40 protein-coding genes are annotated in these 46509 nt (G+C 62.6%); 28 read left to right on the top strand and 12 right to left on the bottom strand.

The annotated features are described in order from the left end of the window. Positions 1-48 precede the first annotated feature (48 nt). The 5 genes from OQE62_RS10860 to OQE62_RS10840 all read right to left on the bottom strand — a co-directional run bounded on the left by OQE62_RS10860 (position 49) and on the right by OQE62_RS10840 (position 8657). Positions 49-849 (bottom strand): DUF6602 domain-containing protein, encoded by an 801-nt coding sequence (locus tag OQE62_RS10860; protein WP_265722059.1) that lies wholly within the window; start codon positions 847-849, stop codon positions 49-51. 253 nt (positions 850-1102) lie between these two features. Beyond that, positions 1103-2392, bottom strand: coding sequence for a ribonucleotide-diphosphate reductase subunit beta (locus tag OQE62_RS10855; protein ID WP_265722058.1), 1290 nt, complete (start codon positions 2390-2392; stop codon positions 1103-1105). Positions 2393-2788: 396 nt separating this feature from the next. Continuing rightward, positions 2789-5716, bottom strand: a complete 2928-nt coding sequence (locus tag OQE62_RS10850) for a ribonucleoside-diphosphate reductase subunit alpha (RefSeq protein WP_265722057.1) — start codon at positions 5714-5716, stop codon at positions 2789-2791. Between the two features lie 804 nt (positions 5717-6520). Continuing rightward, complete coding sequence (argF, locus tag OQE62_RS10845; protein ID WP_265722056.1) at positions 6521-7435, bottom strand: ornithine carbamoyltransferase; 915 nt, start codon at positions 7433-7435, stop codon at positions 6521-6523. 34 nt (positions 7436-7469) lie between these two features. Continuing rightward, the gene (locus tag OQE62_RS10840) at positions 7470-8657 is read right to left on the bottom strand and encodes an aspartate aminotransferase family protein (protein ID WP_265722055.1); all 1188 of its coding nucleotides are present in this window, start codon (positions 8655-8657) and stop codon (positions 7470-7472) included. Between the two features lie 191 nt (positions 8658-8848). Here OQE62_RS10840 and grxD point away from each other — a divergent pair, with 191 nt between their 5' ends. Then, a complete protein-coding gene (gene grxD / locus OQE62_RS10835) occupies positions 8849-9181 on the top strand; it encodes a Grx4 family monothiol glutaredoxin (RefSeq protein WP_265722054.1) in 333 nt (110 codons plus the stop codon). 155 nt (positions 9182-9336) lie between these two features. Here grxD and bfr read toward each other — a convergent pair whose 3' ends face one another. The 3 genes from bfr to OQE62_RS10820 form a co-directional block, all read right to left on the bottom strand. After that, positions 9337-9816, bottom strand: coding sequence for a bacterioferritin (gene bfr / locus OQE62_RS10830; RefSeq protein WP_265722053.1), 480 nt, complete (start codon positions 9814-9816; stop codon positions 9337-9339). 411 nt (positions 9817-10227) lie between these two features. Beyond that, positions 10228-11553, bottom strand: a complete 1326-nt coding sequence (locus OQE62_RS10825) for a DUF2254 domain-containing protein (protein WP_265722052.1) — start codon at positions 11551-11553, stop codon at positions 10228-10230. A 104-nt stretch (positions 11554-11657) separates the two neighbouring features. After that, a complete protein-coding gene (locus OQE62_RS10820) occupies positions 11658-11870 on the bottom strand; it encodes a bacterioferritin-associated ferredoxin (RefSeq protein WP_265722051.1) in 213 nt (70 codons plus the stop codon). A gap of 369 nt (positions 11871-12239) precedes the next feature. Between OQE62_RS10820 and OQE62_RS10815 the strand changes: the two genes are divergently transcribed. The 7 genes from OQE62_RS10815 to OQE62_RS10785 all read left to right on the top strand — a co-directional run bounded on the left by OQE62_RS10815 (position 12240) and on the right by OQE62_RS10785 (position 19909). Further along, a complete protein-coding gene (locus tag OQE62_RS10815) occupies positions 12240-12842 on the top strand; it encodes a peroxiredoxin (RefSeq protein WP_265722050.1) in 603 nt (200 codons plus the stop codon). 288 nt (positions 12843-13130) lie between these two features. Then, positions 13131-14327: a serine hydrolase domain-containing protein gene (locus OQE62_RS10810; RefSeq protein ID WP_265722049.1), complete on the top strand. Its 1197-nt coding sequence runs from the start codon at positions 13131-13133 to the stop codon at positions 14325-14327. Between the two features lie 110 nt (positions 14328-14437). Next, positions 14438-16354 carry a molecular chaperone HtpG gene (htpG, locus tag OQE62_RS10805; RefSeq protein WP_265722048.1) on the top strand — a complete coding sequence of 639 codons (1917 nt, stop codon included), beginning with the start codon at positions 14438-14440 and terminating at the stop codon, positions 16352-16354. A 388-nt stretch (positions 16355-16742) separates the two neighbouring features. Then, on the top strand, positions 16743-17795 hold the full coding sequence (locus tag OQE62_RS10800) for an NAD(P)H-dependent glycerol-3-phosphate dehydrogenase (RefSeq protein ID WP_265722047.1): 1053 nt from the start codon (positions 16743-16745) through the stop codon (positions 17793-17795). 13 nt (positions 17796-17808) lie between these two features. Beyond that, complete coding sequence (locus tag OQE62_RS10795; RefSeq protein WP_265722046.1) at positions 17809-18303, top strand: DUF4389 domain-containing protein; 495 nt, start codon at positions 17809-17811, stop codon at positions 18301-18303. A gap of 33 nt (positions 18304-18336) precedes the next feature. Beyond that, positions 18337-18792: a phosphohistidine phosphatase SixA gene (gene sixA, locus OQE62_RS10790; protein ID WP_265722045.1), complete on the top strand. Its 456-nt coding sequence runs from the start codon at positions 18337-18339 to the stop codon at positions 18790-18792. 250 nt (positions 18793-19042) lie between these two features. After that, entirely contained in the window at positions 19043-19909 is an 867-nt protein-coding gene (locus tag OQE62_RS10785; protein ID WP_265722044.1) for an alpha/beta fold hydrolase, read from the top strand. 65 nt (positions 19910-19974) lie between these two features. On the opposite strand, the gene OQE62_RS10780 is transcribed toward OQE62_RS10785, so the two are convergent. Then, complete coding sequence (locus OQE62_RS10780) at positions 19975-20331, bottom strand: 5-carboxymethyl-2-hydroxymuconate Delta-isomerase (protein WP_265722043.1); 357 nt, start codon at positions 20329-20331, stop codon at positions 19975-19977. A 96-nt stretch (positions 20332-20427) separates the two neighbouring features. Beyond that, positions 20428-20967, bottom strand: a complete 540-nt coding sequence (gene folE, locus OQE62_RS10775; RefSeq protein ID WP_265722042.1) for a GTP cyclohydrolase I FolE — start codon at positions 20965-20967, stop codon at positions 20428-20430. A 131-nt stretch (positions 20968-21098) separates the two neighbouring features. Here folE and prmB point away from each other — a divergent pair, with 131 nt between their 5' ends. From prmB to OQE62_RS10750, 5 genes are all read left to right on the top strand, one after another. Continuing rightward, the gene (prmB, locus tag OQE62_RS10770; protein ID WP_265722041.1) at positions 21099-22022 is read left to right on the top strand and encodes a 50S ribosomal protein L3 N(5)-glutamine methyltransferase; all 924 of its coding nucleotides are present in this window, start codon (positions 21099-21101) and stop codon (positions 22020-22022) included. A 128-nt stretch (positions 22023-22150) separates the two neighbouring features. Next, positions 22151-23242 carry a chorismate synthase gene (aroC, locus tag OQE62_RS10765; protein ID WP_265722040.1) on the top strand — a complete coding sequence of 364 codons (1092 nt, stop codon included), beginning with the start codon at positions 22151-22153 and terminating at the stop codon, positions 23240-23242. A gap of 102 nt (positions 23243-23344) precedes the next feature. Next, positions 23345-24400 carry a zinc-dependent alcohol dehydrogenase family protein gene (locus OQE62_RS10760; protein WP_265722039.1) on the top strand — a complete coding sequence of 352 codons (1056 nt, stop codon included), beginning with the start codon at positions 23345-23347 and terminating at the stop codon, positions 24398-24400. Positions 24401-24815: 415 nt separating this feature from the next. Then, positions 24816-25463, top strand: coding sequence for a hypothetical protein (locus tag OQE62_RS10755; protein ID WP_265722038.1), 648 nt, complete (start codon positions 24816-24818; stop codon positions 25461-25463). Positions 25464-25473: 10 nt separating this feature from the next. Beyond that, the gene (locus OQE62_RS10750) at positions 25474-25746 is read left to right on the top strand and encodes a hypothetical protein (protein ID WP_265722037.1); all 273 of its coding nucleotides are present in this window, start codon (positions 25474-25476) and stop codon (positions 25744-25746) included. Positions 25747-25903: 157 nt separating this feature from the next. Here the strand turns inward: OQE62_RS10750 and OQE62_RS10745 are convergent, their stop codons facing one another. Together OQE62_RS10745 and OQE62_RS10740 are read right to left on the bottom strand one after the other, a co-directional pair. Further along, the gene (locus tag OQE62_RS10745) at positions 25904-26695 is read right to left on the bottom strand and encodes a TIGR04219 family outer membrane beta-barrel protein (protein WP_265722036.1); all 792 of its coding nucleotides are present in this window, start codon (positions 26693-26695) and stop codon (positions 25904-25906) included. A 91-nt stretch (positions 26696-26786) separates the two neighbouring features. After that, positions 26787-27686 (bottom strand): LysR family transcriptional regulator, encoded by a 900-nt coding sequence (locus OQE62_RS10740; protein WP_265722035.1) that lies wholly within the window; start codon positions 27684-27686, stop codon positions 26787-26789. A gap of 297 nt (positions 27687-27983) precedes the next feature. Here OQE62_RS10740 and leuC point away from each other — a divergent pair, with 297 nt between their 5' ends. The 15 genes from leuC (at position 27984) to purF (ending at position 46278) form a co-directional block, all read left to right on the top strand. After that, positions 27984-29423, top strand: a complete 1440-nt coding sequence (gene leuC / locus OQE62_RS10735) for a 3-isopropylmalate dehydratase large subunit (RefSeq protein ID WP_265722034.1) — start codon at positions 27984-27986, stop codon at positions 29421-29423. Beyond that, a complete protein-coding gene (leuD, locus tag OQE62_RS10730; protein ID WP_265722033.1) occupies positions 29423-30070 on the top strand; it encodes a 3-isopropylmalate dehydratase small subunit in 648 nt (215 codons plus the stop codon). Before leuC ends, leuD begins: the two co-directional genes overlap by 1 nt. A 152-nt stretch (positions 30071-30222) precedes the next feature. Continuing rightward, positions 30223-31296, top strand: a complete 1074-nt coding sequence (gene leuB / locus OQE62_RS10725) for a 3-isopropylmalate dehydrogenase (RefSeq protein ID WP_265722032.1) — start codon at positions 30223-30225, stop codon at positions 31294-31296. Positions 31297-31405: 109 nt separating this feature from the next. After that, positions 31406-32521, top strand: coding sequence for an aspartate-semialdehyde dehydrogenase (gene asd, locus OQE62_RS10720; RefSeq protein WP_265722031.1), 1116 nt, complete (start codon positions 31406-31408; stop codon positions 32519-32521). A 243-nt stretch (positions 32522-32764) separates the two neighbouring features. Then, positions 32765-33760 (top strand): Asd/ArgC dimerization domain-containing protein, encoded by a 996-nt coding sequence (locus OQE62_RS10715; RefSeq protein WP_265722030.1) that lies wholly within the window; start codon positions 32765-32767, stop codon positions 33758-33760. A gap of 178 nt (positions 33761-33938) precedes the next feature. Continuing rightward, positions 33939-36932, top strand: a complete 2994-nt coding sequence (locus tag OQE62_RS10710; RefSeq protein WP_265722029.1) for a FimV/HubP family polar landmark protein — start codon at positions 33939-33941, stop codon at positions 36930-36932. Positions 36933-37122: 190 nt separating this feature from the next. Continuing rightward, the gene (gene truA, locus OQE62_RS10705) at positions 37123-38001 is read left to right on the top strand and encodes a tRNA pseudouridine(38-40) synthase TruA (protein ID WP_265722028.1); all 879 of its coding nucleotides are present in this window, start codon (positions 37123-37125) and stop codon (positions 37999-38001) included. Positions 38002-38092: 91 nt separating this feature from the next. Beyond that, positions 38093-38701 carry a phosphoribosylanthranilate isomerase gene (locus OQE62_RS10700; RefSeq protein ID WP_265722027.1) on the top strand — a complete coding sequence of 203 codons (609 nt, stop codon included), beginning with the start codon at positions 38093-38095 and terminating at the stop codon, positions 38699-38701. A 108-nt stretch (positions 38702-38809) separates the two neighbouring features. Then, positions 38810-40027, top strand: a complete 1218-nt coding sequence (gene trpB, locus OQE62_RS10695) for a tryptophan synthase subunit beta (protein WP_265722026.1) — start codon at positions 38810-38812, stop codon at positions 40025-40027. A 15-nt stretch (positions 40028-40042) separates the two neighbouring features. Then, positions 40043-40852 (top strand): tryptophan synthase subunit alpha, encoded by an 810-nt coding sequence (gene trpA / locus OQE62_RS10690; protein ID WP_265722025.1) that lies wholly within the window; start codon positions 40043-40045, stop codon positions 40850-40852. 220 nt (positions 40853-41072) lie between these two features. Beyond that, the gene (gene accD / locus OQE62_RS10685) at positions 41073-41939 is read left to right on the top strand and encodes an acetyl-CoA carboxylase, carboxyltransferase subunit beta (RefSeq protein WP_265722024.1); all 867 of its coding nucleotides are present in this window, start codon (positions 41073-41075) and stop codon (positions 41937-41939) included. 117 nt (positions 41940-42056) lie between these two features. Continuing rightward, positions 42057-43406: a bifunctional tetrahydrofolate synthase/dihydrofolate synthase gene (folC, locus tag OQE62_RS10680; protein WP_265722023.1), complete on the top strand. Its 1350-nt coding sequence runs from the start codon at positions 42057-42059 to the stop codon at positions 43404-43406. Next, on the top strand, positions 43393-44049 hold the full coding sequence (locus OQE62_RS10675; protein ID WP_265722022.1) for an SPOR domain-containing protein: 657 nt from the start codon (positions 43393-43395) through the stop codon (positions 44047-44049). Before folC ends, OQE62_RS10675 begins: the two co-directional genes overlap by 14 nt. Positions 44050-44211: 162 nt before the next feature. Further along, a complete protein-coding gene (locus OQE62_RS10670; RefSeq protein ID WP_265722021.1) occupies positions 44212-44715 on the top strand; it encodes a CvpA family protein in 504 nt (167 codons plus the stop codon). Positions 44716-44796: 81 nt separating this feature from the next. Further along, on the top strand, positions 44797-46278 hold the full coding sequence (gene purF / locus OQE62_RS10665) for an amidophosphoribosyltransferase (protein WP_265722020.1): 1482 nt from the start codon (positions 44797-44799) through the stop codon (positions 46276-46278). Positions 46279-46509 lie beyond the last annotated feature (231 nt).

Raw genomic sequence — 46509 nt, 5'->3', positions numbered from 1 at the left:
GGTGTTGTGGGGAGGGCGGGCTAAATACCCGTCCTTACCCGATTACGTTTATGCCCATGCTATGTTGTGAAATCGGACATTTTGCAGGTAAGGCAAAGGGTTTAGCCAAGCTCCCTGGATATTGTTCGTGGCTTCCAGTAATGACAAAAAAAGCATTAATAGTGAGCCTCTTTCAATGTCTGTTATAGACCAGTTTATATCTGGGTGCTGCGCGCGTATTTCTGCCGGAACGTTTGTGGTTGGTGAATTATCGAATTTAATAAACCCTTTGCCCAATACAAACACGCCATCCAGAGAAGGGCTTTTTTTGCTAGTTCTTTCTTTAGTGTCTTCGATTGCTATCCCATTTTGGATGTGATGATTTCCCAACCACCCAAATACCGTTTTCATTTGGGCTGGGCCATCGTACGCTACAACGTAATTCATAATGGAAGGCGGAAGCCACCCAGTGGAGAAGCTTCTATTTAAGTTCTGTTTAAGGATTTTTGCATTTCTAGCGGCGTTTATCGACTGAATCAACCCTGGATTATCCAGTGTTGACTTCACTTCTATTGTTGCCACAACGGATTCTGCTAAAAATCCTGATACCCCACCGCCAAAGTCGAGCTTAGGGTAATTCTTTTTATAAATGACAATGTCAAACTGGTTGCGCTGTTCATTTGGTTTTGAATCACAATCAACTATTTCGCCTGTACCAATAGATACAGTTTCGCTCAAATGGTTTATTAGAAACTCTTTAATGAAGGCTTCTCGTGGAGTCCCTTTGTGTAAAGAATGCCCTGAATTTGCTGGTATACGCGATGTTACCAGCAGTTGTTCTTCCACAGCTTCTAAATGTGATTTAATCATCCGATCTCTCGTGAAACGTAACAGTTTTATTCAGAGGTGTGTGCAGATATGGACATCCAGCTATACCCATAGCTGTATATATGCACACGCGTATCCATATTTACACACTAGCCTTAATGCTCGATGGTATGTCACAAATACGTTTTCGCCCTGAGAGGATAAAAAAAGCGGGCTTTCGCCCGCTTTAAATACCTCTCTTCCTGTGAGCGACTACATTTCCTTTTGTTGTAGTAATTCGCTTGTCAGATAGCGCTTACCACTGCAAAGCACCACCCGTCTGATACTCAATCACCCGCGTCTCAAAAAAGTTCTTCTCTTTGCGCAGGTCCATAATCTCGGACATCCAGGGGAAGGGGTTCTGGGCGCCCGGGAACTGTTCTTTCAGGCCAAGCTGCGAGAGCCGACGGTTGGCGATAAAGTGGAGGTATTCCTCCATCATGTTGGCGTTCATGCCCAGTACGCCGCGGGGCATGGTGTCGCGGGCGTAGGCGACTTCCAGTTCCATGCCTTCCAGGATCATCCGGGTCACTTCCTGCTGGAATTCCGGGGTCCAGAGGTTGGGGTTTTCCAGTTTGATCTGGTTGATGACGTCGATGCCGAAGTTGAGGTGCATGGACTCGTCGCGCAGGATGTACTGGAACTGCTCGGAGACGCCGGTCATCTTGTTGCGGCGGCCCATGGACAGGATCTGGGTGAAGCCGCAGTAGAAGAAGATGCCCTCGGTGACGGCGTAGAAGGCGATCAGGTTGCGCAGCAGCTCCTGGTCGGTCTCCGGGGTGCCGGTGCGGAAGTTGGGGTCGCCGATGGACTGGGTGTGCTTGAGGCTCCAGGCGGCTTTCTTGGCCACGCTGGGGACTTCGCGGTACATGTTGAAGATTTCGCCTTCGTCCATGCCCAGGGATTCCACGCAGTATTGGTAGGCGTGGGTGTGGATGGCTTCCTCGAAGGATTGGCGCAGGATGTACTGGCGGCACTCGGGGTTGGTGATATGGCGGTAGATGGCCAGCACCAGGTTGTTGGCTACCAGGGAGTCGGCGGTGGAGAAGTAGCCCAGGGAGTATTCCACGATGCGGCGCTCGTCCGCGGTCAGGCCCTGGGGGTCTTTCCACATGGACACGTCCTTGTTCATGTTCACTTCCTGCGGCATCCAGTGGTTGGCGCAGCCGTCCAGGTATTTCTGCCAGGCCCAGTCGTATTTGAAGGGCACCAGCTGGTTGACGTCGGCGCGGCAGTTGATGATGCGCTTTTCGTCCACTTCGATACGTGCGGCACCCATTTCCAGTTCTTCGAGGCCCGGGGCCGGGTCCAGGTCGGCTATGGCGGCCCGCGCGGCTTCCAGGGCGCCGGAGGCCGGTGCGCTGGAAACCGTGGATTGGGCCGCGGGCGACGCCGGAGCGCTGTGGGACTCGTATGAAGTGCCCGGTTCGCGTACTTCTTGTTGCAGCGTCTCCGGCGCCGGTCGCGGTTCGGTTCCCTCAGCCTTGTCGCTGAAGGCTCTCTTCTGTGGTTGTGACGGTTGTTCGAGATCGTCCCAGCTGAGCATATGTGTGCCTTTCCGTCTTTTTGTGCGTGAGTGTTCGGTGTTGGTTTTTTGGCGAGGGGCTGTAATCGGCCTCGGTGCCAGTTGGTATTTTTTGGTCGGCTGCGCCGACTGGCCGAGCTGGAGCTCGGCGTTCCCAGGGGGGGCGGCTGTCGCCGCCTTTGCCGAGCTGGGGCTCGGCGTTCCCGGCAGGGCGCTGCCGGGCCCCGGTCCTGTGTTTGGCTTTGCCACCGCTCTGTGGCGGTGGTGGACCGGGGCCGGTGCGCTTGGTCTTGGCCGCTTGGGCGGTTGCGCTCTCCCCCGAGAGTTTTTACTGCTTTGCTTGTTTCTTGATTCGGGCCTGCGGCCCGGCCCTCTCCCCTAACCCCTCTCCCGGGGGGAGAGGGGAACAAGAGGAAGTTACTGGCAGGCCTCGCAGTCCGGGTCGTCCAGGGAGCAGGCCTCGGGGACGGGGGCTGCCTGGGGTTCGGCGGCCGGGGCCGCTGCGGCGGTGCCGTTGCCGCCGCTGGCGCTGACGGCGTTGAGGTTGCCGCTGGCGACGGTGGATTTCTCCGTGCTGGTGGCGGCCAGGGCGCGCAGGTAGTAGGTGGTCTTGAGGCCGCGGTACCAGGCCATGCGGTAGGTCAGGTCCAGTTTGCGGCCGTCGGCGCCGGCGATGTACAGGTTCAGCGACTGCGCCTGGTCGAGCCATTTCTGGCGGCGGCCGGCGGCGTCGACGATCCAGCGCGGTTCCACCTCAAAGGCGGTGGCGTACTTGGCTTTCAGGTCCGCCGGCACGCGCTCGATTTTCTGTACCGAGCCCTCGTAGTATTTCAGGTCGTTGACCATCACCTGGTCCCAGAGACCGCGGGCTTTCAGGTCGTGCACCATGTAGGGGTTCACGACGGTGAATTCGCCGGACAGGTTCGATTTCACGTACAGGTTCTGGTACGTGGGCTCGATGGACTGGGACACACCGGTGATGTTGGCGATGGTGGCGGTGGGGGCGATGGCCATCACGTTGGAGTTGCGCATGCCCTGTTTTTTCACCTTGCTGCGCAGGCTGTCCCACTCCAGGGTGCTGCTGGTGTCCTGTTCGATAAACTGCTCGCCGCGCTGCTCCGCCAGGATCTCGATGGAGTCCAGCGGCAGTATGCCCCGGCTCCACAGGGAGCCGTCGTAGCTTTGGTACTTGCCGCGCTCGGCGGCCAGGTCGCTGGAGGCGGAGATGGCCTCGAAGCTGATGGCCTCCATGGAGGTGTCGGCGAACTGTACCGCTTCGTCGCTCGAGTAGGAGATGCCGGATTTGTAGAGCGCGTCCTGGAAGCCCATCAGGCCCAGGCCCACCGGGCGGTGGCGGAAGTTGGACTGGCGCGCGGTGTCGACGGAGTAGTAGTTGATGTCGATCACGTTATCCAGCATGCGCACGGCGGTCTTGACGGTCTTGGACAGCTTGGTGCGATCCAGTTTGCCGTCCTCGCCGATATGCTGCGCCAGGTTCACCGAGCCCAGGTTGCACACGGCGATCTCGTCGTTGGCGCTGGTGTTGAGGGTGATCTCGGTGCACAGGTTGGAGCTGTGCACCACACCGGCGTGCTGCTGCGGGCTGCGCAGGTTGCAGGAATCCTTGAAGGTGATCCAGGGGTGGCCGGTCTCGAACAGCATGCCCAGCATCTTGCGCCACAGGTCCACCGCGCGCACTTTCTTGTGCAGCTTCAGCTTGCCCTCGGCGGCCAGCTTTTCGTAGTGCTCGTAGCGCTCTTCGAAGGCCTTGCCGAACAGGTCGTGCAGGTCCGGGCAGGTGGCCGGGGAGAACAGCGTCCACTCCTTGTCTTCGAACACGCGCTTCATGAACAGGTCCGGCACCCAGTTGGCGGTGTTCATGTCGTGGGTGCGGCGGCGATCGTCGCCGGTGTTCTTGCGCAGTTCGAGGAATTCCTCGATATCCAGGTGCCAGCTCTCCAGGTAGGCGCAGACGGCGCCCTTGCGCTTGCCGCCCTGGTTCACGGCCACGGCGGTGTCGTTGGCCACTTTCAGGAAGGGCACAACGCCCTGGGATTTGCCGTTGGTGCCCTTGATGTAGGAGCCGAGGCTGCGCACCGGGGTCCAGTCGTTGCCCAGGCCGCCGGCCCACTTGGACAGCATGGCGTTGTCCTGGACGGCGCCGTAGATGCCGTGCAGGTCGTCCGGCACCGTGGTCAGGTAGCAGGAGGACAGCTGCGGGCGCAGGGTGCCAGCGTTGAACAGGGTGGGCGTGGAGCTCATGTAGTCGAAGGAGCTCAGCAGCTTGTAGAACTCCACCGCGCGTTCGTTCTTGTCGTCTTCATTGATGGCCAGGCCCATGGCGACGCGCATGAAGAAGATCTGCGGCAGCTCGAAGCGGACGTCGTCGCTGTGCAGGAAGTAGCGGTCGTACAGGGTCTGGAGGCCCAGGTAGGTGAACTGGTGATCGCGCCCGGCGTCGATGGCCGCGCCCAGTTTTTCCAGGTCGAAGGTGGCCAGTGCCGGGTCCAGCAGTTCCAGCTCGATCCCCTTTTCCACGTAGGCGGCCAGCGCCTTGCTGTAGAGGGTTTCCATCTCCTGCTGGGTGGCGGCCCTGGCCACGCCCAGGAAGCGCAGGGCCTCGCTGCGGAGCTTGTCCAGCAGCAGGAAGGCGGTGGCGTAGGTGTAGTTGGGGTCCTGCTCGACCATGGTGCGCGCGGTGATCACCAGCGCGGTGTTGATGTCCTCCTCGGACACGCCGTCGTAGAGGTTGCGCAGTGCCTCGCTGAGGATGGCCTCGCCGTTGACGTCTTTCAGGCCCTCGCAGGCCTCGGCGACGATGGTGCGCAGGCGCTCCATGTCCAGGGGGGCCAGGCTGCCGTCTTCCTGCTCGACACGGATTTCCGGGTGGGTGTCGGCGGCGGCCGGCTGTTGTTCGGCCCCCTGTTCTTTCTCGGCGCGCCGGCGCGCGTGCTCTTCGCGGTAGAGGACATAGTCGCGGGCGATCTTGTGTTCGCCGGCGCGCATCAGGGCCAGTTCCACCTGGTCCTGGATTTCCTCGATATGGATGGTGCCGCCGGAGGGCATGCGGCGGTTGAAGGTGGCGCTGATCTGGCCCACCAGCTCCTGCACCTGTTCGTGGATGCGGCTGGAGGCCGCGGCGGTACCGCCCTCGACGGCGAGGAACGCCTTGGTGACAGCGACGGAGATCTTGCTGTCGTCGTAGGGTACTACGGTGCCGTTGCGCTTGATGACGCGAATCTGGCCCGGCGCGGTGGCGGCGAGGGTGGTGCCGCCGGCCTGGTCCTTGGTGCTGCCTGTTTTTTCTGCAGACACAGATTGAGAGCGCTCAGTCTCAGTGTGCATGGAGATCTCCGCAAGAGTTGTACTGTTTTTTCCGCTTCTGTCCGTTTGAACAGCGCCGCTCGATCGAGTGGACTTGTGCAGAACGGGTCCGTCGTTTCCCCCGATCCCGCCGCCACCGGTGGTGTGGGCGGGATGGGTACAGGCCGCTTGGCCGTCGGCCGGTGCGTGCACCTGGCCTTGGTGTGCCTGCGGCGGACAATCCGTTCCGCCTGTTTACCTCTGGTTGGCCTGGAACCAGGCCGTCTGACTGATGGCGCCCCTCTCATCGGTTCGATCGCGGAGCGGCGTTGAGTCGGAATTCAACCCCATTGACTTGGGGTTCGGTCTGGTGCGTACCCCAATATATTGGGTGCGCCCCTCAACTGAGTAACAAGATAATGCGGTGGGGGGGCTAATTCAAGGCGAACAACCTTGTAGTTAGCTGTGGATAATTTGTGGGTAGACCCGGAACGTCAGTGGGCACTTTCACGCCAGCGCCCGCGAACACTGGGGGTGGCTAAATGCTGTACAGGGCGATTTTATCCAGGGGAATTCCTAAGAATTTTTTTTAATAGTCAGTGCCCGCTACATTAACCGTGGCAATAACCATCTCGCGTTGATCAGGCGGTGAGCAAAGTGGTACTCGAATGATCTATTTTGTGGCGTTTTTCTAATCTTTGCGACTCTTGTGATCGAAAAGTGACCACGGCCCGGGGCACCATTTCCGGAAGGGGTTTACAGCGGTGTCCGGGGCCCGTTTTGTTGGACTTCGCGGAGCTCAGTCCAACCTACGCCGTAGGTTGAAGTGAACTCCGACGGGGTTTCTCAGCTGCTCTGGTCCTGCAGAAACTCCATCAGCGCCTTCTGCGCGTGCAGGCGGTTCTCGGCCTCGTCCCAGACCACGGAGATGCTGTCGTCTTCCAGCAGCTCGCCGCTGACTTCCTCGCCGCGGTGGGCGGGTAGGCAGTGCATGAAGACGGCGCCGCTGTTGGCGAGGCCCATCAGTTCGTGGTCTACCAGGAAGCCGTCGAAGGCGCGCTCGCGCTCCTTCTGCTCCGTCTCCTGGCCCATGGAGGCCCAGACGTCGGTGGCCACCCAGTCGGCATCGCGCACGGCGTCCGCGGGTTTGCGCACGATGGAGACGCGGTCGCCGGCCTCGGCGACGATGGCCTCGTCCGGCTCGTAGCCGTCCGGGCAGGCGATGCGCAGTTCGAAGTCGCACTGGCGCGCGGCGTTGATGTAGGAGTGGCACATGTTGTTGCCGTCGCCCACCCAGGCCACCACCTTGCCGGCGGGGTTGCCGCGGTGCTCGACGTAGGTCTGGATATCCGCCAGCAGCTGGCAGGGGTGGTAGCTGTCGGACAGGGCATTGATCACCGGCACTCGGGAGTAGGCGGCGAAGCGCTCCAGCACGTTGTGGCCGAAGGTGCGGATCATCACCATGTCCACCATGCGCGAGATGACCCGCGCGCTGTCCTCGATCGGCTCGCCGCGGCCCAGCTGGGTGTCGCGCGGGGACAGGAAGAGGGCGCTGCCGCCCATCTGCGCCATGCCCGCCTCGAAGGAGACGCGGGTGCGGGTGGAGGATTTCTCGAAGATCATCCCCAGCACCTTGTCGCGGAAGGGCTCGGTGGCGATGCCCTGGTTGCGCAGGGCCTTGAGTTCGATGGCGCGCTCGATAACGCCGTTCAGTTCCTCACCGGACAGGTCCAGCAGGCTCAGAAAGTGTCTGGTTGCCATAAGTCATTTCCCCCTAAGAATTGACGGCACGCTTTCAGGCCGCACACCGGCCAAATTGTTGTATCAGTGTGCCGACGGTGTTCGCGATCCGCTCGCACTCGGCATCGGTGAGCGTCAGTGGCGGCAGCAGGCGCACCACATTGCCGGCGGTGACGTTGATCAGCAGGTCCTCGGCGCGGGCCAGTTCCACCAGCTCGGCGCAGGGGCGGTCCAGCTCAATGCCCAGCAGCAGGCCCAGGCCGCGGATCTCCTTCACCGCGTCGCAGCCGGCCAGTTGTTCGCGCAGTTGTGCCTGCAGTCGAGCCCCCAGCTGCGCCGCGCGCTCGATCAGCCATTCGCTCTCCAGTGTATCCAGCACCGCCAGGCCGGCGCGGCAGGCCAGCGGGTTGCCGCCGAAGGTGGAGCCGTGCGTGCCGGCGGTAAACAGCTGCGCCGCCGCGCCGCGGGCCAGGCAGGCGCCGATGGGTACGCCGTTGCCGAGGCCCTTGGCGGTGGTGACCACGTCCGGCAGCAGGCCTTCACGGTGCTGGTAGGCGAACAGCTTGCCGCTGCGGCCGTTGGCGGTCTGGATCTCGTCCAGCATCAGCAGCCAGCCGCGGCGGTCGCACAGCTCGCGCAGTTGCTCGAGGTAGTCCGGGGCCGGCACATGGATGCCGCCTTCCCCCTGCACCGGTTCCACCAGCACGGCGACGATATCGTCGTGCCGGGCGGCCAGTTTCTCGACTGCGGCCACGTCGTCGAAGGGGGCGCGCAGGAAGCCCTCGGGCAGGGGCGCGAAGCCCTGCTGGATCTTCTCGTTGCCGGTGGCGGCCAGGGTGGCCAGGGTGCGGCCGTGGAAGGCGCCCTCCATGACCACGATCTTCGGCGCCGCGTGGCCGCGCTGGTGACCGAACCGGCGGGCCAGCTTGATGGCCGCCTCGTTGGCCTCGGCACCGGAGTTGGAAAAGAACATATTGTCCATGCCGGACAGGCCTGCGAGCCTGTCCGCCAGCTGCTCCTGCGCCGGGATGTTGTACAGGTTGGAGGTGTGCAGCAGGGTGCGCGCCTGGTCGTGCAGGGCTTCGGTGACCGCCGGGTGGCAGTGGCCCAGGCCGCAGACGGCGATCCCGGCGATGGCGTCCAGGTATCGTCGGCCGGCGTCGTCCCACACATAGTTGCCTTCGCCCCTGACCAGGGTCAGGGTTCTGTTGCCGTAGTTCTGCATCAGTGCGGGTGTGGCCACTGTCTTCTCCTTTAGTCGGCCCGGAAAAAGCGAGCCGGCAATACTAGCACAGGCGCGCTGCGGCGCCAGGCGTCGCCCGCAGAGGGGCCCGAATAGGTTACAATGCCGCCTTTTGTGACGGGGCCGGGCCCCATCGGGCAGCCGATGGCGGTGGCGGGCCGGAATTCCTTCAATCGAGGTGAGTCATCCCTATGGATACACTGGAGAACATCAAGCAGCAGATCGCCGAGAACGCCATCCTGCTCTACATGAAAGGCAGCCCCAACGCACCCCAGTGCGGTTTTTCCATGCGCTCGGCCCAGGCGCTGATGGCCTGCGGCAAGCGCTTCGCCTATGTGGATGTACTGGCCAACCCGGATATCCGCACCGAGCTGCCCAAGCACGCCAACTGGCCGACCTTCCCGCAGCTGTGGATCAACGGCGAGCTGATCGGCGGTTGCGACATCATCATGGAGATGTACGAGAGTGGCGAGCTGAAGACGGCGGTGGATGAGGCCGCGCCCGAGAGCGAGGGCGGCGAGTAAATTTTCCGTCCGCCGGAACGAAAAAAACCGCGGCTCGCCGCGGTTTTTTTGTTTGTGGGGGCGGAACCCCGTGTTCGCCCTGCCGGGAGCGCCGAGCCCCAGCTCGGCAAGCGGGCCTGCGGCCCGCCGGTAATGCCCGTACCTGAGGCGGGTTGTTACTCGGACGCACTCTCCATCTGCGTCTGCAGGTAGTTTTGCATACCCACCTTGTCGATGAGCTCCAGCTGGGTCTCCAGCCAGTCGAGGTGTTCCTCTTCGGATTCGAGAATTTTTTCCAGCAGTTCGCGGCTGCCGTAGTCGCGCACCGACTCACAGTATTCGATGGCATCGCGCAGGTCGGGCAGGGCTTTTTGCTCCAGCTTGAGATCGCACTTGAGCATTTCCCCGGTATCTTCGCCGATCAGCAGCTTGCCCAGGTGCTGGAGATTGGGGATACCCTCGAGAAACAGGATGCGTTCGATCAGCCAGTCGGCGTGGCGCATCTCGTCGATGGACTCGTCGTATTCGTGTTTCCCCAGCGCTTTCAGGCCCCAGTTATCGTACATGCGGGCGTGCAGGAAATACTGGTTGATGGCCACCAGTTCATTGCCCAGTATTTTGTTCAGGTGTTCGATGACTTTGGGATCGCCTTTCATTGCTCTGCTCCTGTGGCCCGCCAACAAGGTGGTGTTGTCGCGCGAGAATCCTGAATTGGATTTGTCAGTGTCCGCTGCCCCCGGAATTATTGTAGGGCCAGCGCCGTTATTTCGGTGGAGTTTGCTTTCCCAATAAAACCAAGTCAAGCGCAATAAAAGGCTTTTTTTAAGGGGTTAAGGAGTGAAAATTAACGGAAATTCGGCCCAAAAATAAAGCGAGAACGATTGCTGTTTAGATTGCCCGGCGCCGGGCTAGTGGGCTGTACGCAAAGTTCTGTAACAGTTCGCCTCGTCAAAACGCCCGGCCCTGCGTTGAGAGAGCTTGAAATAGAGCTGCCATTCCCGCGCTTTCTCGCTTTGATCTGGCGTTTTGGCTGTGCTCCTTTGTTGCAGAGCTGTACACACGGCTCACTAACGACGCGCAATCAGCACGCGGATGCTGCGGATTTTTTTGCCGATGATATCGCGGTCGAAACGGTCTTCGACAAATCTGTCGCAATCCTCCGCGAGCCGGTCCAGGTAGGCATCGAGCGCGCGCCTGTCTGCGGTTCTGGTACATATCTGCGCCAGCTCGTGCAGTTTGTTCAGCAGGTGTCGCATCACCACGCCGCTGGAGCGGCCGTATTCGCGGATCTCGTCGAACGCCGCTGCCAGCAGGTCGGCAAAATCCAGTACATTGGTGACCAGGCGGAGCCTGCCGTCCCCGTCGCGAAAGCAGTTCGGCAACTGCGGTCGCTGCAATACCTTGCCGATACCATCCACCAGCCGGTCGATGCAGGAGTAGGCGGTAAAGGGGTCGTTGATGCCGGGGGACAGCGCGCGCACGGCGATCTGCGCCAGCTGGTGGATGGAGAAGACGATATCTTCCTCGGCGGTGGGCTGGTGGCCGGTGCTGATGGTGCCGTCGATCAACGATGTGATCCTGTCGCTGTCGATCTGCCGCGGCGGCTGGTAGATCCGGGCGATGCGCGACCAGTGGTGGATGTAGCTGCCCGGGTGGCAGTCGAGCAGGATGCAGCAGTCGTTTTCGGTCGCCCAGTCGAGCAGTTTCTGTCGCTCGATACTCAGTACATAGCCGCCGATATCGCCGTAGACATTCAGGCAGTCTTCCCCCAGGTGCAGTTTCGAGGCTTCGCGGCACTCGGCACCCTCGTCGGTGCGCCTGGCGCTGGGGTAGTGTGTGTCGATGGCCTCGCTGAACTCCCGGTTGATATGGTAGGTGATATTGTCCACCTGGATGGACAGCGCCACATTGTGAATGAAGTAGATCAGCACGGCGATGCTGATCAGCGACAGCAGCACTGCCACGTGGACGGAAATATCGTGTCGGGCGAAGGCACTGTCGGCGGCGTTGATACCGCGCATGGTCATCAGTGCGTAGACGAAGGTGGAGAGGAAAATACCCAGCGAGAACTGGGTGCCGCGATCCCGCATGAAGTTGCGCACCAGCCGCGGGCCGAACTGGTTGGAGGCCAGGGTGAGGGCGACGGTGGTGATGGAGAATACGGTTCCGGCCACAGTAATGGTGGAACCGGCGATGGTGGATAGCAGCGAGCGGGCGCTGTCCGGATCCTCCAGGCTGATCCAGCCGAAGCCGGGCAGGTCGCTGAGGCGATAGGCGCCGTCGAGCAGCTGCAGAAGCTGGGACAGCAGCATGGCCGCGATCATCATCAGTGTCGGAATCATCCAGAAACTGGCGCGCAGTTTTTCGGCCAGATGCAATAGCTGCTGTTTCATCGCTGATCTTTCGTCGGGCGGGGGATGTCCGTTAAAGATAGATCAGGCGATCGGGGCGGGTATCGGGGGAGGGCGCCGGAGGGGCCGGCGCCGCCGACCGGCGATCAGCCGGCGGAGTAGAAGAGCCCGTTGTTGGCGCTGGCGATGACGCTGCCGGCCATGGTCTCCTCGATAAGCTCCTGGGTCAGTTCGGCGCAGCGACCGCATTGGGAGGAGACGCCCAGGTGGCGACGCAGGGTCTTGACCGAGGTGGAACCATCGTAGACCGCTTCCTTGATCTGGCGGTCGGTGATGCCTTTACAGATACATACGTACATCGTCGCTGAAACCTGGTGCAAAAAATTGCTCAAAGTTGATAGTGTGGTGATCGTATTGCAAGTGAGAATGAGTGTCAATAAGATTCTATCGGGCTCATAAATTATTCTAGTTGTATTTTTTGTGACCGAACCGTCAATGGTGACCTGGGGCCTCTAACAGTTCACAGAACGGCCGAGAGAGTCGTGCGGAGAGTGGCTCCAATCTTCCCGTGCCTTGAAGACGCTTCTATCGACGCCATATAAAAATTTAATGGGACTGATAGAGAGGCGTGTGTATCATAGCGGCCCACTATCACTCCCTATTCAATTTATAGCGACTGCATATAAATTGATCAACATAACTCACCATCAGGAATTGAGGAGGTTCTCATGGCAGTTCTGGTAGGACAGCCGGCACCGGATTTCACCGCCGCGGCAGTGCTGGGCAACGGCGAGATCGTCGACACTTTCAATCTGGCTGAAACCATCAAGGGCAAGAAGGCCGTTGTCTTCTTCTACCCGCTGGATTTCACTTTCGTATGCCCGTCCGAGCTGATTGCGTTCGACCATCGCCTGGCCGAGTTCGAGAAGCGCGGTGTGGAAGTGATCGGTGTTTCCATCGATTCCCAGTTCTCCCACAACGCCTGGCGCAACACTTCCGTCAACGACGGCGGTATCGGCCCGGTCAAATACACCCTGGTAGCCGACACCAAGCACGAGATCTGCCAGGCCTACGACGTCGAATCCGAGGGCGGCGTGGCTTTCCGTGGCTCCTTCCTGATCGACGAAGAGGGCGTGGTCCGTCACCAGGTGGTCAACGACCTGCCGCTGGGCCGCAACGTGGACGAGATGGTGCGTATGGTCGACGCCCTGGCGTTCCACCAGGAGCACGGCGAAGTCTGCCCGGCCGGCTGGCAGGAAGGCGACAAGGGTATGAACGCCTCTCCGGAAGGTGTGGCCGCTTACCTGAGCGAGAACGCCGAACAGCTGTAGGCCGCTTGAAAGCCGCCCCCGGGTGGCTTCCTCTGTGGTTGGCGGTGAGTGGCCGGTGGTCGGAATCGACATCGGCCGCCCACTGCCATTCCCCCTTCCTCCCTCTCTCATCCCCCGCCGCTGACCACCCGCCACTCTTCCGTTACAATGCCGCGCTCTATTCGACCGGACAGGCAGAGAGAATTTTTTCAGCTGCTGCTAGTCTTATAAGTAGTCTCTGGCCGGCTCCGAGCTTCGGGGCAGTGGCTTTCCCAAGAACAGAATTGCCGCGGCGGCTCGAAGTACGGCATGAAATCTTTACTCTTTCTGAATCTATTCGCCCGGTGGCGCCCCTGCAGCGCGCTGCGGTGTACCCTGGTGTTGCTGGTCTGTGCCGCGGCCCTGCCGGCGCGCGCGGATGTGGAGGCCAGTGCCGAGGCGTTCGATCGCTACTTCCACCGGTTGATGGTGGAGGCGGATATCCCGGGCGGCGCTTACGTCATCGTGGACGGCGACCAGGTAGTGGGCATGGGCACCTACGGGGTGCGAATCAAGGGCAAGCGCGACCAGGTGGACAGCCACACGGTGTTCCGCCTGGCATCGGTATCCAAGACCTTCGCCGCCAGTACTGCCGCGGTGCTCGAGCACGAGGAAGAGTTCGGCTGGGGAGACCAGGTGGTCAGCTACGTTCCCCAACTCAGCTTCAAGACGCCGGGACTGTCCCGGCAGTTGCAGATCCAACACCTGCTCAGCCACTCCTCCGGGCTGACACCCAATGCCTACGACAACTACCTCGAAGACAACAAACCGCTCAGCAAGATACTGCCCAAATTCGCCAATATCGACCCCCGCTGCACCCCGGGCAAGTGCTATGGCTACCAGAATGTACTCTTCAGCCTGATCGAGGATGTGATCGAGGAGGCCACCGGCGTTACCTACAAGCGCCAGCTCAAGGATCGCATCTTTGCGCCACTGGAGATGGAAGATGCCTCCCTGGGTTGGGAGAGCTATATGGCCTCGAACAACCGCGCCGCGCCCCATATCCAGACCGGCCGCGGCTGGGCTGCGGTGGAGGTGGAAGAAGAATACTACCTGGCGGCGCCGGCCGCCGGGGTCAACGCCAGCATCGCCGATATGGCCCAGTGGCTGAAGGCGCAGATGGGCTACTTTCCCAAGGTGCTGTCGCCGGAGGTGATCGCCGATATCACCACCGAACGGGTCGAGACCCGGCGCCATATGCGCCACCGCATCTGGCGCGATTACCTGTCCCACGCCGGCTATGGCCTCGGCTGGCGCCTGTACACCATGGGCGATGACCGCATCATCTACCACGGCGGCTGGGTGGCCGGCTTCCGCGCCGCGGTGGCCTATTCGGAGAAGCAGAAGATCGGCATTGCCATTCTGCTGAACGCCGAATCCCGCGTCATCGCCGACCTGACCGCCAATTTCGTGGTGGATATCACCGGCAACGGCGAGCTCGCCACGGCCATGGCCGGCGGGGAGTGAGTGGTCGGTATCCCGACTGCCGATCACTCTTCTTCCGCGGGACTTGAAGAATCCTCCCCCGACCCAATATTCCCCTTCGTCCTGAACTACACGACCGGGGAGACCAATCCATGACCGTAGAGGCCCATAAAGAGAGCCACGGCTTCCAGACGGAAGCCAAGCAACTGCTGCACCTGATGATCCACTCGCTCTACTCCAACAGGGAGATCTTCCTGCGCGAGCTGGTATCCAACGCCTCCGATGCCGCCGACAAGCTGCGTTTCGAGGCTCTGTCCGGCCCGGAGCTGCTCGAGGAGGACCCCGAGCTGCGCATCCGCATCGAATTCGACAAGGAAGAGGGCACCCTGACCCTCACCGACAACGGCATCGGTATGAGCCGCGACGAGGTGATCGAGAACCTGGGCACCATCGCCCGCTCCGGCACCGCCAGCTTCCTGCAGAACCTGACCGGCGACCAGCAGAAAGATGCGCAGCTGATTGGCCAGTTCGGTGTCGGCTTCTACTCCGCATTTATCGTCGCCGACAGGGTGGAGGTCTTTACCCGACGCGCCGGCCAGGACGCGGACCAGGGCGTACACTGGGAATCCAGTGGCGAGGCCGAGTACTCGGTGGAGAATGTCGAGTGGCCGCAACGCGGCACCCGCGTGGTGCTGCACCTGAAGGACGAAGCCAGGGAATTCGCCGACGGCTGGCGCCTGCGCTCCATCATCAAGAAGTACTCCGACCATATCGCCATTCCGGTGGAGATGCTGAAGGAGGAAGCGCCCACCGGTGAGGATGAGGAGAAGAAAGAGGACAAGGCGCCGGAATTCGAGACGGTCAACGCCGCCCAGGCCCTGTGGACGCGCCCGCGCTCCGAGGTGAAATCCGAGGAGTACAAGGAGTTCTACAAGCACATCTCCCACGACTTCGACGACCCGCTCACCTGGAGCCACAACAAGGTCGAGGGCAAGCTGGACTACACCAGCCTGCTGTACATCCCCGGCCGCGCGCCGTTCGACCTGTACCAGCGCGACGCCGCCCGCGGCCTCAAGCTTTACGTGCAGCGCACCTTCATCATGGACGACGCCGAGCAGTTCCTGCCGCTCTACCTGCGTTTCGTCAAGGGTGTGCTGGACTCCAACGACCTGCCCCTGAACGTCTCCCGCGAGATCCTGCAGAAGGACCGCAACACCGACGCCATCAAGACCGCGCTGACCAAGCGCGTGCTGGATATGCTGGGCAAACTGGCGAACAAGGACGCAGAGCAGTACCAGAAGTTCTGGGAAATGTTCGGCAATGTGCTGAAAGAGGGCCCGGCCGAGGATTTCTCCAACAAGGAGAAAATTGCCAAACTGCTGCGCTTCTCCACCACCCATACCGACGAGCCGAAGCAGGACCAGTCCCTGGAGGACTATATCGGTCGCATGAAGGAAGGCCAGAAGCATATCTACTACGTCTGCGCCGACAACTTCGCCACCGCCAAATCCAGCCCCTACCTGGAAGTCTTCCGCAAGAAGGGCATCGAGGTGCTGCTGCTGACAGACCAGGTGGACGAATGGTTCGTCGGCCATATGCAGGAATTCGACGGCAAGCAGTTCCAGGATGTGGCCAAGGGCGCGCTGGACCTAGGCGAGGCCGAAACCGAAGACGACAAGGCCGAGCGCGAGAAGGTCGAGAAAGAGGCCGGCGCGCTGGTGGAGCGGGTCAAGGAAGTACTGGAAAGCCGAGTCGAGGACGTGCGCGCCACCACCCGCCTGGTGGATTCCCCGGCCTGCCTGGTGGTCAGCGAACAGGATCTGGGCCCGCAGATGCGCCGCATCCTCGAACAGGCCGGCCAGTCCCTGCCGGAGGCCAAGCCGATTTTCGAGCTGAACCCGTCCCACCCGCTGGTGCAGCGCCTGGACCAGGAACAGGACGAGGACCGCTTCGCTGACCTGACCAATATCCTCATGGACCAGGCCAGCCTCGCCGCCGGCAACCAGCTCGCCGACCCCACCGAGTATGTGCGTCGGCTGAACGCGCTGCTGCTGGAGTTGAACAGCTAAGCTGTTGGGGATTCGGGACCCGGATTCCGGCGTTGCGCGCCTCTATCCGGGCTACATTTCTGTTCGAAAAGAACCGTGAAGCTGATGCGAAGGCTCTGATACCGGGAGCATTTTGTGGGTCTGTCTGCGAGAGGGACCTCGCAGACAAGCCTCCAGGGATGGATATACGGCGTGTCCCACAAGATGCTCCCGGTAGCAGAGCCGCTACTGAGTTGGCTTACCAGGCCCCAAGTGCCCCAACCAACCGGGGCCAACGCAAGGTTCGCCCCTGCGTGGTTGTGCGATTTCCATACGATCTGACCCAAGTCCACATTTTTGTCCCGCCGTCATTGGGCTGCCATCGCCACGCCCCTATAATCCGCCAAACGCAAAAATAAGATGTACCGGTATGACGACACAGCAAGACAGCTCTTCGACAACGACCGATGCAGCCCTGCCCATCGCCGTGCTTGGCGGCGGCAGTTTCGGCACCGCCATCGCCAATATCATCGCCGGCAACGGCCACGACACGCGCCAGTGGATGCGCGATGAGTCGCGTGCCCGGGACTGTCGGGAAACGGGGGAGAACCACTACTACCTGCCCGGTGTGCCGCTGGACCCGGCATTGAAAATCACCAGCGAACTCGAGGAAGCCATCGACGGCTGCCGGATCGTGTTCGTGTCGATTCCCAGCAAATCCTTCCGCGAAGTGGTACAGCGGGTCGCGCCGTTGCTGGCGGAAGGCACCGTGCTGATCTCCACCACCAAGGGGGTGGAGCACGACAGTTTCCACCTGATGAGCGATATCCTGCGCGAGGAAACCAGCGGCATGCGCATCGGTGTGCTGAGCGGGCCCAACTTCGCCAAGGAAATCGTCGCGGGGCACTACACCGCCACGGTGATCGCCAGCGAGGACGCAGCCCTCTGCGATACCATCCAGAAGGTGCTGCACTCGGAAACCTTCCGCGTCTATTCCAGTAACGATGTGTTCGGTGTGGAGCTGGCCGGCGCGCTGAAGAATATCTACGCCATCGTCACCGGCATGGCGGCGGCGCTGGATCGCGGCCAGAACACCATCAGCCTGTTGATCACCCGCGCGCTGGCGGAGATGATGCGCTTTGCCGAGGCGATGGGTGCGGACCCGATGACCTTTATCGGCCTCGCCGGCGTCGGCGACCTGATCCTCACCTGCTCCTCGGACCTGAGCCGCAACTATCGGGTCGGCTACCTGGTGGGCCGGGGGCGGCCGCTGGAGGAAGCGGTTGCGGAAATCGGCCAGGTGGCCGAGGGGGTCAACACGGTGCGGCTGATAAAGCACAAAGCGGACGAAATGGGCGTCTATATGCCCTTGGTTTCCGCCATTCACGCCATATTATTTGAAGAGCGGCCGATTCCGGAGGTAATACGCAACTTGATGTCGGGCGCACAAACTTTTGACGTGGCCTACTCGGCCAAACCCTGACGGTGACTTTTCTATGGACAACGACAAACTGAAACACAACCTGACCTCCGGCAACCAGTGGATGCGCCTGCTCTATATGGTGCTGTTCTTCTTCCTGCTGGAACTCGCCGCCTTCGTGATGCTGGCGGTGGTGGTGCTGCAGTTCCTCTTCTCGATCATCAGCGGCGGCGCCAACGACAACCTGCGCCGCCTGGGCGACCAGATTGCCTCCTATATCTTCCAGACACTGCAGTTCCTGATCTACAACACCGAGGAAAAGCCCTTTCCGTTTTCCGAGTGGCCCGAGTCGGATGTCGAGGACCTGTCCCGCTACGAGAGCGCAGAAGAGGTGGACGGTGAAGTGGTGACCGAGGACGAAGAGGTCGAGGAAGCGATCGAACTGAGCGCCGACGAGGCGGAAGAGGAAGCGGCGGAAAAGGAGACTGCCGCGAGCGGAAAATCTTCCGGCGGCAAAAAGTCCTCCACCTCGAAAAAGACCACCGAAGACGAGAGCGACACGAAAGAGTAAACGTCTTCCCGGCCCGATGACAGGAGGCTGCCTGTGCAACTGCTGATACTGCGCCACGGTGAGGCCGAGCCGATGGAGGTCGACGACGCCGCGCGCCAGCTCACCGGGCGCGGCCGCGCCCAGGTGGCCGGCATTTGCGAAAGCCGCGTCGAGGCGCTGTCGGGCGTTCGCGCCATCTGGGCCAGCCCCTTCGTGCGCGCCCGGCAGACCGCAGAGATCGTCGCCGACAAGTTCGGCCTGGAGATAAAGACCGAGCCGCTACTGATCGGCGATACCAGTCCGCAACAGGTGCTCGATGCGCTGCAACAGGTGGGCGATTTCCCGCTGCTGCTGGTCAGCCACCAGCCGCTGGTCGGCAGCCTGATCAACGGCCTATGCGGCACCGGCGACCGGTACCCGATGGGCACATCCAGCCTCGCCTGCCTCAGCGCCGAGGTCTGGGCCGACGGCTGCGCGGAACTGGAGTGGCTGCAGCACGCCACCACCTAGCTCCCCTCTCCCTAACCCTCTCCCGGAGGGAGAGGGGACTGGTATGAGCCTTAACGAAACCCGGTAGGTAAATCCAACCCCGAATGCCTCCGACTAAGCTCCCCCTCTCCCACCGGGAGAGGGGCCGGGGGAGAGGGGCTCCGGGAGCCCCGTATTTCCAAAACACCACCCCTCCTGATCCATAGCGTCATTGCAAGCTGCCACCGGTCACTGCAATATCTCCCGCTTGTTTGTCCCGGATGTTGCCTCCATGAGCCAATCCCCCCGCGAAATCACCCTGGACTTCGACGGCAAAACCATCGCCGCCCGCCAGTGGGGCGACCCCGACGGCGAGCCGGTGCTGGCGCTGCACGGCTGGCTGGACAATTGCGCCAGCTTCGACCGGCTGGCGCCGCTGCTCGGCGGTATCAACCTGGTGGCAGTGGATATGCCCGGCCACGGGCAGAGTTACCATCGCTCGCGGGATGCCAACTACAACATATGGGAGGAGGTCGAGGATGTGCTGGGGGTGAGCCGGGCGCTCGGCTGGCACGATTTCTCACTGCTCGCCCACTCCCGCGGCGCGGTGGCGGCGATGCTGACCGCCGGCACTTTTCCCGACCGCATCCGGCGCATGGCGCTGATCGACGGCCTGGTGCCGCCGCCGGCGGAGGATGCCGAGGCACCGGCGGTGCTGGCCAAGGCCATCGCCCAGCGCGCCCGCTACGGCGTGCGCAGGCCGCGCCGGTTCGAGCGCCTCGAGGACGCCGTGGAGGCGCGCAAAAACGGTATGTTCCGCCTCAGCGACGGCGCCGCGCGGCGGCTGGTGGAGCGGGGCACTGTCGCCGCGGGCGAAGGTGTGGCCTGGAGCAACGATCCGCGCCTGGTGGCCACCTCCACCGCCAAGCTGAACAATGCCCAGGTGCAGGCGTTCCTGGGTCGCGTCACCATGCCGGTGCGGCTGGTACTGGCGGAGCAGGGCATATCGAACATGATCGAGCAGCTGAAGCCGGTGCTGAAAGGGCGCGACAATATCGCCGTCAGGGAGTTGCCCGGCAGCCATCACCTGCATATGGAAGACGGTGCGGAAGTGATCGCGGAATGGTTCGGTCCCTTCCTGCGCGGCGAGACCGATTGAAAGCGGTACAGCGAGCGTGGCTCGCTTCTCCAGCTCCCGAAACTGAACCCCGAAACTTGAGTTCTCTAAAATGGCACTCGCTTCGAGTAACACCCCGGATCCATCTCCCGCACCTCGACCGTCACTGCGGGCACTCCGTCGGCGAACTGGCACAGGCAGTTGAACACCGCCGAGCTCAGCGCCTCCCGGTCCCGCTCGCTGCGGCCCTCGAACAGCCGCACCTCTGCGTGAATAAAGCTGCTGCCGGATCCCTCGACGGAGCCACCGGCGATAAAGTCGCGGAACGCCAGCGCGCGAATCTTGATGGTGTGGGGGGCGAAGAGGCCGGAGCGGCTCATGGATTCCTGCGCGGAACTCACCAGCGCGGGGATGGAGATCCGCTCCTCCAGGTTCTGTGCGTACTCGATCACCAGGTGCGGCATGGATCCCTCCTTCTGGATGCTTCCCTGTAAAGCTTAGCCAGTTCGCGCGATGGGCAGGGCTGCTTGCCCATCGCCCCGGCGCCAAGGGCGCGGTCGCTAGCGAATCAACGACAGGAATTCGTTGCGGGTGGTCTGGTTACTGCGGAAGGTGCCGAGCATTGCCGAGGTCTTCATCACCGAGTTCTGCTTTTCCACGCCGCGCATCATCATGCACATATGCTTGGCCTCGATGATGACACCCACGCCGGCGGCGCCGGTTACCTTCCTGATGGTCTCGGCGATCTCCACCGTCAGCTGCTCCTGGATCTGCAGCCGGCGCGCAAACATGTCGACGATGCGCGCCACCTTGGACAGGCCCACCACCTGGCCGTCGGGAATGTAGGCCACATGCGCCTTGCCGATAAACGGCAGCAGGTGGTGTTCGCACAGGGAGTAGAGCTCGATATCCTTGACCAGTACCATCTCGCTGCAATCGGACGGGAAGAGGGCGCCGTTGACGACTTCGTCCACCGTCTGCTGGTAGCCGCGGGTCAGGTAGGCCATGGCCTTGGCGGCGCGTTCCGGCGTATCTTTCAGGCCGGGGCGTTGCGGATCCTCGCCGATTGCCTCAATAATTCGCGCGTAGTGTTCGTTCATCTGGTCATGCTTCCAATATCTCGGCCCCGGCAGCCTGCCATGGGGGCGGGTGCGCTACCCTAAGCGTTTGTCACACGGGAGTAAAGATCCGGCCGACGGCGAGAGACCCACAATCTTAAAGGATAGATTCAATGATAGAGAGGCGTGAATCCAGCCTGCGGGAACTGGTTACCCTGCTGGATCTGGTGCGCTGGGGCGCCAGCCGTTTCAACGAGGCCGGGCTCCATTTCGGCCACGGTACCGACAACGCCTGGGACGAGGCGCTGCAGCTGGTGATGCACGGCCTGCACCTGCCCCTGGACAGCAAACCGGAGGTCCTGCAGGCGCGGCTGACCCTGGAGGAGCGCCGCGAGGTGATGGCACTGCTGGAGCGGCGCGTCGATGAGCGGCTGCCGCTGCCCTACCTGACCCGGAAGGCCCACTTCTGCGGCCTGGAGTTCTACGTCGACGAGCGGGTGCTGGTGCCGCGCTCGCCCATCGGCGAGCTGATCCGCAACGGCTTTCAGCCCTGGCTGCAGGTGGAACCGCTGGCGATTCTGGACCTGTGCTGCGGCAGCGGCTGTATCGGCATCACCTGCGCCGCGGCCTTTCCGGAAGCGCGCGTGGACCTGGCGGATATCGACAGCGGCGCCGTGGAAGTGGCGCAGACCAACATCAACCGCCACCACCTGAACGAGCGGGTGCGCGCGGTGCAGTCGGACCTGTTCAGCGGTCTGGAAGGCGTCAGTTACGAACTGATCGTCTGCAACCCGCCCTATGTGGATGCCCGCGACCTGGCGGAGATGCCACAGGAATTCCGTGCGGAGCCGGAAATCGCCCTGGGCTCCGGCGACGACGGCCTCGACTTCACCCGCCGCCTGCTGCGCGAGGCCGCCAATCACCTGCAGCCGGACGGGCTGCTGGTATGCGAGGTGGGCAACAGCTGGGAGGCGCTGGAAGAGGCCTTTCCCACGGTGCCCTTTACCTGGCCGGAATTCGCCGACGGCGGCCACGGGGTCTTCGTCATCAGCCGCGAAGAGCTGCTCGCCTGCCAATCCGCATTCGGCGCCGGATAAATCCTTTCCCGTAGGGTGCGCCGCGCGCACCATCTGTGCTTTCTGGCGCGCGCGGCGCACCCTGCGGGGGTGAATCCTCTATAATGCGCCCTCTTCAACGAATAACACACTGAAATCAGGCAGAGAATATGTCCGGCAACACCTTCGGCAAGCTGTTTTGTGTCACCACCTTCGGCGAGAGTCACGGCCCGGCGCTGGGCTGTATCGTCGACGGCTGCCCGCCCGGCCTGGCCATCGGCGAGGAGGAAATCCAGCTGGAACTGGACCGCCGCAAGCCCGGTACCTCCCGTTACACCACCCAACGCCGCGAGGCGGATCGGGTGAAGATTCTCTCGGGGGTCTTCGAAGGTAAGACTACCGGCACGCCCATCGGCCTGCTGATCGAGAACACCGACCAGCGCTCCAAAGATTATTCCGATATCGCCGAACAGGTGCGCCCGGCCCACGCCGACTACAGCTACTGGCAGAAATACGGTGTGCGCGACTACCGTGGCGGCGGCCGTTCCTCCGCGCGGGAGACCGCCATGCGCGTCGCCGCCGGCGCCATCGCGAAAAAATGGTTGAAGGAAAAATACGGTATTCGGGTGCGCGGCTACCTGTCGCAGCTGGGGCCGATCGCAGTGGAAAAGCTCGACTGGGAGCAGGTGGACCGCAATCCCTTCTTCTGCCCGGATGCGGATAAAGTGCCGGAGATGGAAGCCTACATGCAGGCACTGATCAAGGAGGGCAACTCCATCGGCGCGCGTATTTCCGTACAGGCCAGCGCTGTGCCGGCGGGTCTGGGCGAGCCCGTTTTCGATCGCCTGGATGCGGACCTGGCCCAGGGCCTGATGAGCATCAACGCGGTCAAGGGTGTCGAGATCGGCGCCGGCTTCGCCAGTGTCGCGCAGAAGGGCACCGAGCACCGGGACGAAATCGCGCCCGAAGGTTTCCTGTCCAATAATGCCGGCGGCGTACTAGGTGGTATTTCCAGTGGCCAGGATCTCATCGCCCATATCGCGCTCAAGCCCACTTCCAGCCTGCGCATTCCCGGCCGCAGTATCGATGTGCACGGCAATCCGATCGAGGTGGTCACCAAGGGCCGACACGATCCCTGCGTGGGAATCCGCGCGACGCCCATCGCCGAGGCCATGATGGCGCTGGTACTGATCGATCATGTCCTGCGCCAGCGGGGGCAGAACGGCGACACGGCCCCGGGTGTCGCGACCGTCGGGCGATAAATGCGCGCCGGTTTGCGGTAAATCGGGGCGGTAATCGCCCGCCTGTCCTGTCATTTGGCACTATTATCGGGGTTCACCGGCAATCTTGAGGTAATCCCGGGAATGAAGGCCCTTACCGTCGACCGGCACGCCGATGACCTGAGCTGTGTCACGCTTTCCGAAATGGAAAAGCCGGCGCTGCACACCGGCCAGGTGCTGGTTCGCATGCGCGCCAGCGCCATCAATCCCTCCGATTTCAATGTGATCCACGGGCGTTATGAGCAGGCGCTGCGGCGCGCCGTATGGAATTACGATAAACCCACCACTTACCTGCTGCCCCGGGGGCAGCCGCTCAGGCGCGCGCCCTGCACCTTGGGCAGCGAAGGTGTGGGCGTGGTGGAGGCTGCGGGCAGCGGTTTTTTTGCGCGGCGCCTGCTGGGGCGGCGTGTGGCGGTGGTGGCAGATTTGCCCGAAAGCGGTACCTGGGCCGAGTACCTGGCGGTGGACGCGGGTCGCGCGCTGCCGCTGCCGAAGGATATCGACGACGCCCAGGGAGCGATGTTCTTCATCAATCCGATGACCACCTACATCCTCACGCGCGAGGTACTGCGGGTGCCGCGGGGCGGGTATCTGTTGCAGACCGCCGGCGGTTCGGCGCTGGGGCGCATGGTGATCCGCCTGGGGCGCCGTTACGGCTTCAGGACCATCAGCATCGTGCGGCGCGTGGAGCGGGCCGCGGAGCTGCGGCGCCTGGGCGGCGATGCGGTGATCGCCACCGACAGTGAGGACCCCTTCACCCGGGTGGCGGAAATCACCGGCGGCGAGGGTGTGCATTCCGCCATCGACAGTGTCGGCGGCCAGTTGGGCAGCGAGGTGCTGCGTTGCCTGGCCCCCCGCGGCAGGCTGGTCTGCTACGGCGCCCTGAGCCAGCAGAACACGGTGCTGCCGGTGCGGGAGATGATGATGTCCCTGGCGCATGTCGAAGGGTTCTACCTGGGCAACTGGCTGGCTTCGCAGCCGAGGTGGAAGTTGCTTTCGATCCTGCGGAATGTGAAGAAACTGGTCGGCACCGGCGAACTGGGTGCCAGCGCGGAGCGACAGTTCAGCCTGTCGGATTACGAGACGGCTTTTGCCTATGCGCGCAGCGGCGCGGGCAAGGCGCTGTTCCGGATGAACTGACTTCCTATCCATCAGTCACTTTGAGAGGATTCGGGCGGCTGGGCAGTTCCATGCTTTGTTGGTAGATGTTTCTATCGCTTCCCTCAGGACGTGAGAGCGTTCCTCGGCCTCAACTAGTGCGAGAGCATAATAGGCTTCCGCCAAGTTACTTGTGTGCAAGCGTTGATTGAGGTTCCTCTCAATATAAGCCCTTTGTGTTTCCAAGTTGCCTTCGAGTTGAGAGGCTTCGGTCAAAATATTGCAAAATATTTCAGCATCACTCCCTTTTTCGTCGGGGGCGCAGCCGTATGCGATGATAATTATTGATAATAAAATTATTTTGGTTATTGTGTGCATCATGATGGAAATTTATAAGTTGGGCCGGTAAGGTTAAATCTTTTCCTCGTTAAAATCTATGGAAGCTAGGGAGGGTTCCATGTCAGCAGCTCAGTTAAATGAGTACGAAAAGAAGGAGTTGGTAAGGGATATCCTTGGCAGCGACTTTCACTCGGTAGGGAATCACTTTCCATTGTTTAGCAGGATGTTGGATGGACTGGGTCATTTGAGTGATGGCTTCACCGCTGCAGAGTTGGTCCCAACTTTAAGCCGGTTTCTGTCAGGCTCTATTTCGTCAGCAATTCTGTCGACAGCCTCATTCATGGCGGCTGTGATTCAGCCTCTTCAGCACTTTATAAAGTTGGTCAATGCTAACGAAACTGGGCTGCGTATGTATTCTTATCGGGCGGTGGCGTATACATTGACAGCTTGGGCATTTGGGAAGCCAGTGCCAAATCAGTCTGCTAGAGTTATAGAGAACCTTGGTTCTGGGGACTATAGAGCAATAGATCGGGACCGCTACGGCGAGGTTTGGAGAGAAACCTCGCGAAACGTGTTGTCGAGCTTGCGTCAAGTATGCTTGGCAAAAGATATATCGGAGGCCCATCTTCAGGCTGTTTTTAAGGCTCTAGGTGATGGCGATTCTGTGCGTCTTTCCCGCAATATACTGGAAGGGTTTGAGGGGCGTATGAATACAACGGTGCGAAATATTTGGAAAAGCGGATACTCAATTAATTTTCCCGGTTAGGTTTCAGGCTTTGAAGAAAATACTCCTCTATGCTGGCTTTTCTGTCTTTGCCTTGCTCTTCATACTTTTGGTAATGAGGGAGGCCATAATTTTCCCCGGGCGTTATGGCGGAAATGCCAGTGTTGTAGATGGGATGGGAGTAATCCTGATAGCGGTGCTGCCGTTAATGATCGCCGTCACTTTCTTGCTGGAAGCCCATTGGCCGCATATTGCCCGTCGAATTGGTGGGGGGGTATTGCTCTCCGGCTTCCTGGTCTCTTTTATCGGTTTTATGATTGGTTGAAAGCTGTGCTAATTCGGCTCCATGTATTATGAGTTTCCAGTACTCAAATGTCGGAGTTCAGCAGGTTGGAAATTGCACAGCGTTGGGTCGCACGGCCCGGAGCTGCCAATACAGGAGCGGTCATGGGCCGCTCCTGCAGGGGCTGAAGTGTGTGCTGCTACAGGTGCAGGTTCAGGCCCAGGTAAGGGCCCTTGATTTCCAGGTCGCTCTGGAAATCGTCCAGCTCGCTCACGTCCAGGCTCATCATCCGGTAGCCGGCCTCTACCGCAAAGTCTGCCACCGGCAGGAAATCCCAGCGCACCTTGGCGGTCAGGTCGGTATGGCTGTCGCCCTTGTAACCGGTGCCGTTGCCCTGGGCGATGATGGACCAGCCGGTGAAGGGCAGGTCGAAGCGGGCCTGGGCGTAGGCCATCGGCAGTACACCGGAGAGTTCGACCATCTCTGACTGCTCAACGGGAGTACAGGGATCGAAATCTTCCGGAATGCAGACCTCGGAGGGGGTGTACTGGCCTGTGGCGCTGAACTCCCCATCGTACTGGCGCGCCGTCAGGCCGAGATCCAGGTTCACCCAGTTGTCGAGAATCTCGTAGTAGAGCGTGGCATCGGTGTGAGACAGGGTTATGTCGGCTGTAATGTCGGAAGTCGCGGCAAATGTTTCATCGTCAAAGGTCACGCTCTGGTCGAGTGTGGTGGCGCCATTGGTCTCGATCTTGCTGTGGGCAACCATCACATTCGGCACCAGCGGCACCGGGTGCTCCAGCGCGGCCTGGATGAAGGTGATGTTGTCCTCGGCCAGGTTGAACTCGTCCACATCGAAACCGTCGACGCCGACGGTGCCGCTGTAGGCCGGTTGCCAGGCGCCCAGGCTGGCGTCGAAGCCGAGGATGGTGTCGGCACTGGCGGCGCCACTGGCGAGGGCGGCGCAGAGGGCGAGGGCTGTTTTCTTCATGAGGGCTCTCCGTTTTTTCTGTTTGGGCGGAGTGTACCCGTTTTTTGCTGACATGCTGATGTCAATTGCACATTTCGCGAAACCGGTCGGGTTACCCGGCCGGATTGCCTGGCGAATTTTTGTCCGCTGCGGCGATCAGTAACTGCTGCAGGGCGGCTGCGGCGTTGCTGAGGGTGCGCGCGCGGTGGCTGATCACGCCCAGGTTGCGAAGGATATGCAGCTTTTCCACCGGCAGTATCGCCAGGCTGTCGTCTACCAGTGTCTGTGGCAGCACGCTCCAGCCGAGGCCGACGCCGGCCATCATCTTGATGGTCTCGAGGAAGTTGGTGGCCAGTTTGGCGGTGAGTTTCAGGCCCCGCCGGTCGAACTCGCGCTTGATCAGGCGGCCGGTATAGGTGTTCAGGTCCGGCAGTATGGCCGGGTAGCGGGACAGGTCGGCGAGATCCAGCGCCGGCATCTTTGACAGCGGATGCTCCGGTGCCGCCACCACCACGCAGGGATCGGGCCAGATCACGCGGGAATCCAGGTTGGGGTATTCCTTCAGTGCCAGGGTCACCACCGCCAGTTCGTACTCGCCGGCCATCAGCGCCTCATAGGCCTGTTCCGAATCGACGAAATCGATATCCAGCGCCACTTCCGGGTAGCGGTTGCTGAATGCCTTGAGTACCGGTGGCAGGTGGTGCAGGCCCACATGGTGACTGGTGGCGATGCGCAAGCTGCCGGTCACCGCACTGCCGAGTGCGCGCAACTCGTGCTCGGCGTCGCTGACCTCGTTGAGGATATGTCGAGCCCGCGGCAGCAGAGTGCGGCCGGCGTTGGTGAGCTGCAGGCGCCGGCCGATACGGTCGAACAGCGGCGTGCCCAACTGCTGCTCCAGCGCCGCCAGGCGTTTGCTGACCGCCGGCTGCGTCAGGTGCAGGGTCTCGGCGGCCTCGGAGGCGGAGCCCTGTTCGGCGACGGCCAGGAAGGCCCTTAGCCACTGGATTTCCATTTTTGTGTCCTCGTTCTTTGGTGCCGGTAAGTCGATGTCGTGTCGGCCCTGCTGTCAGTGGTTGTTTGCTCAACAGCCTCATCGGCAATCGTTTCACAAACAGCCCCCGACAGCAGGGCCTTACACATCTGGCCTCGATATTCTTTTCCAACCGCAGGGTGCGCCGGCGCACCCTGCTCGAGCCCCACTTTCTGCATTCCATTTCCGACTACTTCTTATAATAAATATAAATTGATGTTATTTAATGTCCAGCCTAGACTCGGCCGAATTCGAAAACCGCATTCAGAGGACACGGCCATGGCCGGACAGACGCTCTACGACAAACTCTGGCAGGACCACCTGGTCAAAAGCCGCGAAGACGGTACGGCGCTGATCTATATTGATCGCCACCTGATTCACGAAGTCACCTCGCCGCAGGCGTTCGAGGGGCTGCGACTGGCGGGTCGCAAGCCCTGGCGCCGGGACTCCCTGGTGGCCACGCCGGATCACAATGTGCCTTCCGAAACCGCCGAGCGCGCCGCCGGCGTGGCCGGTATCCGCGACGAGATTTCCCGCATCCAGGTGCAGACCCTGGACGAGAACTGCAAAAGTTTCGATGTGGTCCAGTTCGGTATCAACGAGCCGGGGCAGGGTATCGTACACGTGATCGGACCCGAGACCGGCGCCACCATGCCGGGCATGACCGTGGTCTGCGGCGATTCCCACACCTCCACCCACGGCGCCCTGGGTGCCCTGGCACACGGCATCGGCACCTCCGAGGTGGAACACGTGATGGCCACCCAGTGCCTGATCCAGAAGAAGATGAAGAACATGCTGGTGCGCGTGGATGGCGAGCTGGGCCCGGGCGTGACCGCGAAGGACGTGGTGCTGGCGATCATCGGCAAGATCGGCACCGCCGGCGGCACCGGTTACGCGATCGAGTTCGGCGGTTCCGCCATCCGCGGCCTGTCCATGGAGGGCCGCATGACCATCTGCAACATGGCCATCGAGGCCGGCGCCCGCGCCGGCATGGTGGCGGTGGACCAGGTGACGCTGGATTACGTAAAAGACAAGCCCTACGCCCCGAAGGGATCGCAGTGGGATGCCGCCGTCGAGAACTGGAGCCGCCTGCACTCCGACGACGATGCCGTCTTCGATGCAGTGGTGGAGCTGCGCGCGGAAGAGATCGAACCGCAGGTGAGCTGGGGCACTTCGCCGGAAATGGTGGCGCCGGTCAGTGCGCTGGTGCCGGACCCGGCGAAGGAAGCCGATGCGGGCAAGCGCACCGGCGTTGAGCGCGCGTTGGAATATATGGGTCTGGACGCGGGCCAGAAGATCACCGATATCAAACTGGACCGGGTGTTTATCGGCTCCTGCACCAACTCCCGTATCGAGGACCTGCGCGCGGCCGCTGCTGTGGCGAAGGGTCGCAGGAAGGCCGACAGCGTCAAGCAGGTGCTGGTAGTGCCGGGTTCCCAGTCGGTGAAGGCGCAGGCGGAAAAAGAGGGCCTGCACAGTGTGTTTATCGACGCCGGTTTCGAGTGGCGCGAGCCCTCCTGTTCCATGTGCCTGGCGATGAACGCGGACAAGCTGGGGGCCGGCGAGCACTGCGCCTCTACCTCCAACCGCAACTTCGAGGGGCGCCAGGGCTACGGCGGCCGGACCCATCTGGTGAGCCCGGGCATGGCCGCGGCGGCGGCGATTGCCGGTAACTTTGTCGATGTGCGTGAAATGGCCGACGCCGGGGAGAGCGCGTAATGAAAGCTTTTACTCAACACAAGGGCCTGGCGGCGCCGATGGACCGCGCCAATGTGGATACGGATCTGATCATCCCCAAGCAGTTCCTGAAATCCATCAAGCGCACCGGCTTCGGCCCCAACCTGTTCGACGAGCTGCGCTATCTCGATGAGGGCCAGCCGGGGCAGGACAACAGCGCGCGCCCGCTCAACCCGGAGTTCCCGCTGAACTTTCCGCGCTATAATGGTGCCTCGGTATTGCTGGCGCGCGATAATTTCGGTTGCGGTTCCAGCCGCGAGCACGCGCCCTGGGCCCTGGACGACTACGGCTTCCGTGCGGTGATCGCGCCGAGCTTTGCCGATATCTTCTACAACAACTGTTTCAAGAACGGCCTGCTGCCGATCGCGCTCGACGAACAGGTCGTCGATCAGTTGTTCGAGGAGATGTACGCGCAGGAAGGTTACGAGCTGACCATCGACCTGGAAAAACAGCAGGTGATCAAGCCGAATGGCGAGACCATCGATTTCGAGGTGGACGAATTCCGCAAGCACTGCCTGCTGAACGGCCTGGACGATATCGGCCTGACGCTGGAAGACGCGGACGCTATCCGCGCCTACGAAGCCAGGCGCCGCGAGCAGGCACCTTGGTTGTTCGATTCCGTAAAATAGGTCTTATCGTCATTCCGGCGAATGCCGGAATCCAGGTGGTACAAAACTGGATACCGGCATTCGCCGGTATGACGACAGTTGAGTAGGGGGCCGCCGGGCCCAAATGGTGCGCACGGCGCCCCCTACGAATTCAGCAAATTTAAGGAATGCTTGTGAGCAAGAAAATCATGATCTTCCCGGGCGACGGCATAGGCCCGGAAATCGTCGAGCAGGCGGTGGCGGTACTGGAAGCCGCGGACAGAAAATTCGGCCTGGACCTGAGCTTTGAGCAGGGCCTGATCGGTGGCGCCTCCATCGATGCGCACGGCGAGCCGCTCACCGACGCCGAGCTGGAAAAGGCCGGCCAGTGCGACGCCGTATTATTGGGCGCCGTCGGCGGCCCCAAGTGGGATCAACTGGATCGCGCCATTCGCCCGGAAAAGGGCCTGCTGAAAATTCGCAGCAAGTTGGGCCTCTACGCCAACCTGCGCCCGGCGATCCTCTATCCGCAGCTGGCCGAGGCGTCCTCGCTGAAACCGGACGTGGTTTCTGGCCTGGATATCCTGATCGTGCGCGAGCTCACCGGCGGTATCTACTTCGGTGAGCCGCGCGGTATCCGCACACTGGAAAACGGCGAGAAGCAGGGCTTCAATACCTACGTTTACAGTGAGTCGGAAATCGAGCGCATCGCGCGCAGCGCCTTCGAGGCGGCACAGAAGCGCAATGGCAAGCTCTGCTCCGTGGACAAGGCCAATGTGCTGGAAGTCACCGTACTCTGGCGCGAAGTACTGGACCGCCTGGCGCCGGAGTATCCGGACGTGGAGCTGTCGCACATGTACGTGGACAACGCGGCCATGCAGTTGGTGCGCGCGCCCAAGCAGTTCGACGTGATGGTCACCGGCAATATGTTCGGCGATATCCTCTCCGACGCCGCCGCCATGCTCACCGGCTCCATCGGTATGCTGCCGTCCGCGTCGCTGAACCAGAGCGGCTTCGGCCTCTACGAACCCTGCCACGGCTCGGCGCCGGATATCGCCGGCCGGGGCCTGGCCAACCCGCTGGCGACCATCCTGTCGGCGGCGATGATGCTGCGCTACTCGCTGGATCAGGGCGAGGCGGCGGACGCGATCGAAAAGGCTGTCAGCAAGGTGCTCGACGACGGACTGCGCACCGCGGATATCTACACTGAAGGTGGCAGGAAGGTATCCACCGCGGAAATGGGCGCAGCAGTGGTGGCCGCTTTCTGATTCCAGCGCCCCCTTTCTTCTCCCGATTCGTCATTCCGGCGCAGATGCGTCATGCCGGACTTGATCCGGTACCGGAATTCAAGACACACAGGATTAACAGGAAACTGCAATGAACAAAGTAGGTTTTATCGGCTGGCGCGGCATGGTCGGCTCGGTACTCATGGGCCGCATGCACGAAGAGAACGATTTCGCGCACATCCCGGAACCGGTATTTTTCTCTACCTCCAACGCCGGCGGCAAGGCGCCCGACGTGGGCCGCGAAGTGGCGCCGCTGGGCGATGCCTTCGATATCGACGCGCTGGCGGAACTGGACGCCATCGTCAGCTGCCAGGGCGGCGACTACACCAAAAAAGTCTACCCGCAACTGCGCGAGAAGGGCTGGAAAGGTTACTGGATCGACGCCGCCTCCAGCCTGCGCATGGAAGACGACTCCATCATCGTGCTGGACCCGGTAAACCGCGATGTCATCGACCGCGGTATCGACGCCGGCGTGAAGGACTTTATCGGCGGTAACTGCACCGTCAGCCTGATGCTGATGGGCCTCGGTGGCCTGTTCAAAGAAGGCCTGGTGGACTGGGTGTCCGCCATGACCTACCAGGCCGCCAGCGGCTCCGGCGCCCGCCATATGCGCGAGCTGATCAGCCAGATGGGCAGTCTTCGCGACTGCGTCGCCGACGAACTGGCGGACCCGTCCAGCGCCATCCTGGAGATCGACCGCAAGGTGGCCGATACCATGCGCTCCGGCGATTTCCCCACCGCCGAATTCGGCGCGCCGCTGGCCGGCAGCCTGCTGCCGTGGATCGACACCCAGCTGGAAAACGGCCAGAGCCGCGAGGAGTGGAAAGCCCAGGCCGAGGCCAACAAGATTCTGCGCACCGACACCACCGTGCCGGTCGACGGCACCTGCGTACGTATCGGTTCCATGCGCTGCCACAGCCAGGCGTTCACCGTGAAGCTGAAAAAAGACGTCTCCATCGCCGAGGTCGAACAGCTGATCGGATCCTCGAACGACTGGGCCAAGGTAGTCCCCAACGAGCGTGAAGCCACCCTTGAGCAGCTGACCCCGACCGCGGTCACCGGCACCATGGATATCCCGGTGGGCCGCCTGCGCAAGCTGAACATGGGCCCGCAGTACCTGTCCGCCTTCACCGTCGGCGACCAGCTCCTCTGGGGCGCCGCCGAACCGCTGCGCCGGGTACTGCTGATCCTGCTGGGCAAGCTGTAAGTCGGGAGCGCCAATCTCCCTCCGCCCAATAACTTCCCCCCAATGCCAGAAACAGCGCTCCCCTCTCCCACCGGGAGAGGGGCCGGGGGAGAGGGCGGCCGTACGGCCCCCTCGGGTCGAATCCCCGCTTGTGACACCATTCGCACAATTGAGCCGCTCCAATCCCCGGAGCGGCTTTCCCCTTTCTGCCCGATGGGTATAATCGCCCCCGCTTTTCCTCCCCAACTGACGAAGTGATGTGATATGCCGGATTCCCCCCGCGAACTGGTCCTGGTCGGCGTCGACAGCGCCGCTTTTTCCCCCCTGCTGGAAGTCCTGGAGGAGCGCAAGGTGGTCGACGCCGACCGGCTGCGGCTGCTGGACGAGGAGGAAAGCGAATCGGCGCCGCAGGTATACGCCAACCGCAATATCCCGGTGCAGTCGCTGGAGCAGTTCACCTTCGCACCGGAGCAGGTGGTGGTCCTGCTGAAGGGCGGGGAGGCCGCCCGGGCGGCGCTGGAAGCGGCGGAAACCGCTGGTGCCTGGGTGCTGGACACGGCCGACAACACCCGCGGCGACGACACCGCCACACCGATTCACCCGCTCCTCAACAGTGCGGATATCGCCGCAGCGGAGCGACATGTGCTGGCACTGCCGGGCGCCGGCGCATCCATGCTGGCGGAAGCGCTGGCGCCGCTGCGCGATCGCCTGCAGGCGGTGGAGATTATCCTCAACCAGCCGGTATCCGAGCTGGGCAAGTCCGCGGTGGACGCCATGGCCGCACAGACCGCGCGCATGTTCAACGGCCAGGAGGCGGATATCGACCCGGCCATCGGCCACCGCCTGGCTTTCAATCACCTGAGCTCCAGCGAGGCGCTGCTGGCCAGCGGCCATAACCTGTCCGAGCTGGCGCTGGTTCACGACCTGCGCGGCCTGCTGGGCGAGGACATAGCGCTGGACGCCAGTATCAATACCGCGTCGGTCTTTCACGGTCAACTGGCCAATCTGCGTGTCGTGTTGAAGGAAGAGGCGGACCTGGAGCAGATCGGTGGCCTGCTGCGAAACGGGGCGCGCCTGAAAATGAGCGAGCGGCCCTCCGCCGAAGCGGCCGTGGGCGGTGAGGAAACGCTGATCGGCAGACTGCGGCAGAGCCTCCTGAGTGCGAAGCAGGTTAATTTTTGTGCGGCATCCGACAATTTGCGCAGAGACCTGGCGATCAACTGCGCACAGATTGCTCACTTGTTGCTAAAAAACCACTGATAATTAATACTTAGCGGCCATACTGAAGGTTTATTCTTAACTTTGGTTCGGCTCGGGGTGGCGAGTAATTCGCCAGTGGGGGTGGACCGCCATTGCGGCAGTCGCCTGGTTGAACGTTTACTGTACAGTGAAGGGCTTTGTGGAAAGCCCGGGATTCTAACAATAAAGGGAATCGGATATGCGTGTGCGAAAGCTGGCACTAGCAGTTGGCCTGGTCAGCGCACTGGGGGGCAACGCGGCTCTGGCGCTGGGGCTGGGGGAGATCAAGCTGAACTCCACCCTCAATCAGCCCCTGGATGCGGAAATCGGTCTGCTGCAGACCCGCGGCCTCGGCGACGGCGAAATCAAGGTGCGCCTCGCCAGCCCCGAAGACTTCGAGCGGGCCGGCATCGACCGGTCCTACATGCTTACCGAGTTGCGTTTCGACGTGGATTACTCCGGAGCCGAACCGGTGGTCCGCGTATCCAGCCGCGTACCGATTCGCGAACCCTATCTGAACTTCCTGCTGGAGACCCGCTGGCCCAGCGGCCGCCTGCTGCGCGAATACACCCTGCTGATGGACCTGCCGGCCTTTTCCGGCAATACCGCACAGCAGCCGGTGCGCGCCGCCGAGCGCGAGCGCCAGCAGGTGCGCCGCGATGCGCCGCAGTCGCAGCGGCGCCCGCTGGAGAAGATGGAAACCCGCCCCGCACCGTCGGAAGAGCCCGCCGAGCGGCAGGCCGAGACACAGCCGCAGCCACAACAGCCGGCCGAGGAACCGGTGGAGCTGCGCCGCGAAGCGCAGCCGGCCGCCGAAAGCACCGCCGACAGCGGCAGCCAGGTTTACGGCCCGGTTTCCTCCAGCGAAACCCTGTGGGAAATCGCCCTGGAGAACCGCGCCGACCGCGAATTCTCCGTGCAGCAGACCATGCTGGCAATCCAGCGCCTCAACCCCGAGGCCTTCATCAACGACAACATCAACCTGCTGAAAAAAGGCGCGGTACTGCGCCTGCCGAACACCGAGGATATCCGCGCCTTCAGTGCGCGCGACGCCATCTCCGAGGTGGCGGTGCAGAACGACACCTGGCGCCAGCGGGTGGGTGACGATGCCGCCACCGGCGCGCCGCTGGATGCGCGCGCGGCGGAAACCGAGGTCGCCGAGAGCGAATCCGTGGAAGGCCGTGTCAGCCTCGCCGCGCCCGGCGACAACGAATCCGTCACCTCCGGTTCCGGCAGCGGTGCCGGGGAGAGCGAGGCCCTCGCCGGCGAGCTGGCCGTGACCGAGGAGGAGCTGGACAAGTCCGAGCTGGAAAACGAAGAGATCAAGGACCGCATCTCCGAACTGGACGAGCAGATCGACACCATGGAGCGCCTGGTGGAGGTCTCCAACGAGGAACTGGAAGCAGTACAGGGGGCGGCCGAGCAGACCGAAACCCCGCCTGCCGACAGTATGGAAGGTGCTGGTGAAGAGACCGCGGAAGCGGTGGCCGAGGGTGAAGAGGCCCCTGCAGAAGCGGTTGCCGCAGCTGGGGAAACCGATACCGCCCCGGAAACCGGGGCCGCTGCCGAGCCGGAAGAAACGGAAGAGGTGGACAGCCGCAACCGCGTGGTGGTCCAGACCAAACCCGAGCCGACGCTGGTGGATCGCCTGATGGACAACATCCAGCTGATCGGCATCGGCCTGGGTGCACTGGTGATCGGTCTCGCCGGCTTCCTTACCTGGCGCCGCCGCAAGGAGGAAGAGGAGGCCATGCGCCAGGTGGAGGCGGAAATGGCCGCCGAGCGCTCGCTGGCGCAGGCACCGGAGGAAACGCCCCAGCCGGAGGAGAGCCTGACTACCGTCGAGCCCGTGGAGACCGAAGACAACTTCGATCTGGGCGAACTGGACGATGTGGGTACCGACGACCCGGTTTCCGAGGCGGAAATCCACCTGTCCCTGGGACAGTACAGTGAAGCCGAGGGCAAGCTGCTGGCCGGCCTGGAAAAAGACCCGAACAATGTCGACGCGCGCCTGATGGTGATGGAGGTCTACGCCCACGAGCAGAATGCCGACAAGTTCGACGACCACTACCGGCAGCTGCTGACCGTCAGCGATGGCCCCGCCGCCGACCGCGCCGCGCGCCTGCGCGAGAGCATCGCCGGCGCACCGCCGTTCGAGGCGCCGTCCATGGACTTCACCAGCGAATCCCTGGAAGCCACGCAACTGGACGATATCAGCGCATCCTTCGAGGACGATTTCTCCGGCGGCGATGATCTGTCAGCCGCCCCTGACTCCGGCGACGGCGCTGAGGACACCAGCCTGCTGGACGACCTGACCATGGACCTGTCCGAAGACAGCAGTGGCGGCGAGACGGCCGCGGAGCCGAATGGTGGGGACGACGGCGACTTCTCCCTGGAGCTCGATCTCGACAGCAGCTTCGACAGCGGCGACAGCACTGCGGAGCAGGGCGATACCGCGGAGAACAGCGAAGACGAGCTCAACCTGGACGACCTGATGTCCGGCGAACTGGATCTCGACGGCCTCGACCTGAACGCCGACAACGGTACCTCTGGCGAGGAAAAATCCGACGAACTGGGGTCAATCGAATACGAGAGCACCGCTGCTAGCGATGAGAGCGGCGACGAGGGCGGGCTCGACTTCGACCTCGACCTGTCGCCGGCGGAAGACGAAACCGACAGCGAACCCCAGGCGAACACCGCTGCTACCCCGGAACCGGCCGAATCGCAGGCACCGGCCGCCGATGCCGCGGACGATCTCTCCGACGACCTGGAAAACTTCGGCGACGACTTCGGCGATGGCCTGGACCTGGATTCCATCAACCTGGACGACATCGCCGGCGAACTGGACGCCGACGAATCCCTGTCGGCGGAAACAGACACCGATGTGGCCGTGGCCGAAGAGCCCCGGCCGGCCTCCCGCCCGGCGGCGGAGGCGGGCACTGAAACCGCGACCAGCGCCGAAAGCGGGGAAGCCGACCTGGGCGACCTGAACTTCAATCTGGAGAGCGACCTGGATTCCGAGCTCAACCTGCTCGAGGGCAACGACGAAGTCAGCACCAAACTCGAGTTGGCCCAGGCCTACCTCGATATGGGCGACAAGGATGGTGCCCGGGATATCCTCAAGGAGGTATCGGAAGAGGGCAGCGGCGAACACCAGACACGCGCCAGGGAAATGCTGGAGCGCATGGCTTAATAGCAGTGCTCCGCAGTTCCAAAAAACCTCGCACCCGCTGCGGGGTTTTTTTATGGCCGGAACCACCGGCAAGTCTTGACGTATTAATGCGCCACTCTTCCTCCCCTCTCCCCCCGGGAGAGGGGCCGGGGGAGAGGGCGCGCCCGAGGGCATGACACCAAAGTTTGCCCCCTGTGGCCGGACGCAAACCATGAATCGCGAATACACCTACAAAACCAACGGCGAAGTTCCCCCGGGCGAACAGCTCCCCGATGGCCTGCGCCGCATTGCCCTCGGCGTCGAGTACTGCGGCGCCCGCCTGCACGGCTTCCAGAAACAGCAATCCGCCAGTGAGACGGTACAGGCACACCTGGAGCGGGCCCTGTCCGGTATTGCCGCCGAACCGGTGACCCTGGTCTGCGCCGGCCGCACCGACGCCGGTGTGCACGCCACCAACCAGGTCATCCACTTCGATACAAAAGCGCAGCGTCCGGAGCGCGCCTGGGTGGAGGGCGTCAACACCAAGTTGCCGGATTGCGTGCGTGTGCGCTGGGCGCGGCAGGTGCCGGCCCAGTTCCATGCGCGCTTCTCCGCCCGCGCCCGCAGCTACCGCTACCTGATCCACAGCGCGCCCACCCGCTCCGCCCAGGCCGCCTCAGAGGTCACTTGGACCCGGCACCCGCTGGATATCGACGCCATGCGCGCAGGCGCAAAATACCTGGTCGGCGAGCACGACTTCAGCAGTTACCGCGCGGCGCAATGCCAGGCAAAGAGTCCGGTGCGGGAAATCACACGGCTGGATATCGCCCGGGTCGGGCAGTTGATCGTCCTCGAAATCAGCGCCAACGCCTTCCTGCACCATATGGTGCGCAATATCGCCGGCGTGCTGATGGCGGTGGGCCGCGGCGAGCGGAAACCGCAGTGGGTCAGAGAAGTGCTCGAGGCCCGCGACCGCACCGCCGGCGGCGTCACCGCGCCGCCGTTCGGGCTCTATCTGGTGGATGTGCAGTACCCGCATGAATTCCAGCTGCCGACCTCCGAACCGGGGCCGCTGCTGGTACCGCTGCCACTGGGGCGGTTGCCGGTATAGTGGCGGGCGCGTTTCGTGTCCCGCGCCAATCTGCTAGTATCCCGGCTCCCTCAATTTTGAACGGCCGGTCGGCTGGCGATCTCGAGATTCAATGCAAGTAAAGATCTGCGGCATAACCAACAGCGAGGATGCCGGTGACGCTGTCGCCGCCGGCGCCGATGCGCTGGGGTTGGTTTTTTATGCCGGGAGCCCGCGCTGTGTCACTGCGGAACAGGCGGCGGCGATCGCGAAGGCGGTGCCGCCGTTTGTCACTCTGGTGGGGCTCTTTGTCAATGCCGACAGCGCCGGGGTCGAGGACACGCTGGCGCGGGTGCCGCTTAACCTGTTGCAGTTTCACGGCACTGAATCGGCGGAGTACTGCGAACAGTTCCGGCGCCCCTATATCAAGGCGCTGCGCATGAAAGACGACCTCGATGTGCTCGCGGCCATGGCCGAACACCCGGCCGCGCGCGGCTTCCTTCTCGACGCCTATCGACCGGGTGTGCCCGGCGGTACCGGTGAATCCTTCGACTGGCAACGGGTGCCGCAGGACAGCGGCCAGCAGATAGTGCTGGCCGGTGGCCTGACGCCGGGCAATGTAGCGCGGGCCGTCGATACGGCGCAGCCGCAGGCGGTGGATGTGAGCGGCGGTGTCGAGGCGTCGCCAGGTCGCAAGGATCCGCAGAAAGTCGCCGCCTTTATTCGCGCGGCCAACGGTTAATGGCGGCAAGTGGTTTGTGATTAGTAACTCAGATTTCGGAGGTCGGTGCCATTGTCAGGCCGGTGGGCCCGAGACCTGAGTCATTAAAAGTAAGGATGGAGTGAGTCAGTGAGCAAGCAAGAAACGGTGGATTTCTCGGCCTTTCCCGATGCCGACGGGCATTTCGGGGCCTACGGCGGCCGTTTTGTATCGGAGACGCTGATCGGCGCGCTGGATGAGCTGCGCGAAATGTATTCTCGCCTGAAAGACGATCCGGAATTTATCAAGGCGTTCGATTACGATCTGGCCCACTATGTGGGTCGCCCGTCGCCGCTGTATCTTGCCGAACGGCTGACCGAGGCCGCCGGCGGCGCGCGTATCTGGTTGAAGCGCGAAGACCTGAACCACACCGGCGCGCACAAGGTGAACAACACCGTCGGCCAGGCGCTGCTGGCCAAGCACAGCGGCAAGACCCGCGTGATCGCCGAGACCGGCGCCGGCCAGCACGGCGTGGCCACCGCCACCGTCGCCGCGCGCCTGGGCCTGAAGTGCGCCGTGTACATGGGGGCAGAGGACGTCAAGCGCCAGTCGCCCAACGTCTACCGCATGAAACTGCTGGGTGCCGAGGTGATTCCGGTAGAGTCCGGCTCCAAAACCCTGAAAGACGCCATGAACGAGGCGATGCGGGACTGGGTCACCAACGTCGACGACACCTTCTACATCATCGGCACCGTCGCCGGCCCGCATCCATACCCGCAACTGGTGCGCGATTTCAACTCGGTGATCGGCCGCGAGGCGCGGCGCCAGAGCCTGGAGGAGTTCGGCCAATTGCCGGACGCGCTGGTGGCCTGTGTCGGCGGCGGCTCCAATGCCATCGGCCTCTTCCACCCCTTCCTGAACGACAGCGATGTGAAAATGTACGGCGTCGAGGCGGGCGGCGAAGGCCTCGCCACCGGTCACCACGCGGCGCCGTTGAACGACGGCGTGCCGGGCATCCTGCACGGCAATCGCACCTACCTGATGGAAGACGACGACGGCCAGATTATCGAGACCCACTCGGTATCCGCCGGCCTCGACTATCCCGGCGTGGGGCCGGAACACGCCTGGCTGAAGGATATCGGCCGCGTGGAATATGTCACCGCCGACGACAAGGAGGCACTGGACGCCTTCCGCCAACTGACCCGCACCGAGGGCATTCTGCCGGCGCTGGAGTCCAGCCACGCCGTGGCCTATGCGCTGAAGCTCGCCGCCGGTATGGGTGCGGACCAGAACATCGTCGTGAACCTGTCGGGGCGCGGCGACAAGGATATTTTCACCGTGGCCGCCATCGACGGCATCCAGGTGTAACGGGGGACTGAAGCAGTGACAGAAGAAAACAGAATCGACCGCCGTTTCGCCGGCCTGCGCGCCGAGGGCCGCAAGGCCCTGGTGGCCTATATCGTCGCCGGTGACGGTGGCTCCGAAAACACCGTACCGCTGATGCACCAGCTGGTGGCCAGCGGTACCGACCTGATCGAACTGGGTGTGCCTTTCTCCGATCCCATGGCCGAGGGGCCGGTGATCCAGAAGGGCCACGAGCGCGCGCTGGAGCACAAAACCTCGCTTCGCAAATGCCTGCAGATGGTGGCGGAATTCCGCCGCCAAGACGCGGATACGCCGGTGATCCTGATGGGCTACGCCAACCCGATCGAGAAGATGGGCGCGGAAAATTTTGCCGAGGCGGCCCGCGATGCGGGTGTCGACGGCGCCCTGACCGTGGATCTGCCGGCGGAAGAGGCGGGGCCGCTGAACAGGCTGCTGAGCGAGCGCGAGCTGCGCAATATCTTCCTGCTGACCCCCACCACCGGCGATGAGCGCCTGCAGCAGATTGCCGGCCTGGCCAGCGGCTTTGTCTACTATGTATCCCTGAAAGGGGTTACCGGTGCCGGTCACCTGGACCCGGATTCCGTGCGCGACAATCTCACCCGCATCCGCCGCCATACCGACCTGCCGCTGTGTGTCGGTTTCGGCATCAAGGATGGAGAATCGGCCAGGGCCGTCAGCGAACACGGCGACGGCGCGGTGGTCGGCAGTGTCCTGGTATCGGCCATCGGCGAAGCGGCGTCCGCCGGGGCAGCGCGGGACAGTGTCGCCGCGATTGTCGGCGAAATCCGCACCGCACTGGATGCGTGACTGTATAGATAAGTAGGGTGCGCCGTGCGCACCACTTGCCGCGGTCGGCGTCGTTTTGGTGCGCGCGGTGCCCCCTGCCGGCAGGGTGGCCAGAAAGCCTAAAGCAGCGGCTGATCTGGCCGCGTCGGTTGTTTCGCCAAGTGTTTTAATTCTCAGTCTGAAACTCACCGGTCGGTAGAATACCGATCCTTCAGGCAACGCATCGGGATTTGGAAACAAAATGAGCTGGTTAGAAAAAATTGTTCCCGCCGTCATTCGCACCGAGCGCCGCAGTGGCGGCAGCAAGGTACCGGAAGGGGTATGGAAAAAATGCGTCAAGTGCGACGCCATGCTGTACCGCCCGGAGCTGGAGCGGAACCTGGATGTGTGCCCCAAGTGCGATCACCATATGCGCATCGGCGCGCGCCGCCGCCTGGATATCTTCCTCGACGAGGAGGGGCGCGAGGAACTGGCCACCGACGTGGAGCCGGTGGACCGCCTCAAATTCAAGGACGTCAAAAAATACAAGGACCGCCTGACCCAGGCGCAGAAAAAAACCGGTGAAAAAGATGCGTTGATCGCGATGCGCGGCACGCTCGAGGGCAAACCGCTGGTGGCAGTGGCCTTCGAGTTCGCTTTTCACGGCGGCTCCATGGGCTACGTGGTGGGCGAGCGCTTTACCCGCGCGGCGCAACTGGCGCTGGAGGAGCGCATTCCGCTGGTCTGCTTTTCCGCCACCGGCGGTGCGCGCATGCAGGAGGCGCTGGTCTCGCTGATGCAGATGGCCAAGACCTCCGCGGTGCTGGAAAAAATGAAGATGGCCGGCGTGCCCTATATCTCGGTGATGACCGATCCGGTCTACGGCGGCGTGTCTGCTTCCCTGGCACTGCTGGGTGATATCAACGCCGCCGAGCCGGGTGCCCGCGCCGGTTTTGCCGGCCCCAATATCATCGAGCAGACCATCCGCCAGAAGCTGCCCAAGGGCTTCCAGCGCAGCGAATTCCTGCTGGATCACGGCGCCATCGATATGATCATCCCGCGCGGGGACATGCGCGAGACCGTCGGCCGCCTGATGGGCAAATTGGCGGATGCGGGAGTCGGGGAGTAACGCTCCCCGCTGTCGCAGCGGCGGCTCCCGCCCCGGGAACGCCGCGCCTGTTTTACAGGGGCTGAAGGCTCCAACTTGGCTGGTGGGCCGCGGGCCCGCCCGGTAGTTACCTGACCTATGCGCTCACTCCAAAACTGGCTCACCCGCCTCGAACAGCTCCACCCCGCCGAGATCGAACTGGGCCTGGAGCGCGTTGCCCGTGTCGCAAAGGCGCTGGACGTGGAAAAGCCGGCGCCGACGGTGATCAGCGTCGCCGGTACCAACGGCAAGGGTTCCTGCGTCGCCGCCATGGAGGCGCTGCTGCGCGCCGGCGGCCACTCGGTGGGGGCCTACAGTTCGCCGCACCTGCTGCGCTTCAACGAGCGGGTGCGCATCGATGGTGTCGAGGTCAACGATGCGGAGCTGGTGCGTGCCTTCGAGGCGGTGGAGGCCGCCCGCGGCGACACCGGCCTGACCTACTTCGAATTTGCCACCCTCGCCGCGCTGTGGCTGTTCCGGCGCGCCCGTGTCGACTGTGCGCTGCTGGAAGTGGGGCTCGGCGGTCGCCTGGATGCGGTCAACCTGGTGGATGCGGACCTGGCGGTGATCACCGGCGTTGCCGTGGACCACGAGGCCTGGCTGGGTGGGGATCGGGAGATCATCGGCCGCGAGAAGGCCGGTATCCTGCGCCCCGGCAGCCCCTGTGTCTGCGCCGATCCGCAGCCGCCGGCGTCGGTGGTTGCGGCCGCCGCGAAAACCGGGGCCGCAACCTACTTTATCGGTCGGGACTTTTTCTTGGGCGCTGATGGCGCTTATTCCAGCGCTGATGGCTCCTCTTCGGACGCTGAAGGCTCTTCTTCGGGGGCTGAAGGCTCCTCCGTGGTGGGGGATCGCTACCATTTCGGGGAGCTCGAGGTTCAGTTGCCGCCGGTCAGCCTGCCGCCCCCGAGCCTGGCGGCGGCGATCACGGCGCTGTCGGTATTGGGTGTGCTGCCGCAACGGGGGATCGAGCGCACACTGGCGGGTATCGAGTTGGCGGGGCGCTGCCAGCCGCTTGAATGGCGGGGCCGCTCGCTGCTGCTGGATGTGGGGCACAACCCCGCGGCGGCGGAGTACCTGGCCCGCTGGCTGGCCGACCACCCGGTTCCCGGGCGCACCCACGCGCTGGTGGCGGCCATGGCGGACAAGGATCTGCCCGGGCTGTTCGCGCCGCTGCGGGGGCGTGTGGATCGCTGGTATCCGGCGCTGTTGCCCGGCAATAGCCGTGCGGCGGATTGTGCCGCGCTGATTGGCGGATTGCGCGAGGCCGGTATCGGCGAGGCTGCGGTCGAGGGTGCGACAGACGGCGACTGCCCGACGGTGGTCGACGGGCTGGAGCGGCTGCTTTCGGGCATCGGGGCGCAAGACAGGTTGCTTGTCTTCGGATCCTTCTTTACTGTTGCGGAAGTTTTACAGCAGATACGAGAACACAGTAATGGCGAGCCGTGACCGGGAGGCTGTCCAGCGGGGCGCCGCCCAACGTGGTCGACTGAACGATGGCTTCAGGCAGCGCATTATCGGCGCCCTGGTGCTGGCCGCGCTCGCCGTGATTTTCCTGCCCACGCTCTTCGACCGCGAGGGCGCGCGCTATATCGATGTGACCAGCCAGATTCCCCCGCAGCCGGATATCCAGCCGATCGAGATTGTCGAACCCGAGCCGGTGGCCGACACCGAACCGGCGCCGGATCCCGACAGCGCCTTCCAGCCGCCGGTAGTGGAACAGGATTCCCCGCCGGAGTCGGAGGCGTCGCAGCCGGCCGCCGAAGCGGATACCGCGGAGGCGGAAAAACTGGCGGAACCGCGAGATGAGCAACAGGATTCCTCGCCCGTTCTCGATGAAGAGGGGCTGCCGGTCGCCTGGGTGGTGCAGGTGGCCGCCTACAGCGACGAGTCCCGGGCCGGGAAGCTGCGCAACCGACTGATGGACGAGGGCTACAAGGCCTATACCCGCGCCGTGAGCACCAACAAGGGCGATTTCGTGCGCGTCTTTGTCGGCCCCAAGGTCAGCGAGGCGGATGCCCGGGCAGTCAAACAGGAGCTGGACCAACTGCTGGGCGCGCAGACACTGGTGTTGCGCTTTCGCAGTGGTTAGTTGACTCAAGTTTCGGGGGGCATATCGGAGCTGTGCAACTATCAAGCTCCCGAACTCCGAAACTTGAGTTAGTTGAGTGATCGGCAATCGCTGGCCACTGGCCATTTCTCTGAGTAGAATGCGCGCTCTCCGCGGCAGCCGCCGCCCGGCAGGTAGGATCGAATGAACTGGGCTGACTGGACCATTCTGGCAATCGTGGCCATTTCCACGCTGATCGGTCTCAGCCGCGGTTTTGTGCGCGAAACCCTGTCCCTCCTCACCTGGATCGCCGCCTTTGTTATCGCGATGATGTTCCGGGACGAACTGGCGCCACTGTTGTCCCGGCTCGTGGACACCCCGTCGCTGCAGACCATCGCCGCTTTCGCCATCCTGTTTATCTTCACGTTGCTGGCCGGAGCCGGCCTGAACATGACCCTGTCCGCGTTTGTCGAGGCCACCGGCCTGTCGGGTACCGACCGGGTGCTGGGCATGGTGTTCGGCCTGTTGCGGGGCTGCATCGTGGTGCTGGCGCTGCTGATCCTGGCGCCGGCGCTGGTGCCGGTGGAGGAGGATAGCTGGTGGCGCGAGTCGGCGTTGATCCCCCATTTCCTCAGCTTCGAGGACAGTGCGCGGCAGCTGGCGGAATCGATCAAGGATCTGTTTGTGCAGGGAACCGCTTCGGAGTGAGGTGCGGCGTCGTTGCCGCCCGGAAAAATTGTTTTAGCGGAGCGGGTATGCTGCTCCCTCTCGACCAGTAGGGCCAAGACTATGTGTGGTATTGTCGGTATCGTTGGTAGGAGTGACGTCAACCTGCAGTTGTACGACGCGCTCACCCTGTTGCAGCACCGGGGACAGGACGCCGCCGGCATCGTCACCTGCGACAGGGACCGCCTGAACCAGCAGAAGGCCACCGGCCTGGTGCGCGACGTCTTCCGCGCGCGACACATGGAGCGCCTGAAGGGCAATTTCGGTATCGGCCATGTACGCTATCCCACCGCCGGCGGTTCCGGCCCGGCACTGGCCCAGCCCTTCTACGTCAACTCCCCCTACGGCATCGCCATGGCCCACAATGGCAACCTCACCAACAAAGACCAGGTGATGGAGGAAATCTACCAACAGGACCTGCGCCACATCAGCACCGATTCGGATTCCGAGGTGCTGCTGAATGTGTTCGCCCACGAGCTGCTGGAGCAGCGCAAGCTGCAGCCGAAGGCGGAGGATATCTTTACCGCGATGCGCGCCGTGCACAAGCGGGTGCGCGGCGGCTACGCCTGTGTGGCGCTGATTGTCGGCTACGGTATCGTCGCTTTCCGCGATCCCAACGGCATCCGCCCGCTGGTCTACGGCAAGCGGGAAACGGAGCAGGGCACGGAGTATATGGTGGCCTCGGAATCCGTGGCGCTGAATGTGGCCGGTTATACCCTGGTGCGCGACGTGGCGCCGGGAGAGGCGATCTATATCGAGCGGGACGGCACGGTGCACGCGGAGCAGTGTGCGGAGAAGCCGTCGCTGAATCCGTGCATTTTCGAGCATGTGTATTTTGCCCGTCCGGATTCCATCATGGACGGCGTGTCGGTGCACAAGTCGCGCCTGCGCCAGGGCGAGCACCTGGCGGAGAAAATCCTGCGCGAACGTCCGGACCACGATATCGATGTGGTGATTCCGATTCCCGATTCCGCACGCGTCTCGGGGCAGACGGTGGCCCACCGGTTGGGGGTCAAATTTCGCGAGGGAATGGTAAAGAACCGCTATATCGGCCGCACTTTCATCATGCCGGGCCAGAAGCAGCGCAAGAAATCCGTGCGCCAGAAACTGAACGCCATTGAACTGGAGTTCCGCGGCAAGAATGTGTTGCTGGTGGACGATTCCATCGTGCGCGGCACCACCTGCAAGCAGATTATCCAGATGGCCCGCGAAGCGGGTGCGGCCAAGGTCTATTTCGCCTCCGCCGCGCCGGCGGTGAAATACCCGAATGTCTACGGTATCGATATGCCGTCGGCGGAGGAACTGGTGGCCCATGACCGCACCACCGAGGAGGTCTGCAGCGAGATCGGCGCCGACTGGCTGATCTACCAGGACCTGGAGGATCTGGTGGAGTGTTCCGCCGAGGGCAACGACAAGATCGAGCGCTTCGACTGTTCCGTGTTCGACGGCAACTACGTCACCGGCGACGTCGACGAAGCCTACCTGGAAAACCTGCACGCCCAGCGCAACGACGTGGCCAAGAGCAAAAAGACCAGCCAGGGCTAGTGTGCCCCGAAACTCGAAAGAACAGCGCCCCTCTCCCATCGGGAGAGGGGCCGGGGGAGAGGGCGCCGACCGGAGCCCCATGCCTTTAGCCGACCCCGGGCCGGCCCTGCTGCCGGTGGCTGTTTGCGGGACACGCGGTGAATACATCCCTGTACGCTCGTAATCGACATCCCTGTCTCATACGGTCCCGCAAACAGCCACCGGCAGCAGGGCCTTCTCATCGACATTGTG

This window comes from Microbulbifer halophilus, assembly GCF_026183675.1.
GTDB classification, from domain to species: Bacteria; Pseudomonadota; Gammaproteobacteria; order Pseudomonadales; family Cellvibrionaceae; genus Microbulbifer; species Microbulbifer halophilus.
The sequence above is the reverse complement of the archived record's forward strand: the minus strand, read 5'-3'. Positions and strand labels throughout refer to the sequence as shown.

Coding starts and splice junctions, on each gene's coding strand:
- OQE62_RS10860 (WP_265722059.1), bottom strand. CDS start 849: ATGATTAAATCACATTTAGAAGCTGTGGAAGAACAACTGCTGGTAACA.
- OQE62_RS10855 (WP_265722058.1), bottom strand. CDS start 2,392: ATGCTCAGCTGGGACGATCTCGAACAACCGTCACAACCACAGAAGAGA.
- OQE62_RS10850 (WP_265722057.1), bottom strand. CDS start 5,716: ATGCACACTGAGACTGAGCGCTCTCAATCTGTGTCTGCAGAAAAAACA.
- argF (WP_265722056.1), bottom strand. CDS start 7,435: ATGGCAACCAGACACTTTCTGAGCCTGCTGGACCTGTCCGGTGAGGAA.
- grxD (WP_265722054.1), top strand. CDS start 8,849: ATGGATACACTGGAGAACATCAAGCAGCAGATCGCCGAGAACGCCATC.
- bfr (WP_265722053.1), bottom strand. CDS start 9,816: ATGAAAGGCGATCCCAAAGTCATCGAACACCTGAACAAAATACTGGGC.
- OQE62_RS10825 (WP_265722052.1), bottom strand. CDS start 11,553: ATGAAACAGCAGCTATTGCATCTGGCCGAAAAACTGCGCGCCAGTTTC.
- OQE62_RS10820 (WP_265722051.1), bottom strand. CDS start 11,870: ATGTACGTATGTATCTGTAAAGGCATCACCGACCGCCAGATCAAGGAA.
- OQE62_RS10815 (WP_265722050.1), top strand. CDS start 12,240: ATGGCAGTTCTGGTAGGACAGCCGGCACCGGATTTCACCGCCGCGGCA.
- OQE62_RS10810 (WP_265722049.1), top strand. CDS start 13,131: ATGAAATCTTTACTCTTTCTGAATCTATTCGCCCGGTGGCGCCCCTGC.
- htpG (WP_265722048.1), top strand. CDS start 14,438: ATGACCGTAGAGGCCCATAAAGAGAGCCACGGCTTCCAGACGGAAGCC.
- OQE62_RS10800 (WP_265722047.1), top strand. CDS start 16,743: ATGACGACACAGCAAGACAGCTCTTCGACAACGACCGATGCAGCCCTG.
- OQE62_RS10795 (WP_265722046.1), top strand. CDS start 17,809: ATGGACAACGACAAACTGAAACACAACCTGACCTCCGGCAACCAGTGG.
- OQE62_RS10785 (WP_265722044.1), top strand. CDS start 19,043: ATGAGCCAATCCCCCCGCGAAATCACCCTGGACTTCGACGGCAAAACC.
- OQE62_RS10780 (WP_265722043.1), bottom strand. CDS start 20,331: ATGCCGCACCTGGTGATCGAGTACGCACAGAACCTGGAGGAGCGGATC.
- folE (WP_265722042.1), bottom strand. CDS start 20,967: ATGAACGAACACTACGCGCGAATTATTGAGGCAATCGGCGAGGATCCG.
- prmB (WP_265722041.1), top strand. CDS start 21,099: ATGATAGAGAGGCGTGAATCCAGCCTGCGGGAACTGGTTACCCTGCTG.
- aroC (WP_265722040.1), top strand. CDS start 22,151: ATGTCCGGCAACACCTTCGGCAAGCTGTTTTGTGTCACCACCTTCGGC.
- OQE62_RS10760 (WP_265722039.1), top strand. CDS start 23,345: ATGAAGGCCCTTACCGTCGACCGGCACGCCGATGACCTGAGCTGTGTC.
- OQE62_RS10755 (WP_265722038.1), top strand. CDS start 24,816: ATGTCAGCAGCTCAGTTAAATGAGTACGAAAAGAAGGAGTTGGTAAGG.
- OQE62_RS10745 (WP_265722036.1), bottom strand. CDS start 26,695: ATGAAGAAAACAGCCCTCGCCCTCTGCGCCGCCCTCGCCAGTGGCGCC.
- OQE62_RS10740 (WP_265722035.1), bottom strand. CDS start 27,686: ATGGAAATCCAGTGGCTAAGGGCCTTCCTGGCCGTCGCCGAACAGGGC.
- leuC (WP_265722034.1), top strand. CDS start 27,984: ATGGCCGGACAGACGCTCTACGACAAACTCTGGCAGGACCACCTGGTC.
- leuD (WP_265722033.1), top strand. CDS start 29,423: ATGAAAGCTTTTACTCAACACAAGGGCCTGGCGGCGCCGATGGACCGC.
- asd (WP_265722031.1), top strand. CDS start 31,406: ATGAACAAAGTAGGTTTTATCGGCTGGCGCGGCATGGTCGGCTCGGTA.
- OQE62_RS10715 (WP_265722030.1), top strand. CDS start 32,765: ATGCCGGATTCCCCCCGCGAACTGGTCCTGGTCGGCGTCGACAGCGCC.
- OQE62_RS10710 (WP_265722029.1), top strand. CDS start 33,939: ATGCGTGTGCGAAAGCTGGCACTAGCAGTTGGCCTGGTCAGCGCACTG.
- truA (WP_265722028.1), top strand. CDS start 37,123: ATGAATCGCGAATACACCTACAAAACCAACGGCGAAGTTCCCCCGGGC.
- OQE62_RS10700 (WP_265722027.1), top strand. CDS start 38,093: ATGCAAGTAAAGATCTGCGGCATAACCAACAGCGAGGATGCCGGTGAC.
- accD (WP_265722024.1), top strand. CDS start 41,073: ATGAGCTGGTTAGAAAAAATTGTTCCCGCCGTCATTCGCACCGAGCGC.
- folC (WP_265722023.1), top strand. CDS start 42,057: ATGCGCTCACTCCAAAACTGGCTCACCCGCCTCGAACAGCTCCACCCC.
- OQE62_RS10675 (WP_265722022.1), top strand. CDS start 43,393: ATGGCGAGCCGTGACCGGGAGGCTGTCCAGCGGGGCGCCGCCCAACGT.
- OQE62_RS10670 (WP_265722021.1), top strand. CDS start 44,212: ATGAACTGGGCTGACTGGACCATTCTGGCAATCGTGGCCATTTCCACG.
- purF (WP_265722020.1), top strand. CDS start 44,797: ATGTGTGGTATTGTCGGTATCGTTGGTAGGAGTGACGTCAACCTGCAG.